General features: G+C 37.8%; 57 protein-coding genes and 1 pseudogene (1 of these 58 running past the window's edge). 27 read left to right on the forward strand and 31 right to left on the reverse strand.

Going from position 1 to position 57,671, the window contains the following annotated elements; all coding sequences use genetic code 11:
• From RFX69_RS02595 to ftsB, 3 genes are all read right to left on the reverse strand, one after another.
• The coding region (locus RFX69_RS02595; protein ID WP_309168611.1) for a 3-oxoacid CoA-transferase subunit A at positions 1-453 on the reverse strand (453 nt) is incomplete at its 3' end.
• A gap of 349 nt (positions 454-802) precedes the next feature.
• Positions 803-1,519, reverse strand: coding sequence for a 2-C-methyl-D-erythritol 4-phosphate cytidylyltransferase (gene ispD, locus RFX69_RS02600; protein ID WP_005128529.1), 717 nt, complete (start codon positions 1,517-1,519; stop codon positions 803-805).
• Complete coding sequence (gene ftsB, locus RFX69_RS02605) at positions 1,485-1,874, reverse strand: cell division protein FtsB (RefSeq protein WP_289332584.1); 390 nt, start codon at positions 1,872-1,874, stop codon at positions 1,485-1,487. Before ftsB ends, ispD begins: the two co-directional genes overlap by 35 nt.
• Positions 1,875-2,500: 626 nt before the next feature.
• Between ftsB and RFX69_RS02610 the strand changes: the two genes are divergently transcribed.
• The gene (locus tag RFX69_RS02610) at positions 2,501-3,178 is read left to right on the forward strand and encodes a DUF421 domain-containing protein (protein WP_000366082.1); all 678 of its coding nucleotides are present in this window, start codon (positions 2,501-2,503) and stop codon (positions 3,176-3,178) included.
• Between the two features lie 96 nt (positions 3,179-3,274).
• Here the strand turns inward: RFX69_RS02610 and eno are convergent, their stop codons facing one another.
• The 3 genes from eno to RFX69_RS02625 are packed head-to-tail and all read right to left on the reverse strand — an operon-like array spanning position 3,275 to position 7,136.
• On the reverse strand, positions 3,275-4,564 hold the full coding sequence (gene eno, locus RFX69_RS02615; RefSeq protein ID WP_000078452.1) for a phosphopyruvate hydratase: 1,290 nt from the start codon (positions 4,562-4,564) through the stop codon (positions 3,275-3,277).
• Between the two features lie 45 nt (positions 4,565-4,609).
• Positions 4,610-5,467: a 3-deoxy-8-phosphooctulonate synthase gene (gene kdsA, locus RFX69_RS02620; RefSeq protein WP_000080538.1), complete on the reverse strand. Its 858-nt coding sequence runs from the start codon at positions 5,465-5,467 to the stop codon at positions 4,610-4,612.
• A 31-nt stretch (positions 5,468-5,498) separates the two neighbouring features.
• The gene (locus tag RFX69_RS02625) at positions 5,499-7,136 is read right to left on the reverse strand and encodes a CTP synthase (RefSeq protein ID WP_272300736.1); all 1,638 of its coding nucleotides are present in this window, start codon (positions 7,134-7,136) and stop codon (positions 5,499-5,501) included.
• Between the two features lie 223 nt (positions 7,137-7,359).
• On the opposite strand from RFX69_RS02625, the gene RFX69_RS02630 reads away from it, so the two are divergent.
• Positions 7,360-7,848, forward strand: coding sequence for an internalin (locus RFX69_RS02630; protein WP_289332583.1), 489 nt, complete (start codon positions 7,360-7,362; stop codon positions 7,846-7,848).
• Between the two features lie 236 nt (positions 7,849-8,084).
• Positions 8,085-8,930, forward strand: coding sequence for a metal-dependent hydrolase (locus tag RFX69_RS02635; RefSeq protein WP_289332582.1), 846 nt, complete (start codon positions 8,085-8,087; stop codon positions 8,928-8,930).
• Positions 8,931-8,982: 52 nt separating this feature from the next.
• Here the strand turns inward: RFX69_RS02635 and RFX69_RS02640 are convergent, their stop codons facing one another.
• From RFX69_RS02640 to RFX69_RS02655, 4 genes are all read right to left on the reverse strand, one after another.
• Positions 8,983-10,077, reverse strand: a complete 1,095-nt coding sequence (locus RFX69_RS02640) for a YheT family hydrolase (protein ID WP_289332581.1) — start codon at positions 10,075-10,077, stop codon at positions 8,983-8,985.
• Between the two features lie 19 nt (positions 10,078-10,096).
• Positions 10,097-10,813 carry an SGNH/GDSL hydrolase family protein gene (locus RFX69_RS02645; RefSeq protein ID WP_289332580.1) on the reverse strand — a complete coding sequence of 239 codons (717 nt, stop codon included), beginning with the start codon at positions 10,811-10,813 and terminating at the stop codon, positions 10,097-10,099.
• A 42-nt stretch (positions 10,814-10,855) separates the two neighbouring features.
• On the reverse strand, positions 10,856-11,263 hold the full coding sequence (locus RFX69_RS02650; protein ID WP_000171434.1) for a nuclear transport factor 2 family protein: 408 nt from the start codon (positions 11,261-11,263) through the stop codon (positions 10,856-10,858).
• Between the two features lie 71 nt (positions 11,264-11,334).
• Positions 11,335-13,359 carry an NADPH-dependent 2,4-dienoyl-CoA reductase gene (locus RFX69_RS02655; RefSeq protein WP_000061168.1) on the reverse strand — a complete coding sequence of 675 codons (2,025 nt, stop codon included), beginning with the start codon at positions 13,357-13,359 and terminating at the stop codon, positions 11,335-11,337.
• A gap of 135 nt (positions 13,360-13,494) precedes the next feature.
• Here RFX69_RS02655 and RFX69_RS02660 point away from each other — a divergent pair, with 135 nt between their 5' ends.
• Complete coding sequence (locus RFX69_RS02660) at positions 13,495-14,055, forward strand: PadR family transcriptional regulator (protein WP_000056571.1); 561 nt, start codon at positions 13,495-13,497, stop codon at positions 14,053-14,055.
• Between the two features lie 2 nt (positions 14,056-14,057).
• On the forward strand, positions 14,058-14,975 hold the full coding sequence (locus tag RFX69_RS02665; RefSeq protein WP_001147222.1) for an alpha/beta fold hydrolase: 918 nt from the start codon (positions 14,058-14,060) through the stop codon (positions 14,973-14,975).
• 46 nt (positions 14,976-15,021) lie between these two features.
• Here RFX69_RS02665 and RFX69_RS02670 read toward each other — a convergent pair whose 3' ends face one another.
• From RFX69_RS02670 to argC, 6 genes are all read right to left on the reverse strand, one after another.
• On the reverse strand, positions 15,022-16,077 hold the full coding sequence (locus tag RFX69_RS02670) for a 3-deoxy-7-phosphoheptulonate synthase (RefSeq protein ID WP_024437554.1): 1,056 nt from the start codon (positions 16,075-16,077) through the stop codon (positions 15,022-15,024).
• Between the two features lie 427 nt (positions 16,078-16,504).
• Complete coding sequence (locus RFX69_RS02675) at positions 16,505-16,867, reverse strand: YnfA family protein (RefSeq protein ID WP_002040450.1); 363 nt, start codon at positions 16,865-16,867, stop codon at positions 16,505-16,507.
• 3 nt (positions 16,868-16,870) lie between these two features.
• On the reverse strand, positions 16,871-19,147 hold the full coding sequence (clpA, locus tag RFX69_RS02680; RefSeq protein ID WP_000952702.1) for an ATP-dependent Clp protease ATP-binding subunit ClpA: 2,277 nt from the start codon (positions 19,145-19,147) through the stop codon (positions 16,871-16,873).
• A 9-nt stretch (positions 19,148-19,156) separates the two neighbouring features.
• The gene (gene clpS, locus RFX69_RS02685) at positions 19,157-19,570 is read right to left on the reverse strand and encodes an ATP-dependent Clp protease adapter ClpS (RefSeq protein WP_001260033.1); all 414 of its coding nucleotides are present in this window, start codon (positions 19,568-19,570) and stop codon (positions 19,157-19,159) included.
• A gap of 9 nt (positions 19,571-19,579) precedes the next feature.
• On the reverse strand, positions 19,580-20,338 hold the full coding sequence (locus RFX69_RS02690; protein ID WP_086223979.1) for a DUF6776 family protein: 759 nt from the start codon (positions 20,336-20,338) through the stop codon (positions 19,580-19,582).
• A gap of 75 nt (positions 20,339-20,413) precedes the next feature.
• Positions 20,414-21,469: an N-acetyl-gamma-glutamyl-phosphate reductase gene (gene argC, locus RFX69_RS02695; protein ID WP_000558176.1), complete on the reverse strand. Its 1,056-nt coding sequence runs from the start codon at positions 21,467-21,469 to the stop codon at positions 20,414-20,416.
• A gap of 182 nt (positions 21,470-21,651) precedes the next feature.
• Between argC and RFX69_RS02700 the strand changes: the two genes are divergently transcribed.
• On the forward strand, positions 21,652-23,172 hold the full coding sequence (locus tag RFX69_RS02700; RefSeq protein WP_289332579.1) for a hypothetical protein: 1,521 nt from the start codon (positions 21,652-21,654) through the stop codon (positions 23,170-23,172).
• Here the strand turns inward: RFX69_RS02700 and RFX69_RS02705 are convergent.
• Positions 23,169-23,849, reverse strand: coding sequence for a SprT family zinc-dependent metalloprotease (locus RFX69_RS02705; RefSeq protein ID WP_000110121.1), 681 nt, complete (start codon positions 23,847-23,849; stop codon positions 23,169-23,171). The two genes, RFX69_RS02700 and RFX69_RS02705, sit on opposite strands and share 4 nt — an antisense overlap.
• The gene (gene rpiA, locus RFX69_RS02710) at positions 23,849-24,520 is read right to left on the reverse strand and encodes a ribose-5-phosphate isomerase RpiA (RefSeq protein WP_195707407.1); all 672 of its coding nucleotides are present in this window, start codon (positions 24,518-24,520) and stop codon (positions 23,849-23,851) included. The genes RFX69_RS02705 and rpiA overlap by 1 nt, the downstream gene beginning before the upstream one ends.
• Positions 24,521-24,621: 101 nt before the next feature.
• On the opposite strand from rpiA, the gene ilvA reads away from it, so the two are divergent.
• The 3 genes from ilvA (at position 24,622) to RFX69_RS02725 (ending at position 28,320) form a co-directional block, all read left to right on the forward strand.
• Positions 24,622-26,169 carry a threonine ammonia-lyase, biosynthetic gene (gene ilvA / locus RFX69_RS02715; protein WP_001983729.1) on the forward strand — a complete coding sequence of 516 codons (1,548 nt, stop codon included), beginning with the start codon at positions 24,622-24,624 and terminating at the stop codon, positions 26,167-26,169.
• A 144-nt stretch (positions 26,170-26,313) separates the two neighbouring features.
• Positions 26,314-26,964: a TrkA family potassium uptake protein gene (locus tag RFX69_RS02720; protein WP_289332578.1), complete on the forward strand. Its 651-nt coding sequence runs from the start codon at positions 26,314-26,316 to the stop codon at positions 26,962-26,964.
• An 18-nt stretch (positions 26,965-26,982) separates the two neighbouring features.
• A complete protein-coding gene (locus RFX69_RS02725) occupies positions 26,983-28,320 on the forward strand; it encodes a TrkH family potassium uptake protein (RefSeq protein ID WP_289332577.1) in 1,338 nt (445 codons plus the stop codon).
• 41 nt (positions 28,321-28,361) lie between these two features.
• On the opposite strand, the gene RFX69_RS02730 is transcribed toward RFX69_RS02725, so the two are convergent.
• The 3 genes and pseudogenes from RFX69_RS02730 to RFX69_RS02740 form a co-directional block, all read right to left on the reverse strand.
• On the reverse strand, positions 28,362-29,513 hold the full coding sequence (locus RFX69_RS02730; RefSeq protein ID WP_000885659.1) for a phospholipase A: 1,152 nt from the start codon (positions 29,511-29,513) through the stop codon (positions 28,362-28,364).
• 20 nt (positions 29,514-29,533) lie between these two features.
• Entirely contained in the window at positions 29,534-32,473 is a 2,940-nt protein-coding gene (locus RFX69_RS02735) for an insulinase family protein (protein WP_252434635.1), read from the reverse strand.
• Between the two features lie 251 nt (positions 32,474-32,724).
• Positions 32,725-34,819, reverse strand: a pseudogene (locus RFX69_RS02740) (TonB-dependent receptor).
• 237 nt (positions 34,820-35,056) lie between these two features.
• On the opposite strand from RFX69_RS02740, the gene RFX69_RS02745 reads away from it, so the two are divergent.
• From RFX69_RS02745 to RFX69_RS02780, 8 genes are all read left to right on the forward strand, one after another.
• A complete protein-coding gene (locus RFX69_RS02745) occupies positions 35,057-36,061 on the forward strand; it encodes an adenosine kinase (protein WP_000214227.1) in 1,005 nt (334 codons plus the stop codon).
• A gap of 16 nt (positions 36,062-36,077) precedes the next feature.
• Positions 36,078-36,386, forward strand: a complete 309-nt coding sequence (locus tag RFX69_RS02750; RefSeq protein WP_000134203.1) for a Rieske (2Fe-2S) protein — start codon at positions 36,078-36,080, stop codon at positions 36,384-36,386.
• A 25-nt stretch (positions 36,387-36,411) separates the two neighbouring features.
• A complete protein-coding gene (locus tag RFX69_RS02755; RefSeq protein ID WP_000753036.1) occupies positions 36,412-37,020 on the forward strand; it encodes an OB-fold-containig protein in 609 nt (202 codons plus the stop codon).
• A 384-nt stretch (positions 37,021-37,404) separates the two neighbouring features.
• Positions 37,405-37,599 (forward strand): cytochrome oxidase putative small subunit CydP, encoded by a 195-nt coding sequence (gene cydP / locus RFX69_RS02760; protein WP_000053889.1) that lies wholly within the window; start codon positions 37,405-37,407, stop codon positions 37,597-37,599.
• Complete coding sequence (locus tag RFX69_RS02765; RefSeq protein ID WP_000622647.1) at positions 37,599-39,185, forward strand: cytochrome ubiquinol oxidase subunit I; 1,587 nt, start codon at positions 37,599-37,601, stop codon at positions 39,183-39,185. Before cydP ends, RFX69_RS02765 begins: the two co-directional genes overlap by 1 nt.
• A complete protein-coding gene (gene cydB / locus RFX69_RS02770) occupies positions 39,182-40,327 on the forward strand; it encodes a cytochrome d ubiquinol oxidase subunit II (RefSeq protein ID WP_000575163.1) in 1,146 nt (381 codons plus the stop codon). Before RFX69_RS02765 ends, cydB begins: the two co-directional genes overlap by 4 nt.
• A 13-nt stretch (positions 40,328-40,340) precedes the next feature.
• Positions 40,341-40,442: a cytochrome bd-I oxidase subunit CydX gene (cydX, locus tag RFX69_RS02775; protein ID WP_000270276.1), complete on the forward strand. Its 102-nt coding sequence runs from the start codon at positions 40,341-40,343 to the stop codon at positions 40,440-40,442.
• The gene (locus RFX69_RS02780) at positions 40,443-40,742 is read left to right on the forward strand and encodes a cyd operon YbgE family protein (protein WP_085916945.1); all 300 of its coding nucleotides are present in this window, start codon (positions 40,443-40,445) and stop codon (positions 40,740-40,742) included.
• Between the two features lie 12 nt (positions 40,743-40,754).
• Here RFX69_RS02780 and RFX69_RS02785 read toward each other — a convergent pair whose 3' ends face one another.
• The 6 genes from RFX69_RS02785 to RFX69_RS02810 all read right to left on the reverse strand — a co-directional run bounded on the left by RFX69_RS02785 (position 40,755) and on the right by RFX69_RS02810 (position 45,035).
• The gene (locus RFX69_RS02785; RefSeq protein ID WP_000593802.1) at positions 40,755-41,279 is read right to left on the reverse strand and encodes a GNAT family N-acetyltransferase; all 525 of its coding nucleotides are present in this window, start codon (positions 41,277-41,279) and stop codon (positions 40,755-40,757) included.
• A 72-nt stretch (positions 41,280-41,351) separates the two neighbouring features.
• Entirely contained in the window at positions 41,352-42,023 is a 672-nt protein-coding gene (locus RFX69_RS02790; protein ID WP_272392790.1) for a DUF2057 domain-containing protein, read from the reverse strand.
• A 225-nt stretch (positions 42,024-42,248) separates the two neighbouring features.
• The gene (locus RFX69_RS02795; RefSeq protein ID WP_000102943.1) at positions 42,249-42,845 is read right to left on the reverse strand and encodes a nitroreductase family protein; all 597 of its coding nucleotides are present in this window, start codon (positions 42,843-42,845) and stop codon (positions 42,249-42,251) included.
• Between the two features lie 189 nt (positions 42,846-43,034).
• Positions 43,035-44,141, reverse strand: coding sequence for a signal recognition particle-docking protein FtsY (gene ftsY, locus RFX69_RS02800; RefSeq protein ID WP_001187342.1), 1,107 nt, complete (start codon positions 44,139-44,141; stop codon positions 43,035-43,037).
• A gap of 107 nt (positions 44,142-44,248) precedes the next feature.
• Positions 44,249-44,575 carry a hypothetical protein gene (locus RFX69_RS02805; protein WP_289332575.1) on the reverse strand — a complete coding sequence of 109 codons (327 nt, stop codon included), beginning with the start codon at positions 44,573-44,575 and terminating at the stop codon, positions 44,249-44,251.
• Positions 44,576-44,675: 100 nt separating this feature from the next.
• Positions 44,676-45,035: a hypothetical protein gene (locus tag RFX69_RS02810; protein ID WP_289332574.1), complete on the reverse strand. Its 360-nt coding sequence runs from the start codon at positions 45,033-45,035 to the stop codon at positions 44,676-44,678.
• A 215-nt stretch (positions 45,036-45,250) separates the two neighbouring features.
• Here RFX69_RS02810 and RFX69_RS02815 point away from each other — a divergent pair, with 215 nt between their 5' ends.
• From RFX69_RS02815 to RFX69_RS02825, 3 genes are all read left to right on the forward strand, one after another.
• Positions 45,251-45,484 (forward strand): hypothetical protein, encoded by a 234-nt coding sequence (locus RFX69_RS02815; RefSeq protein WP_000616034.1) that lies wholly within the window; start codon positions 45,251-45,253, stop codon positions 45,482-45,484.
• A gap of 434 nt (positions 45,485-45,918) precedes the next feature.
• Positions 45,919-46,293: a DUF2750 domain-containing protein gene (locus RFX69_RS02820; RefSeq protein WP_202962345.1), complete on the forward strand. Its 375-nt coding sequence runs from the start codon at positions 45,919-45,921 to the stop codon at positions 46,291-46,293.
• A 140-nt stretch (positions 46,294-46,433) separates the two neighbouring features.
• Complete coding sequence (locus RFX69_RS02825) at positions 46,434-46,865, forward strand: CBS domain-containing protein (protein ID WP_000156920.1); 432 nt, start codon at positions 46,434-46,436, stop codon at positions 46,863-46,865.
• A gap of 50 nt (positions 46,866-46,915) precedes the next feature.
• Here RFX69_RS02825 and RFX69_RS02830 read toward each other — a convergent pair whose 3' ends face one another.
• On the reverse strand, positions 46,916-48,124 hold the full coding sequence (locus RFX69_RS02830) for an aspartate aminotransferase family protein (RefSeq protein ID WP_000129947.1): 1,209 nt from the start codon (positions 48,122-48,124) through the stop codon (positions 46,916-46,918).
• A 227-nt stretch (positions 48,125-48,351) separates the two neighbouring features.
• Here RFX69_RS02830 and grxD point away from each other — a divergent pair, with 227 nt between their 5' ends.
• On the forward strand, positions 48,352-48,693 hold the full coding sequence (gene grxD, locus RFX69_RS02835) for a Grx4 family monothiol glutaredoxin (RefSeq protein ID WP_000138830.1): 342 nt from the start codon (positions 48,352-48,354) through the stop codon (positions 48,691-48,693).
• Between the two features lie 46 nt (positions 48,694-48,739).
• On the opposite strand, the gene RFX69_RS02840 is transcribed toward grxD, so the two are convergent.
• Positions 48,740-49,063 (reverse strand): hypothetical protein, encoded by a 324-nt coding sequence (locus tag RFX69_RS02840; protein WP_000121846.1) that lies wholly within the window; start codon positions 49,061-49,063, stop codon positions 48,740-48,742.
• 243 nt (positions 49,064-49,306) lie between these two features.
• On the opposite strand from RFX69_RS02840, the gene RFX69_RS02845 reads away from it, so the two are divergent.
• A complete protein-coding gene (locus RFX69_RS02845) occupies positions 49,307-50,209 on the forward strand; it encodes a LysR family transcriptional regulator (protein WP_000954523.1) in 903 nt (300 codons plus the stop codon).
• 50 nt (positions 50,210-50,259) lie between these two features.
• Here the strand turns inward: RFX69_RS02845 and map are convergent, their stop codons facing one another.
• Complete coding sequence (gene map, locus RFX69_RS02850; protein WP_289332573.1) at positions 50,260-51,054, reverse strand: type I methionyl aminopeptidase; 795 nt, start codon at positions 51,052-51,054, stop codon at positions 50,260-50,262.
• Between the two features lie 352 nt (positions 51,055-51,406).
• On the opposite strand from map, the gene brnQ reads away from it, so the two are divergent.
• The 3 genes from brnQ to RFX69_RS02865 all read left to right on the forward strand — a co-directional run bounded on the left by brnQ (position 51,407) and on the right by RFX69_RS02865 (position 53,824).
• The gene (gene brnQ / locus RFX69_RS02855; protein ID WP_001186685.1) at positions 51,407-52,708 is read left to right on the forward strand and encodes a branched-chain amino acid transport system II carrier protein; all 1,302 of its coding nucleotides are present in this window, start codon (positions 51,407-51,409) and stop codon (positions 52,706-52,708) included.
• Positions 52,709-52,899: 191 nt separating this feature from the next.
• On the forward strand, positions 52,900-53,319 hold the full coding sequence (locus RFX69_RS02860; RefSeq protein WP_000838063.1) for a heme-binding protein: 420 nt from the start codon (positions 52,900-52,902) through the stop codon (positions 53,317-53,319).
• A gap of 259 nt (positions 53,320-53,578) precedes the next feature.
• Positions 53,579-53,824 carry a hypothetical protein gene (locus RFX69_RS02865; protein ID WP_000949688.1) on the forward strand — a complete coding sequence of 82 codons (246 nt, stop codon included), beginning with the start codon at positions 53,579-53,581 and terminating at the stop codon, positions 53,822-53,824.
• Positions 53,825-53,857: 33 nt separating this feature from the next.
• Here RFX69_RS02865 and RFX69_RS02870 read toward each other — a convergent pair whose 3' ends face one another.
• Positions 53,858-54,313 (reverse strand): hypothetical protein, encoded by a 456-nt coding sequence (locus RFX69_RS02870; RefSeq protein ID WP_000365974.1) that lies wholly within the window; start codon positions 54,311-54,313, stop codon positions 53,858-53,860.
• A gap of 137 nt (positions 54,314-54,450) precedes the next feature.
• Here RFX69_RS02870 and RFX69_RS02875 point away from each other — a divergent pair, with 137 nt between their 5' ends.
• Complete coding sequence (locus RFX69_RS02875) at positions 54,451-55,311, forward strand: alpha/beta fold hydrolase (protein ID WP_289332572.1); 861 nt, start codon at positions 54,451-54,453, stop codon at positions 55,309-55,311.
• Between the two features lie 224 nt (positions 55,312-55,535).
• Positions 55,536-57,671, forward strand: partial view of a phosphoenolpyruvate--protein phosphotransferase gene (gene ptsP, locus RFX69_RS02880; RefSeq protein WP_289332571.1) — the 5' portion only. Its footprint extends 723 nt past the window's final position; the window shows 2,136 of its 2,859 coding nt (coding positions 1-2,136); the start codon lies at positions 55,536-55,538; its stop codon lies off the right edge, out of view.

Genomic DNA, 57,671 nt, shown 5'->3' on the forward strand with positions numbered 1-57,671 from the left:
CTTGATCGGATACTCAAGCACATAGTCTTTACCATTAATATGACGGGTTTCTTTGCCTTCAGCTAAAAGTGTTCCAAAGCCAGTTGGGGTAAACACCGCCCCAAGACCCATACCAGCTGCCTGAATACGGCACGCCAGATTGCCTTGCGGTACCAGTTCAAGTTCAACCTTTCCGGCACGGTACAGTTCATCAAACACATAAGAGTCAGACTGACGTGGGAAAGAGCAAATCACTTTTTTAATTGAACCGGCTTTGAGCAGCTTAGCGAGACCATAATCGCCATTACCGGCATTGTTGCTCACAATGGTCAGGTCCTTAACGCCAAGTTCAATCAGACCGTCAATGAGTTCAGCGGGTTGTCCTGCGGTACCAAAACCACCAATCAGAATGGTTGCACCATCTTTAATCTGCGATAAAACCTCGCTTAGTGAGGACTTACTTTTGTCAATCATTAGACAACTCCATTGTGCTCATTGAAGAAGAGAGAGGTAAGAGATTTAGGCACACTGAGGCGAGAAGAATAGATAAATATTTCACTCAATCCCGAGTGTTTCCCTTAGATTTCCCTTTTAAACATTTTTGATAATTTTCAGATTTTGATCTAGTCAGCTATATATAGTTTTGTTCGATTTAGGATTTTTTTGTTCGACTATCGAACATTATCTAAGTAAATTACTTATTTAATCTTAGAAATACAAGTTGTAAAAAAATACTAATTATTTTGAATAGATATGTAGAAATACCATATTCACTTAGGCTATTTTATAGGTAAAAATTACCACCTATCCTGTATATAAAATCTTAATTTTGTGATTGTAAAATCAAGCGAGCAAGTTCTAAATCATCAGGGTAAGTAATTTTTATATTATCAGAACGCCCCATGACCACCTGTACATTCTCTCCTATAGATTCAAGTGCACTCGCCTCATCAGTAATAGTCAAATTATTTTTTAGCGCTGTTTCTATCGCTTTTTTAAGAATTCCAATTTTAGCAATTTGAGGAGTTTGAGCTTGCCACAACAGCTCTCGACTCACAGTTTTATCAATTTGCTGTTCCTGATTCACTTGTTTTAGCGTATCGCGTACCGGAATTGCCAAAATAGCACTCTGATTAGTCTCAATTGCATTTTTAACAAGAGTATTCAAACATTCAAAAGTCACACAAGGCCTTGCTGCATCATGTACTAATACCCAATCATCCTCATCCGCAATCTGTGATAGATAATTCAGCGCATTTAATACCGAGTGCACACGTTCAACGCCACCATTACAAAAATGCGCTTTATGCTTATCTTGAAAAGATAAAGTTGAGGCAAAAGTATCTTGTTTTCCAATTGCCAAAACATAACCCGTCAGCGGAAGCTGACTTAAACGCTTAACCGTATGTTCTATAACAGTAGCATCTTGAATATATTGGTATTGCTTTAATTCAGTTTTGGAAAACCGACTTCCTGAACCAGCCGCAGGGATAACTGCCCATAATTTAGTCTGGGATGTCTGGTGATGGAGGTGTCTCATTAGTTTCCAAATCTACTTTAGCGTTCGGGTCAATATAAATAGGTTTGTAATGGGTACTAATTGTACTCATTTGAACAAATGTCTCATGTGGCTTAACCAAACCTAGATCTAGGCGAGCATGCTCTTCTATCGCCTCCGTACCATTCTTTAGGTCGAAAACTTCAGCTGCCAAAATACGGTTTCGCTCTTTAAGCTCGTCATTTACTTCGGCTTGTTGTTGAATCTGCTGCATAAGCGCTTGATGAGGAAAATAACCACCCTCACCAAACCAAAACTGATATTGCAATATAGCCACTAAAACAATAACCAGTAGCAATATAAGTTTGCTTGAAGTGGAACGAAATACTTCTAACATAGCATTAAGAGCTTTAATTAAAAACTTTGATTAAGTTTTTGTATTGTATGACAATTTACAAGCAGCATGCAAAATTCCTGCAAAGTTCCTGCAAAACGATGAATGGTCATATTACTTTAAATTGACCATTGTGACATGTTTCATTTTGTCAAAATTCAACTCAATTGGAAAGGAAAATAATGTTTATGAACACAACTGCTTATAAATCAATCTATGCATATAAAAATACTTCTAATTAACAAAAAAAGTGTCTCAATAAATATAAAAAAGCTCTCCTGAAAGATATAAAGAAATAGATTCTCTGAACATAAAGACTATCTTCTTACCACCAATGACCAAAGTTTAAATATTGTATTACTTACAATGCTTGATTCCGGCCGTAGTTTTATTCAAGATGATAAATTAATAAAACAGAATTTTTTAAAATTTAATAGCTGTATCATCATTTTTTTCAAGCTCGGCCCTTCTATTCTATACATGAGATTTATATCTTTTAATTTCATATAACAATACACATATATCAATTTCTTAACCAATAACCACTTAAAAAGTATATTTTTTTTAATTTTATTCTGATATGAATTTTAAATGTATTTTTTATACATATTTAAACAAGTGAGAAAAAGATGGATCTTTCTAATATTCTTATAGGTGACACAACGTGGTCCTTTGTTTTAGAAATTTTGGTCCGTTGTACCATCATGTTTATCATTATCATTAGTTTTCTAAGGCTATCTGGTAAACGTGGTATTCGGCAACTCTCCTTATTTGAACTTGCCATTATTTTATGTTTAGGTTCTGCTGCTGGCGATCCTATGTTTACTAAGGATTTACCGATTGCCCATGCATTGATAGCTTTTATCGCTATTCTTTCTCTATATCGTCTTGTCACTTGGGGCATGGTAAAACATAAAAAAATTGAAGACTTATTAGAAGGAAAAGCGCTCTGTGTCGTTAAAGAAGGCCTTTTAGTCTACAAAGATTTCCAAAAACAGACCTATTCTCATGATGAGTTTTTTTCGGAAATGCGCCAACAAAACGTTGAACATTTAGGCCAAGTCAGAACAGCCCTGCTTGAATCAGATGGTATTCTGAGCTTGCTTTATTATGAGGATGAAGATGTCAAATGGGGACTTCCCTTATTCCCTGATGCTTATCGTAAAGCAGAAGTTCTTAAAATTAATACTTTTTATTCCTGTATGAAATGTGGCGAAACTAAAATTTTAAATAAGCTAGATCAAGAATGCTCTCGTTGTCATCACCACAGTTGGGCTGAATCTTTAAAAACCCGGCGCTTAGGGTAAATAAAAAAGTGCTATTTCTAACACTTAGAAATAGCACTTATATTTAAATATTAATTTTTCATCAATATTTAAATAAATAAAACTTTATTCAAAAGATTAGTTTAAACCTTTGAATTCAGCTTTACCGCGGTAAACCGCTTTAGTTAACTCTTCAATACGAAGCAATTGGTTATATTTAGAAACACGGTCAGAACGGCAAAGTGAACCAGTCTTAATTTGACCTGCTGCTGTACCTACTGCTAAATCAGCAATAGTTGAATCTTCTGTTTCACCAGAACGGTGAGAAATAACAGTAGTGTAACCATTTGCTTTAGCAAGGTAGATTGCATCTAAAGTTTCAGTCAATGTACCAATCTGGTTATATTTGATCAAAATTGAGTTACCAACTTTTTCATCAATACCACGTTGTAAAATCTTAGGATTAGTTACGAATAAATCGTCACCAACCAATTGGATTTTATCACCAAGAATTGAAGTTAAGTAACTCCAACCTTCCCAATCAGACTCATCCAAACCATCTTCAATAGAGATAATTGGATACTGCTTAACAAGACCAGCTAAGTAATCAGCAAATTGATTGCTTGTAAAAGACTTGTTGCCTTCACCTTCAAGAATATATTGACCATTCTTGTAGAATTCTGAAGATGCACAGTCAAGTGCAAGCATAATATCTGAACCAGCTTTATAACCAGTTTGCTCAATTGCTTGAAGAATTACTGTAATCGCTTCTTCATTTGAACGAAGGTTAGGCGCAAAACCACCTTCATCACCTACAGCTGTGTTCAAACCTTGTTTCTTAAGAACTGATTTCAAAGAATGGAATACTTCTGCACCAGCACGTAATGCTTCAGCGAATGAAGTGAAACCAACTGGCTCAATCATGAATTCTTGAATATCAACAGTGTTATCTGCGTGAGCACCACCGTTCAAAATGTTCATCATTGGTACAGGCATAGTCAAAGTAGTTTGACCACGTAAGTTAGCAATGTATTGGAACAATGGAAGTTTTTGTTCAGCTGCTGCTGCGTGAGCTGCTGCTAAAGATACCGCCAAAGTTGCATTAGCACCTAATTTAGATTTGTTTTCAGTGCCATCAAAAGCAATCATTTTTTCATCAAGCGCTTTTTGTTCAAAAACACTTTGACCAACAAGCAATTCATGAATTGAGCTATTTACATTCTGAACAGCAGTACGAACGCCTTTACCTAAGTAACGAGATTTGTCGCCGTCACGAAGTTCTAAAGCTTCACGAGAACCAGTTGAAGCACCAGATGGTGCACATGCACGACCAACCACCCCAGATTCTAAGATGACGTCTGCTTCGATGGTTGGGTTACCACGAGAGTCCAAAATTTCACGTGCACGAATGTCAACGATTTGGCTCATGAACAATTCCTCAGTTGAATGAATAACGCGATGCAAATTCCTGCATCAATGAGTATCTAACTTTTTGAATCCTTTAACTAAAGTATCCAATTCTTTTAGTTGTGCCAAGAATGGCTCAAGCTGTGACAAGCGCAATGCAGATGGTCCATCACATTTCGCTTTGTCTGGATCTGGATGAGACTCTAGGAATAATCCCGCTAAACCTGTTGCCATACCAGCACGTGCCAATGTTGTAATTTGAGCACGGCGACCACCAGCTGAATCCGAACGACCACCTGGAGTTTGTAAAGCATGAGTCACGTCAAAGAATACAGGTACATTCATTTCTTTCATGATGTCAAAGCCAAGCATGTCTACAACTAAATTGTTATAGCCAAATGCTGAGCCACGCTCACAAAGAATAAGTTTGTCATTTCCCGCTTCTAAACATTTATGCAAAATATGGCGCATTTCATGAGGAGCCAAGAACTGTGCTTTTTTAATGTTGATAATAGCTTGGGTTTTCGCCATTGCTTCAACAAGATCAGTTTGACGGCTTAAGAAAGCAGGAAGCTGGATAATATCAGCGACTTCGGCAACTGGCGCTGCCTGATATGGTTCGTGAACGTCGGTAATAATTGGTACATTAAAATGTTTTTTAATGTCGCCTAACCATTCAATACCTTTTTCAAGTCCAGGACCACGGAATGAATGCAAACTAGAACGGTTTGCTTTATCAAAACTCGCCTTAAATACATAAGGAATATCTAGGCGTTTACAAATATCAATATAAGTTTCAGCAATTTCAAAAGCTAAATCTTTTGACTCGAGTACGTTCATTCCGCCAAATAATACAAATGGCAAATGATTTGCCATTTGTATATCGCCTAAACGTACAACTTCTTGTGGTTTTAATTGTGACATTTAAACTTTCCCAGTTTATTTTAAAATCGCATTACTTACTTTTTTGATGCTGTGTTTTTGCAGCGTTAATAAAACTAGCAAATAATGGATGCCCATCACGTGGTGAACTTGTAAATTCCGGGTGGAATTGTACAGCAATAAACCAAGGATGTTCAGGAATTTCTACAGTTTCAACTAAATGTTGCGCTGAAGAATAACCAGAAATCTTCATGCCCGCTTGTTCAATCGCTTCAATGAAACGATTATTCATTTCATAACGGTGACGATGACGTTCGGTAATCTCAGCTTTTCCGTAGACTTCACGAGTTTTTGTGCCTTCAACCAATTCTGATTTTTGTGCACCTAAACGCATTGTTCCGCCTAAGTCAGACTCAAGGCTACGCTGTTGTAATTCACCGCGCTCATCTAACCATTCGGTAATTAAACCAATCAATGGATATTTTGTAGAGCGGTTAAATTCTGTAGAAGAAGCTTCTGGCATACCTGCAACATGGCGAGCATATTCAATAACAGCCAACTGCATACCCAAACAGATTCCCAAGAAAGGAATACCATTTTCACGTGCGTATTGAATAGCTTTCATTTTGCCTTCAGTACCACGCTCACCAAAACCACCAGGAACTAAAATCGCATCAGCTGTTTTCAAAGTAGAAACATCTTGACTTTCAAGCTCTTCAGCATTGACATAATCAATTTGTACTTTTACGCGATTTTTAATACCAGCATGTAACAATGCTTCGTTTACAGATTTATAAGCATCCGGTAATTCAACATACTTACCGACCATTGCTACACGTACTGTGTATTCCGGGTTAAGTAATGCTTCTACAACATTATCCCAATCAGTTAAGTCAGCTTCCGGTAAATCAGTAAAACCAAAACGTTCACAAATCAGGTCATCTACATTTTGCTCATAGAAGCCACGTGGAATTTGATAGATCGTTTTCGCATCTTTACACACGACAACCGCACGAGCTTCTACGTTCGTGAATAACGCGATCTTACGTTTAGTGTCAGCATCAACATCATACTCAGTACGACAGATAAGAATATCTGGCTGAATACCGATTGAAAGTAACTCTTTTACAGAGTGCTGAGTTGGTTTTGTTTTTAACTCCGCTGCTGACTTAATATATGGCAACAAAGTTAAATGCATAAGCATGGTACGTTTATGGCCCAGCTCAACCATTAACTGACGAACCGACTCCATAAACGGTAAAGATTCGATATCACCTACAGTACCACCGATCTCTACGATAGCAACATCATAGCCTTCGCCCGCGCGGAGTACACGTTCTTTAATATTGTCGGTAATATGAGGAATAACCTGAACTGTACCACCTAAGTAATCACCACGACGCTCTTTATTTAAAACGTCTTGATATACACGACCACTAGTGAAGTTGTTTAGTTTGGTCATTTTCGCGCGACGTAAGAAACGTTCGTAATAACCCAGATCCAGATCTGTTTCTGCACCATCTTCGGTAACAAAAACTTCACCATGCTGGAATGGGCTCATTGTCCCTGGATCGACATTAATATAAGGATCCATTTTAACCATTGTGACTTTTAAGCCACGAGCTTCCAAAAGTGCAGCAACAGAAGCAGCAGAAATACCTTTACCTAGCGATGAAACCACACCACCAGTGACAAAAATAAAATGGGTCATTAAGTTTCTCGTACAATCAAGCCGAAATCGGCCTACAATGTTTGGCAATTTTACTGTACTCTGCCCCTATAAAGCAAAGTCAAACCGCATCAATTCAAAGAACAATAAACAACTGGTTATTCTATCAGCATTTTTAATAAAAAATTAGCTCAATCTGACATGATTTTTTCATCGCTATTTACTGTTATAATGCCAATTCCTCAATTAAATGTTGTTTAGGGCAATGGCAAATAAAAAACTTTTAATCTGTGCTGCAATTGCGGCTGGACTATTGTTAACCGCATGCGTTAAAAAAGAGACACCGAAAGAAGAAGAGCAAGACAAGGTTGAAACTGCTGTTTCAGAACCTCAACCACAGAAGCCTGCAAAATTTGAATCTTTAGAGAGTGTAGATACTCAAGAAGCTCAAGTTCAAGAGCAACCACAAGTTGAAGTTCATCGTGAAGAAACTGCTAACACGACAACTGAAATTCGCCGTGAAACTCGTCCTGCGCGTTCTGATGAATCTTCACAGACACAAGTTGCTGAACAACCTAAATCTGAGACACTAAAAGTAGAACCTAAACCAGAAAAAAAATCTGAGCCTAAAGCTGAACCTAAACCGGAAAAAGCTCAGTCAAAACCAGCTGCTAAGGCAACTGAGCCTGCGAACACAGAAGATGATGCCGTTGCTGCTGCTATTGCTGCTGCAACACCAGCACTTAAGAACTAAGCTTCTGTTCAAGAATGCCCAAATTATTTTTTTAATTTGGGCATTTATATAAATAGTCATAATATAAATAAATTTAATTTTTATTACTTTTTGTCTTTAAAGCTCTCCTGTCTATCATTTTAGGACAATCTATTTTCAATCATTCGAAATTTATTGACTCCAATCTAGTCTGCTTATAATTTTTATTAACAAGTTCCTTTTTGGAACTTAATCTAAAAGAAGATTGGAGCAAGAAAATGAAAACAGCTTTAAACCGTACACCAGCCTCTTTTCCTGTCCGCCGCATGGACTACAATTTTGAAGATACTCCGCGCTATTGGTGCAATCATGAGCCTTCTCTCACCCACTATTTCACGGGTCTTTCAACTTTATTTCCTGAAGGTGAATCATACTTTGTTAGATCTGTCCGTGCTTTACGAGCTAAAGCTAAAGAGAATGAAATTCTAGACAGAGAAATAGGTGCATTTATTGGTCAAGAAGCAATGCATTCTAAAGAACATCATACTTTCCATGTCAGTGCACAACAATATGGTTTAAATCCAGAATCACTAGAGAAAGCTACAGGTATTGTTCTTAAAGCTATTGAGAAAGTTTTTAGTAAAAAATGGAATTTATTGGTAACTGTTGGATTAGAACACTATACAGCTGTTCTGGTAGTCAGCATGATGCAATCCGTGAATGAGCTTATGACCGACAACACTATTCGCAACTTATGGTTATGGCACAGTGTTGAAGAAACCGAGCATAAAGCTGTTGCATTCGATTTATATCAACACCTATATGGCAACGGATTAGATGCATATATTCCACGTGTTGCAGTTTTTACATTCAGTTTAGTTCTGATTACAGCCTTTTCAACTATTTACCATATTGTTCTAATGAAACGAGATAAGCAACTGACCAATTTCAGAACTTGGCGCAACTTTTTTAACTTTGCGAGCAAACAATATAAAGTGTTGATTCCTAAATTTCTTGAATACTACCGTTTTGATTTTCACCCCAACCAGACAGATGAAAAAGCTTTAGTTGCCGCTACAAAAGTAAAACTTGGAATAAGTGATAGATCACCCCTCTTATCTTAGAGTATAAAAAATAAAGCCCGAGATCTGGGCTTTATTTATATGCAAAGACTATCTATTTATTATGTTCAATTAAAAAATAATCAGCCATGAGACGTGCTGCCCACGATGTACTGCGCCATCCTTCATAAAATGCACAATGACTTCCTTTTTTCGTTGTCACCACAGCAACATTGCTCATCTGCTGAATTGGCTCTTTATATGGCTCTAAATTTTTAATAGAACATACAGGGTCATCTTCAGCATTCAAAATCATTAAAGGAATTTTAATATTTTCGAATACATAAATCGGGTTAATAGATTTACAGTAAGTTTCATAATCTTCAAAACCCGCCATTTCGAAGTATTCTTTTTCAAATTCTTCCAAATTGGTTGCTGATAAAACCCTCTCTAAAGATGCAATCTGACTCCATGTATTTTGGTACGGATAAATAAAATACTTGAAGAGCTTTTTAGTCATCATTTTACTGTAAAAAGGATGGACATTTTTAAAACCAATTTCCGTGTTATAGCCCGGACACATCGCAAACGCAGCTTTAAAAGGTGTGTCTTCGCCTTGTTCACCCAGATAACGAACTAGTAACCCCGTACCCGCCGAAGAACCTACCGCATATAGATCCGATGCCGGAAATAAACTTTGAATATGGTTAAGTTGTTCTTTTAAATCACTCGTAGAACCAAATAGAGAAATTTGTGGCACAGGCATCGGCAAACCTGCGTGACCACGGCGCAGGCATAATGCAATTCGCCAGCCTGTGTATTGATTTAAATCACGTACCAATTCACGCATACTCTCAGGTGTACCTGTAATGGTATGCATAATTACAACTGTTGGTGTATCTGGCGGTAAGTTATAGCCATACCAAGCAATTGCGGTAATACCACCATCACTCATCGTGAGTTGATCAATTCGATCATATGCCAACTTTATGGTCTGTTTTCTAATAAGATCAAAATAAAGTAAGTGAACATGACTATTTGTGAGCCAAGGCGTAGGACGATATTTCTGTTTAAGTTGTGGCAACTTATCCAAAATATCTTTTATTTTTCCTTGAGGATGATAATAAACTTTTGGATGCTCAGCGCCCAACACTAAATCGAACAGCTCCGAACTGAAATCTTTAATTTTATTAAAAACAAATATGCCCATATCCAATAACTACCTATGACTATGAGTTAAATGATTGCCGCACTATGGCTGCAACCTGCCGTCCCCAAACTACGTAAACTTCTTTACTTGGATGAAAACCGTCACTTGCCATAGGCAAGTTCATGGCTTGAAAAGTTTCAATATCATATTCAAGAAACTTAAAATGGCTTTGTGGTGCTAACCATTGTTGTAATTTTTGATTCATTTGCTCTGCATATTGCCCAAACAACCAAGCTAGTGGATTCGGTAAAGCCGGGAAATGTTGCATTGGAGGCACACCGGAAACGATAATCAACTTTGGCTGAAAACGTTTCTGTATATGCTCAAATAATTGCTTCTGTTGTTTAATCCATGATTTAGCAGAGGTCAACTTTGTGACATCATTTACACCAATAGATGTCACAATCACATCATACTTCTGCTCTTCTAAATGCTGCAAAGCATTAAAAACTTGTCGAGTTGTATCACCAGTTTTAGCATGAAGTTTCCACTGTAGGGAAAATTCATTTTGCAGTTCTTGAATAATAGCACCAGACAAGGCATCTTTCTGATTTTCTACACCAACACCCGCTGCGGCAGAATCCCCCAAAATAAGCAGAGATAAAGATTTACCTTGACCAGCTCTACCTTCTCGCTCACCTTTGGCTTCTGCTAAACGTGGTGTGTTCTTTCGAACTTTATGACCTTGTATGAATAATACTGGTAATAAAAACAACGTTGAAAGTTTTAACCACATTTTTATATACCTCAATATTCTTTCTTAGGCTATTTAACAAAATTATTGAGGTTTAAATTGAGCTATTCGTATGCCCATTTGCTCAGCTAATGCAGCTAAACCGCTCATTGGACGAATCATTACTTCAAAATCAACAATTTTACCCTGCTCATTAAAACGAATCATATCAATACCTTTTAATGATTTATCTCCTACATCCGCACTAAACTCCAGCACAACATTTTCACCATCTTCCGTGTAAAATTCTCGATGATAGGTAAAATTCTGAAATACCTGAATTACATTGGTGAGAATAAAGAAAACAACTTGTCTTCCCTCATAAGGTTTATAAGCGACCGGTGAACGGAAAACGACTTCATCTGCCAGCAAATCATTTAAGTTCGATAAGTCATTTGACTGAATCATGTAATGCCATTTTTCTAATGACTGTTTAGTTATTTCGAGTGTCATTTTTTATTTTTCCTTCAAATAGGTTTTAGTAATGAGCATTCTCTTACCCAAGACAATGCTCATTTAAGTCATTAAAGTACCGCTGCTAGTTCAGCACCTTGACGAATAGCACGTTTAGCATCCAACTCACCTGCTTCTTTAGCACCACCAATCAAATGAACATTCTTACCATCTGCTTTTAATTGGTCATACATCGCAGTAAATGATTCTTGGCCCGCGCAAATCACAACATTATCAACCTCAAGCACTGTTGGTTTGCCATCAACAGTAATATGAAGCCCTTGATCATCTACTTTGTCGTATTGCACACCTGCTAACATTTTCACGTTTCTGTTCTTAAGCCCGGTACGGTGAATCCAACCAGTCGTTTTACCCAGCCCCGCGCCTACTGAGGAAGCTTTACGCTGCAACAAATAGATTTCTCGTTCAGAAGCTTCAACTTTTGGCTGCTTTAAACCTCCGACATGTTCATAGTGAGTATCAATACCCCACTCTTCATAAAATTTTTCTGGATTTAAACTGCCACTTTCACCTTCATGGGTTAGGTACTCAGCCGTATCAAAACCAATACCACCCGCACCAATAATGGCAACACGCTGACCTACTGGTACACGCTCTTTAAGCACCTGTAAGTAGCTCAACACTTTTGGATGATCAATACCTTCAAATTGTAATTGACGAGGTGTTACACCAGTTGCTACTACGATTTCATCAAAGTCTGATTGACTTAACTCTTCATAAGTGGCTGGATGGTTTAATACAAGTTCAATGTTTGGGCGTAATTCAATTTGACGATTGAAATAACGTAATGTTTCGTAGAACTCTTCTTTACCTGGCACAGTTTTAGCGATATTAAACTGACCACCAATTTGATGACTTGCTTCAAAGATTTTAACTTGGTGTCCACGATCTGCCGCATATACAGCAAAACTTAAACCTGCTGGCCCGGCCCCAATGACAGCAATATTTTTCTGATTTTGTGCTTCTTTAAAGATTAGTTCTGTTTCATAACATGCTCGAGGATTAACCAAACATGTTGCAATTTTCATAGAGAAAATGTGGTCGAGACAAGCTTGGTTACAGCCAATACACGTATTAATTTCATCGCTACGGCCTTCACTTGCTTTTAAAACAAACTCAGGATCTGCAAGCATTGGACGTGCCATTGAAACCATATCCGCATGACCCGACGCTAATACATGTTCAGCCATTTCTGGTGTATTAATACGGTTCGATGTAATTAATGGGACTGAAACTTCACCTTTTAATTTTTCAGTGACCCAAGTAAATGCAGCTCTTGGAACTTTGGTGGCAATTGTTGGAATACGAGCTTCATGCCAGCCAATACCCGTATTAATGATCGTAGCCCCAGCTTTTTCAATCGCTTTAGCAAGTTGAATCACTTCTTCTAAAGTAGAACCGCCTTCAACTAAATCAAGCATTGATAAACGGTAAATAATAATAAAGTTTTCACCCACTATTTCACGTGTACGTTTTACAATCTCAACAGGAAAACGAATACGGTTTTCATAGCTACCCCCCCATTCATCATCACGATGGTTTGTTCTGGCTGCAATAAACTCATTAATTAAATAACCTTCTGAACCCATAATCTCAACGCCGTCATATCCAGCGTATTGAGCAAGCTTCGCACAGTTTGCAAAATCATCAATCGTTTGTTGAACCTCAGCAGAAGTCATTGCTTTAGGCTTAATGGGATTAATAGGTGCCTGAATTGCCGAAGGCGCAACAATCTCTGGCTGATAAGAATATCGGCCCGTATGTAATATTTGTAATGCAATCTTCCCGCCAGCAGCATGTACAGCTTCGGTAATGACTTTATGTTTTTCGGCTTCTTCTGTGCTATCTAACTTAGAAGCATGAGCAAAGGTTAAACCTGCCTGATTGGGTGCAATACCGCCAGTAACAATGAGTCCAACATCACCTTTAGCACGTTCTGCATAAAAAGCTGCCATACGCTCATAACCACCAGGCGCTTCTTCTAGACCAACATGCATAGACCCCATCAATACGCGATTTTTTAATGTCGTAAAACCTAGATCTAATGGTTTTAATAAATGTGGATATAACGACATAACAACTCCTTGGCTTGCTAATCTGCTTGCTTAATGCAACTTGTTGCACAAATTTATAATCAAATTTTGACTTTTATGCAACATGTTGCATAATCTAATGAGTCACACTTTACTTTTGCTTACAAACGGATTGCCATGTCACTTCCTCATGTTTTATTGACCAGTTTACTAGAACGGCCAAGCACGGGCTTTGAACTCGCCCGCCGTTTTGACCGATCTATGGGCTTTTTCTGGAATGCCACACATCAGCAAATTTATCGTGAACTCAATAACATGCTTAAAAAAGGCTGGGTTTCCACTTTAGAAAATGAGATGGATAGTGGCCGAAAAAAAACTTATCAGGTCGAACAACTTGGCCGTATTGAACTCGCTTCATGGATGACACAGCAAAGCGAACCGGCACAGCTTAGAGATGACTTAATGGTAAGATTGCGCGCTGAGGCGCAATTGGGCAATAATCAAATATTACCCGAACTGTTACGACATCTTGGTCTACATCAAGAAAAGCTTAAGCTTTACCAAACTATTTATGATAAAGATTTTAAAGATAGCGATGATTTGAATAATCGAGTGTTATATATTCATAAAATGATCTTAGAACTCGGCATTACTATGGAAACTGAGTGGATCAAATGGTTAGAACAAGTCATCCCGCAATTAAAACTCTTTGCTCAAGATAATGTATCTGGAGAATAATCATGCCTTATTACACCATGCCCGATCAGGAAAGTTTATTTGTACGCCGTGTTGGTCGTGGTGAACCGGTTTTAGTTTTATCTGGCTTAGGTATGCAAAGTTGGCAATGGCTACCTTTTATCTATGCAAATCGTAAAGAATACGAGTTTATTATTCCCGACTGGCGGGGCTTTGGCGGTTCAAAAAATTGTGCAATTCCCGAGCAAGATGCCATATCAAGCCACTGGCAAGATGTTGCTCACTTAATTGAGCAATTAAAATTAGATAAATTTATTTTAATGGGCTACTCAATGGGAGCCACCACTGCAATGCATGGCATGAAACATGCTCATCTAGCTCAGCAGTTAAAGGCCTATTTACATATCGATCAAACGCCTAAAATTTCAGTAGATGCTACATGGCAATATGGGTTATTTGGGCCATTACATGCCCAATTTAAACAATTACTCAATGATATTTATCAGTTATTATCAATCCATAAAAATGCTAAATATCTTTATGAATTATCACTTCCGGACCGTCAAAAGTTGGTGCGTTTGTGGGTAGATTTTATTGAATTGCAAAGTAGCAATCCGTTTAGTCCTTTTGTTTTTAAAACTGCATTAAAACAACCATTTTTACAAAAATATCTTCTTCCGATTCAGCGTTTAGACTACTTATTTTGGTATGTCGAAAATTATCTTTTCCACAACGAAGATTATCGTGAAGCACTTCAGCAATTACAGTGCCCAACAACTTTCTTTATTGGACGCAATTCGACACTCTATCCAGAAACGGGCCAAACCCTGATTGCACATAGTGTCGAACATGCAAAAACAATTTATTTTGAACGTTCAGGCCACACACCATTATTAACCGAGCCAAAAAAATTCGGGCATGAAATCACTACTTTTTTATCCGAACTTAAACATGCTTCTTAAAAAAAAGGATCTGCTAAAACAGATCCCTTTTTAAATGTTTACATCATTAAGCCGAATGAGCTAATTCACTTGCTTTTAATTGTTTAGCAACATTTAACAAAAGCTGTTCAGTTTTATCCCACCCTAAACAACCATCCGTTACCGACTGACCATAAGTCATTTCACATGAAATCTTCTGGTTACCATCAACTAAATGGCTTTCAATCATGACACCCTTTACCTGAGTTTTTAGACGTTCAGCAACTATTTGCCGCAAAACTTCTGGCTGACGTAAAGGATCTTTACCACTGTTGCCATGACTACAGTCAATAACTAAGGCAGGTAGATTTTGTTTGTGCTTTTCTCTAATTGCCTGAATTGAAGCGAAATCATAATTAGGGCCATGATTGGCTCCACGTAAAATCAAGTGTGGCAATGGATTTCCAGCACTCTGAATCACTGAAGGCAAACCTTGCTGATTCATACCTAAAAATTGATGCTCATTTTGTGCAGACTGAATAGCATCTAAAGCAATTTGAATTGAGCCATCCGTACCATTCTTGAAGCCAATACTGTATGGCATATGACTTGAGATTTCACGGTGAATCTGGGACTCACTAGTACGAGCTCCAATTGCACCCCAAGCCAATAAATCATCAAAATAGCCTGTTGCCATTGGGCTTAAAATTTCGCTCGCAATCGGCAAGCCTTTTTCAATAATTTGTAAATATAGCTCACGCGATTTTTCTAAACCTAATTGTAGATTAGATGAACCATCAAGGTTTGGGTCATACATAAACCCTTTCCAACCTACTGTTGTACGTGGCTTTTCAATATAAGCACGCATCACAATGAAGATTTGATCTTTTACTTTTTCTTGTAATTTTTGCAATCTATCTGCGTATTCAAGTACAGCAACTGGGTCATGAATTGAACATGGTCCTGTAATAACCATTAAGCGCTGATCTTTGCCAGCAAGAATATTTTGAATAATTTGACGATGTTCTGCAATTTGTCGTGCGAAGGTCTGCACAAGCGGGTATTTAGCTTTTAACTGAACAGGTAAACTAACTGGTGTTTCTTTTGTATTGCTTTGAGTTAGTAAAGTATTTAAGGCATTCATTGGTCTTTTCCTTTGGACTGAAACCTAATCAGTCCGATCATTTATTTGAGCGTTTTGGATCTATTCGTTGGCAAAGGTAGACAAAAGTAAAACCAATAAAAGTTGCTAAAGTATGAATAAGTCATGTTGTTCATTTTGAAGTCCTCGATTTGAAAAAGATAAAGCATAAAAAAACCTGATCGGGGTTGCCGATCAGGTATTAACTGTGATGGGCAACTCTCGTGCCCGAATACGCTCAGGCAACTATCTAAATTGCCAGAAATAAAAGTAAGCGTTAGAATTCACAGATTGATTTAACATCTTTATCTCAAATATTAAAAAATGTTCCTTAAATCTAAAATACGCATTGTTGATGACTTTGACAAGTATTTTTTGCGAAAAAATTGCTTATTTTTTTCACTTAAAATTTAATTGAACACTTTCAGAATTAACGGATTAATCCTTGGGGCTGTAAAATAATTAAACCTGCTCCGCAAAGCACGATTAAACCACCTAAGATATCCCATCTGGTTAAAACGACTTGATCTACAAAACGAAGCCACATAAGCGCAGTAAAAATATAAATACCGCCATAGGCTGCATAAATCCGTCCAGAAGCTGCCGGATGTAATGTCAGCAACCAGACAAACACGGCCAAACTCAGTGCTGTAGGTAACCATAGCCACGCAGACTTCCCTTCTTTTAAAATAAGATAAGGAAAATAACAACCCAAAATCTCAGCGATTGCAGTAATAATAAATAACCCGAACACACTAAATATTCGGGTTATAGAAAGACTATCAATTAACATAAATTAAGCTGGTTCTGCCGTATGGTGATCTTCAAACACTTCAAGTTTTAGACCCACTGCTTTACCATCTTCTTTCTTCACTGATACCGCAACATTACCGCCATGATCTGCAAGTTCACCAAACAGAATCATTTCAGCTAATGGTTTCTTCAAGTGTTCTTGAATGAGACGTTGCATTGGGCGAGCACCCATTAAGCGATCATAACCATTTGTCGCCAACCAGTCGCGTGCACTTTGATCGACATCTAAAACTACGCGTTTTTCATCTAGCTGCGCTTGCAATTCTGTCAAGAACTTATCAACTACAGATTCAATCACTGTGGTTGGTAAAGCTTTGAATTGAATAACACCATCTAGACGGTTACGGAATTCAGGTGAGAATGCACGTTTCATGGCTTCTTGGTTGTCCGAACTATGGTCTTGCTCTGTAAATCCAATGCTTGCACGAGAAATACTTTCTGCACCAATGTTCGTCGTCAACACAATAATGACATTTCTAAAGTCTGACTTACGACCATTATTGTCTGTTAATGCACCATGATCCATGATTTGTAATAACAGGTTAAACACATCAGGATGTGCTTTCTCAATTTCATCCAGTAACAATACACAGTGTGGATTTTTATGAATCGCATCTGTGAGTAAGCCACCTTGGTCATAACCTACATAGCCTGGAGGAGCACCAATTAAACGAGAAACAGCATGACGTTCCATATACTCAGACATATCGAAACGAACAAGCTCTACACCTAAAAGTTTTGCTAATTGCTTCGTAACCTCAGTTTTACCTACACCCGTTGGACCAGCAAACACAAAGCTACCAACAGGTTTATCCGGTGATTTCAAACCAGCACGTGACAACTTGATTGCAGAAGCTAGTGCAGTAATTGCCTCATCTTGACCAAATACAACACGTTTTAGGTCACGCTCAAGATTTTCAAGTACAGATTTATCATCTTTAGATACAGTTTTAGGCGGAATACGCGCAATCTTAGAAACGATATCTTCGATGTTTTCTACAGTAATTAAGCTGTCTTCACTTTCTGCTTTTAGACGGCGCTGTGCACCTGCTTCATCAATGACATCAATCGCTTTATCTGGCAAGAAACGATCATTAATAAATTTCGCAGAAAGCTCAACCGCAGAAACCAAAGCTTTGTCGTCATACTGTACATGGTGGAAATCTTCAAACTTCGTTTTCAAGCCACGTAAAATATCAATAGTTTCAGAAATGCTCGGTTCATTTACGTCAATTTTTTGGAAACGACGAGATAACGCATGATCCTTTTCAAATACCTGACGATATTCTTGGAACGTTGTTGATCCAATGCAGCGTAAAGTACCATTTGCTAAAGCTGGTTTGATGAGATTCGAAGCATCCATCGTACTGCCCATACTTGAGCCTGCACCAATGATCATATGAATTTCATCAATGAATAAAATCGCATTCGGATTTTTCTTCAAAGCGTTTAACAATTGTTTTAAACGTTTTTCAAAGTCACCACGATATTTTGTACCCGCAACCAATGCACCAATATCAAGACTGTAAATTTCTGCATGGCTTAGCGGTTTTGGTGCTTTACCATTTACAATGAGCCAAGCAAGGCCTTCTGCAATTGAAGTTTTACCTACACCTGGGTCGCCTACTAACAATGGATTGTTTTTACGACGACGGCAAAGAATTTGTGCTGTACGCTCAATTTCTTTCTCACGACCAATGAGTGGATCAGTTTTACCTTTTTGCGCTTCAACATTTAAATTGAGCGTATAAAGTTCTAATGGTCCGGCATTGCCTGAATTGCTTTCACCTTCAATGTCTTCAACTTCTTCTTCAACCTGAACTTCGTCTTTACGTGTCCCATGAGACAAGTATTGAGTTAAAGTCAATCGATTAATTTGATGACGTTTAAGCAGATAAACAGCAAAAGAATCACGCTCTGAATACATTGCGACCAAAACATCCGCACCTTCAACAGTACGGTCACCACCACTCGATTGAACGTGGAAAATTGCACGTTGCAAAATGCGGTCGAAACTTTCTGTTGGATGTGGAGCTTGCTCGCTATTTTCGCCAAGCTTAGGAGTATGTTGTTCTACATATTCTTCTAATTCTTTACGTAAAGAAACAATATCAGCTCCGCATGCTTTTAATGCATTCACAGCCGAATCGTTATCGAGTAAGGCTAATAGTAAATGTTCAACTGTAAGAAACTCATGTCTCTTTTGACGAGCCATGCTAACAGCCAAACGTAATGATACTTCTAATTGACGACTGAGCATGTGACCCCCTTATGCTTTAGGCTCAATCTGGCAAAGTAATGGATGACCTTGCGATCGAGCGTAATTATTAACAAGGTTTGCCTTGGTTTCCGCGATGTCTCTTGGATATACCCCGGCAGTACCTTTACCTTCATAGTGTACTGTTAGCATTACTTGAGTTGCTTGGTCAAGATTCATTGCAAAGTATTGTTGTAAAATTTCAATTACAAAGTCCATTGGCGTGTAATCGTCATTCAATAATACCACTGCATACAAGGGAGGACGCTTGAGTTCGGGAGGTGCTGTTTGCACAACAACCTCTCCGTCATGATCTTCGTTTTGCGAATCACTTAAGCGTGGATTGAAGTGCCAATCGACATAGCCAGACTGCTGAAAAGAAGCCTTAATATCTTTTAAATTTGTTTGACGCTTATTTGTTCGCATATGATGTTACTATTGTGAATTTGCTTCAGCTTGAGGAATTTCTGCAACAAAAGCAGAAGGTGTTTCGACAGGTTTACCACGCTGCCAACTAAAACGCTTAATAACCGGTGTATCAGAACCGCCTGTTAGACGCACTTCAATAAATTGAGGTGTGAACCCCTTAGGCATCGTCCAACGGCCAGTCAAACGCTCAAAATCAGTGAAGTTAAAGTTCTTATCTTCAAGTGGTACCACTAAAACTTCTGTATCTTTAATCAGTCTTATTTCAACTGAACCTGAAGCACGGCGTTTACTCGGGCTAACTTGTACCAGATCAAGCTGATATTCATAAGCATTTTCCGGTAACGGTTTAATCGCTAAATTCTGAATTGTTAAGCTTAAACCACCACGTTGTCTTAAAATTTCACGGTAGATGTTACTCATACCTTCTTGCTGCGTTTTATCAGCATTGGCTTGATTAAGTGCTTCAAACAAATCATTGGCATTTGTAACAGCAACATCACGCTCTTGTACAGCCGCATTCAAACTTTTGTTAACTGCATCTAATGCTGTTTTTTGTTTTTGCACTACCTCAACCAATTGCTCTGCATCTGCATCGTAACCAACAACAGTTAAACCTTGACGGTGCCCAATTGTATAGCCGAGCGCAAAACAACCACTCATTAAAATAGCGGCACCAATAAATAATGGTTTATTGGTGTTTAAAAATTTTTTCTTTTGCAACGAACTTTCTACAGAAGTCGTCTGTTCCGAGTTTTGCATCGTCATCTCAGTGTTTAAGATCAGAGTCAAGACACACATTTAAATCGAAATTTAAATGTGTGTGAAGCAAAAAAGAGTTTTTTATGGTAATAAACCAATCCCTTGTAAGCCTTCATCTTCATTAAAGCCAAACATAAGGTTCATATTTTGTACAGCTTGGCCAGATGCACCTTTTACAAGGTTATCTTGAGCCGCCAAAATAATGAGTTTATTTGGTTGTGGTTTATACAAAGCAATACGTAATTCATTTGCTCCGCGCACGCTGCGAGTTTCAGGTGAACTATTTGCAGGCATGACATCTACAAATTTTTCATTTGCATAGAAGTTTTCATACAAAGCTTGTAAGTCTGTTTGTTTACCCGCTTCTGTCAAGTCTACATAAATTGTACTTAACATACCGCGAATCATCGGTACTAGGTGCGGAACAAATAAAAGACCTTCAAAAACATCTTTCTTACCTGCAATATTTTCCAAAGCCTCTACAATCTCTGGATGGTGGCGATGGCCTGCAACACCATAAGCTTTAAAGTTATCCGCATTTTCACTGTAAATCATGCCCAAACTTGCTTTACGACCAGCACCAGAAACACCGGATTTTGCATCAATAATAATATTCTTTGTTTCAATCAATGCTTGTGCCGATTTTAAAAGAGGAGCCAAGCCCAGTTGAACAGTCGTTGGGTAACAACCCGGATTACCAATGACTTGAGCTTGCTTAATTTTTTCACGATTTAACTCAGTTAAACCATAAACAGAATCTTTTAGTACATCTGGGCAAGCATGCTCCATACCATACCACTTTTCAAATTGCTCAAGATTCTGTAAACGAAAGTCAGCAGCTAAATCAATAACTTTGGTGCCTGCTGCAATCAAATCTTTCGCATGTTGCATCGCAACACCATGAGGAGTTGCAAAAAATACAACATCACACTCTTTTAATGCATCAATGTTTAAATCTGAAAATTGAAGATCTGTATGCCCACGTAAGTTTGGGAACATATCAGCAACTGGTTTGCCCGCTTCTGTACGTGAAGTCAGAACTCGAACCTGCGCTTTTGGATGCCGTAATAAAATACGTAATAGTTCAACGCCTGTATAACCAGTTCCACCAACAATTCCGACAGAAATCACGTGCATTACCTCAAATTTTGAATCTATACTTGCGGTAGTATGACAGGATGTCTAGGCTTACAAAACCATTTCATGCTTGGTAATTTTAATTTTTTTATTTTAAACGATAATTACATAGCACTTGCCGGCCTGTCAGTACCAAACAAATATCAGTAAATAAATACCAAATTTATTTTTGGAGAGCTAGGATGCTTGATCAATCAAAAGAAATAAAAGTGTGCACTTATCTCGGCCTCACGACTTTAATTTTAAGTGTAGCCCTTGTCGGGTGTGGTGGTGGTAGCAGTAGCGGAGGTTCATCTAACACGCCTAAACCGTCTGAACCCACTCCTGAAGTCATGACAGATATTACGCTTAAAACCCCTGTCGAAATGCGCAATGTTCAACTCAAGTTATATGATAATACCGACAATAGTATTTTGATTGATACCCAAGTTGCCAGTTTAACGAGTTACGACATTAAACTTCCAAGCACAAAACTAAATCGTCTTTATCGTGTTGAAGTCACGACCCAAGGCTCATCTCAAGTATTTGATCCAACCAAATCTGAATATCAAAATATTTTTGGTGTTTATCACGCTTTTATTACCCCAAGCTCGATAAGCAATAAAACACAATTGATCAGCCCAACTTCAGAAGCAATTTATCAACGCGCTGTGATTCTTTCAGGTCAGTTGCCTAATGAGACAATTATCCCAACCCGTATTGAACAATTACATGTTGACTTAGCCTCTCAAGATGTCTACAGATCTCTTCTTAATGCGTTTAAAGATACCAATATTCCAAGTTTAAGTCCGGCAAGTACGCTTACAATTTTAAATTTATTGAAATACTCAACCACAAAGCCAAGTACTTATGTGGATAGTTATCTAAGCTTTGGTTATCTTCAATATTGGTCAAGCATCCATAATACGAATTCACCTTATCAAGATCTTACCCAAAGTCTCGCTACAGATTTAAAAGATGGATATTTAGACGGCAAAAAACTTATTGGGGACAAAACATCTTTTACCCCTATCTTCACCTCAGCCCCTGATAATATTGATCCAGCAAAAAATACACTTTTAGATATCGCAGCTAATCAAAAGGTAATACGTGATTATTTTGCCACTAATCTAAGAGCAGCCACCTTTAAACTAGCAGATTTGCAAGATCAATCCCATTTAGACCCAATAGGTTATGATCTACTGGACAAGAAACAATATTCGGGGATTATACCTTCTGGTAATACGTCTGAATTTTTCCGTATAGATGGTGCGGGAGATTACCGACGTGCTGTTGGCTTTAGTGGCATTACAGCGACCTGCAATGGATCAGCTTACCCGTGTAAACAAGGTTTAACTAGTATCAATATTTCTGACCCAAAACTACCAGCTACAGACTATTTAGTTGGTCACTATGAAGACAGTACAACAGGCTGCCAACTTAACTTCCGTGCTAATGGTCAAATTGAATTAATTAAAGGCTCTCAAAGCTATCGCTCTGCCTTAAGCGCAGATAGTACAGATAACTTACTGCAAACCGACGCTGCAAGTTATAGTTATTTACTTAACTCAAGTTCATCCGAACCTAACAATTCAACACAGCAATATAATTTTATACAGCTACATATTAAAGCGAACAAGATTGTTAGTGCTCAAGCAGGCCTTGATAGCCGCAAAGCACCAGATGTCTTACAAACAACACAATTAGAGTGTAGCTTTAGCTAAGTTGTAACATACCACCATGCAGGCAATGGATTACCTTTTAATTGTCTGCGATGCTGCATATAGTTAGGGTCGAACTTTGCAACTTCGGCCCAAAATGCAGGACTATGGTCGAAGTGTTTGGTGTGTGCTAGTTCATGAATGCAAACATAACGGGTAATTTGAGCAGGCATAAGAACCAGACCTGCATGCAGCATAATATTATGTTGACTACTGCAACTTCCCCAACGAGTTTTAGGACGCCGAATTGTACACTCTGCATAACTCAGTCGAGTTTTTTGGCTAAGTTCTGACAAAAGTGCTGGCAACTCTTGTTTTGCATAAGCAATAACAGCGTTTTGTAAAGCTTGATAGGGTTGTTGATCTTTAATAAATAAATAACTATCTTCCCAATCAAATTGAAAAATGCGATGTTGCTTCTGCACAACAATTTGAAAAGGCTGTTCTCTATTAAAAAAAGAAATTTCTGAAGGAATTTCAAATGAGGTAGATTGAACGTGGTGCTGTTTATTCCACGTCTCGATTAACCATTGTTCAGACTGAGCTAAAAACTGCTGAATTTGTTTCTTACTACAAAATAACGGCACAGTAAGTCGTATAGACGCAGGCTCAACACGTAAGCGCAATTTTCTTGCCCTTACGTGACGAACAATTTTAATTTCTGGCATTTCCACAGACATTACTGTGCAGTACGCTCTTCAATACCATCATTTGTTGCAACAATTGCAATCGTTGCTGGATTTAACGCAAAAATACCGTTAGTCACAACACCCGGAATGTTGTTAATTGTCTTTTCCAAATCAATTGCATTTAAGATGTTCAAATTAAATACATCTAAAATAACGTTTCCGTTATCTGTTACCACACCTTCACGATAAACCGGATCACCACCTAAGCTTACCAATTTACGAGCTACAGCCGAACGCGCCATTGGAATAACTTCTATTGGTAATGGGAAATCACGACCAAGTTGATCAACCCATTTCGAATCATCAACGATACATACAAACTTTTTAGCAATTGAGGCTACAATTTTTTCACGAGTTAATGCTGCGCCGCCGCCTTTAATCATATGCATATGACGATCAATCTCATCTGCACCATCAACATAAGCATCAAGGCTACCCACATGGTTCATATCAACCACTTCTATGCCTAATTTTTTAAGACGGTCTGCTGTTGCTTGAGAACTTGCCACTGCTGCTTCTAATTGTAGTTCAGGCAATAAATCAATCAGGAAGTTTACAGTACTTCCAGTTCCTACCCCCAAAATGCCACCTTTGGGTAAGTGTTTTAAAGCAGCTTTCGCAGCAGCTTGTTTCTTTTCATCTTGGGTTGCATATAGGCTCATTACATCACTCAACTATTTTTTGACATTTATGCGCCAATAAACGGCGCAAATGCACAAGGGTTTGCTACAATAATTTCCTATTTTAAACTGTTATAGGGAAGATGAACATGCTGTCTCGTGTGGTACGACAAATTTTACAAGCAACGGTTTATGATGTTGCAATTGAAACACCTCTCGAAGCAGCTCCACGAATTAGTCAAAAATTAAACAACACAATTCGTTTTAAGCGTGAAGATTTACAACCAGTTTTTTCTTTTAAATTACGCGGTGCCTATAACCGTATTAGCCAATTACCGAAAGAACAACTTGAACGTGGCGTGATTTGCGCATCTGCTGGCAACCATGCGCAAGGTGTAGCGTTGTCTGGTCAACGTTTAGGTATTCCTGCAATTATTGTTATGCCAAGTACTACCCCTGACATTAAAGTTCAGGCAGTGAAGCGTTTGGGTGGCCAAGTTGTATTGCATGGCGATAGTTTTGATATTGCAAACAAATACGCTCAGCAACGTGCCGAAGCTGAAGGATTAGTTTTTATTCCACCTTATGACGACGAGTTGGTTATTGCGGGCCAAGGTACAATTGCGAATGAAATTTTACGTCAATGGCGTGATGTAGAATATGTTTTCGTTGCTGTTGGTGGTGGTGGCTTAATTGCTGGTGTAGCAGCTTACTTAGGTGATGTTGCACCGCATGTCAAAGTCATCGGTGTTGAATATGAAGAGTCAGCTTGTTTAAAAGCAGCGCTAGAAGCAAATGAACGTGTAGTCCTACCCCACGTAGGCTTATTTGCTGATGGTACAGCAGTTGCTCAAATTGGTGCTTTACCTTTTGATATCGTTCGTCTACGCAAATCAGATAACTCTGGACCAATTGTTGAACCAGATATTGTTACTGTAAATACAGATGAGATCTGCGCTGCAATTAAAGATACTTTTGATGAAAACCGCAGCATTGTTGAACCGTCTGGTGCAATGGCCCTAGCTGGTATCAAAAAATATGTTGCCGAGCATAAAATTAGCGGCAAAAACATGGTCTCGATTGTTTGCGGCGCCAACATGAACTTTGACCGCTTACGTTACATTGCAGAGCGCACCGAATTGGGTGAACAACGTGAAGCAATTTATGCAGTTACTCTTTCTGAAGAAAAAGGCGCATTCTTAGGCTTCTGCCGTGCTCTACAGGGCCGTAACATTACCGAGTTTAACTACCGTGCAAATAACACAGAAGAAGCACAAGTTTTTGTGGGTATTAGCTTAAAAGGTGGTGACACTGAACGTCATGAAATTTTAGAACAACTTAAACAGCAAAATTATGTTGTAGATGATTTATCTGATGATGAAGTTGCCAAATTGCATATTCGTTACTTGATTGGTGGTCATGCCAATCTGGATGACGAAAGATTGTTCCGTGTTGAGTTTCCGGAACGTCCGGGTGCTTTACTCACCTTCTTAACTCGTTTAGGTCCAACCCACAATATTACGCTATTCCATTATCGTAACCACGGCGCTGCCGAAGGTCGTGTACTAGTTGGCTTACAAGCAACAGATGCTAAACAAAACCCAGATGGTTTAATTGAAACTCTGGAGCAAATTAGCTATCCATATGCAGAAATTACAGACAATGTGGGCTATAAACGTTTCTTGAAGTAACCTTTCATTTTGGTAAAAAAGCCGGCAAATATGTCGGCTTTTTTATCATTTAAGCTTATTATTTTTTATATTTACATTGCTTCTCTTTATCTCAAAGAAAATATCATTAAAAATAAAGCCCTAACTAAGTATAAAAGGACAACTATGGCACAGTTCGCGGTCATCGGCTTGGGAAGTTTTGGGGCAACTGTTGCTCAGGAACTTACGAGATTAAACCATGATGTTATTGGTATTGATACAGTCAAAAAGAATGTTGAGAATCTTGCCGATGTTTTAACTCATGCTGTCATTGCTGATGCTACAGATGAACATGTATTGGATGAATTAAACATTCAAAATTGTGATGCAGTAGTTGTAGCAATTGGTGAAGATATTGAAGCCAGTATTTTATGTGTGCTGAATTTAAAAAATCTGGGCATTGATAAAATTTGGGTAAAAGCAAAAACCAAAGCACATCATACGATCTTATCTCATCTAAATATCAATAAAATCATTCATCCTGAAGAAGACATGGGGGTACGTGTTGCTCAAGCACTAAACTACCCAATGGTGAGCCGTTACATGTCTTTAGATGATGAGCACTATATTGTAAAAATTGATATTCCAGAGAAGTTAAACGGCATTAATTTGTACGGAATTATGCAGCAAGCCCCTCAAGTAAAAACGCTTCTTGTAAAAAGACAACAGCAGATTTTATTTGAAACCGAAGAGGCTTTTACTTTACAAACGCATGATATTCTTATTTTAGAAGGTCATTTACAGCAGCTAAAAAAACTCTCAAATTGTTTCATATAAGAAAACGAACCAGAAAATATGTCTCTTAAGCCTAAACCGCATAAAACACTAAATTTAAGCCCACCTTCTCTGTTAGCACTGGGCTTTCTGGGCTTTATTGTCTTTGGCACATTATTGCTTAAACTTCCCATTGCCAATAACGGACATGTTAGTTGGATGGATGCTCTATTTACGGCGACCTCGGCAGTCACTATTACAGGTCTATCCGTTTTAAATATTCATGAATCTTTTACACTTTTCGGACAGGTCATTATTTTATTATTGATTCAGTCAGGTGGTTTGGGCTTTATGACTTTTGCTATTTTGGCAGCATTAAGTTTATCTCCTAAAGTTGGCCTTAAACAGCAAATGATGGCTCAAGATAGCCTTGGGCAGACTAGTCTTTCAAAGGTTACTTTTGTGGCAAAAGGTGTTGTTACTTACACACTTCTTTTTGAACTGATTGGAACAGTGATCTTAACTACCGCATTTACACCGATTTATGGCTTTGCTCGAGGACTGTATTATGCAGTTTTCTATAGTATCTCATCATTTAACAATGCGGGCTTTTCTCTATTTAGCAACAGTTTAGTTAACTTCCAAAGCAACTACCTTATATGTATTACGATTAGTTTGCTCTATACATTAGGTGGACTGGGATTTTTAGTCCTCATGGATATCAAACAAAATAAAAAATGGAAAAAACTTAGCCCAAATAGCAAACTCATCCTAACAACTATTGCGATTATTAATTTGGTTGCCTTTGTATTAATTTGGGTTTTGGAAGCACAAAATCCTCATACCTTAGGTCTGCTCAATGTAGGTGATCAAGCTTTAAATGCATGGTTTCAAGCGACTGTTCCACGTTCTTCAGGGTTCAATACTATTGATACTGGAGCAATGTCCAACAGTAGTTCTTTACTTATGATGCTACTCATGTTCATCGGTGGAGGTTCACTCAGTACTGCTGGAGGTATAAAAGTCGGCACCTTTATCATATTAGTTTTAAGTGTACTTTCCTTTTTAAGACGTACCGATGAAATCAGGGTTTTCAATCACTCCGTTTCTCACGAAACTACTTATAAAGCCTTAGCTGTCACCGCAATTACCAGTATTCTCATATTTATCGGGTTCTTTATTCTTTTACTTTTAGAACCTAAAGCAGACTTTATGAACTTATTATTTGAAGCCGTTTCAGCAGCCTGTACGGTAGGCCTTTCTCGCGGCATCACGCCAGATTTACACAATGGTAGTTTATTTATTTTAAGCCTACTTATGTTTGCAGGCCGTTTAGGCCCCTTAACACTCGCCTATTTAATTGCTACTCCTAAAAAAAGCCGTCTCAAACATCCTCAAGCCAACATTCAAATTGGTTAATAAAAAAGCCGCTGTAAAAGCGGCATTTTTATAGGTCAAACTTAGTACCAGTTCATGAGTGAAACACCCAAGCCGGCATAAGTTGCACGATGGTTATAGTCAATTAAGCTTTCACCATAACCATTAAATAATTGGAAGTGTCCGCGCAGCTTGCCACTAATCGGGAAAGCCCAGTCAAACTGAACAGCACCATGAGAATCATCACCACCTTTTAAAGAGTGACGTAGCATTAATGAGAAGTCATTTTGCTTCCACTTATAAAAAGCAGTTAAATCACCACGACCGATGTAATCTTCCATATCTGGATTGTTATCATCTTTGCTGTCTTCTTCAAGGCGTATCCATGGACGAAGCATTAAAGCAAAGTTACCGCGCTCTAAACCCACATTAAAGATGACACGGTTCCAACTACGAGATAAAGGATCTGAACGCCCATTTGACTGGTGATTTAAAGTTACCCCAAGCAAACGACCATCTAAGCCAAGCAACTCATAGTTTGTTCTAAACATTAAACTTGCTTCTGGCTCATAGTTCGTTTCACGGAATGGACGAGACTCTTCAGCATTAAAGGTCTGCCAACGTGAAGATTGGGTATAACCTACCCACAAGTCACCATTGTTACCAAAAATATTTTCCCAAGCTTTCGTTTTCAAAGAAATCTGAAATTTACTTTCAGTTGATTTAAGGTTTTGGGCCTCTGTCACCGTATTATTTGGGTTTGGACTGCTTGGAAACTCATTTTTATCGCTCGTCCAGAAAACTGGTAGCAAGTAAACAGGTTGATAAGCACGAATATTCCAAACACCCAGTTTACTTTTTTCAGACAACTCCCAACGTTGATCTAGTAAAGACGTAGTAGGTTCAAGTGTAGGTGCCTTACCAATTACTTTGATATTACTTACCTTATCTACAACCTTTTCTTTAAATGTTTCAGGTTGAACATCAGGTTTATCAATTTTTTTAACAGGCTCTGGTACTGCTGCGGCTTGAACAACCGGTAAAGCCGATGGTTTAAACACAGAGTCGTAACAAGCTAGGCGATCAGCATTCGAAGCAAGGGCAACACATGCATCTACACTCGCAGGTTTTACAGGGGCTAAGGTGTCGGCATATGCCACCGACGCACATAAACAGCTAAGCAGGGTTCCCATACTTAGCTGTAAAGATGTGCGTTCAAATTGTCTGAACGCCATGTTCATCTCCAATTTTTATTTTAATTAACTTGTTTGATCATAAAGCCCAGTTGTTGCAATTCATCACGTTTTGCAAAAGGTGCAACGACAGCTTTTACAGGTGTTTGTTCAATTAAATATTGACGCGCAACACGTTGTAAATCTTCTAAAGTTACATGCAATAATCTTTCACGTAATGTGCGACGGAAAGTCGGAGTTCTTGCATGCAACAATGCATAACACGCTGTTATTGCTTCACCTGCTGGTGAACCAGGTTTGTCCATACTTGCCACCAGACCAAGAATTGCTTCTTCAAGCTGATGAGGTTGCTGCTCTGTATTTAACAACCATTGCACACTCGCTTCAAAATCTTTAAAAGTCTCTGCTAAGCGTGGGTCACGGTAACTAAAGAAACGGAATGAACATGCATTTCCATCATAACTAGCACCACCACCATAAGCACCCCCTTTTTCACGGATAGCACTGTGCAAGAAACCATTACGCAAGTAAGCTGCCAATACCATTAGAGGTGCCGCATCTGGATGAGATACTTCCACAGCTTGATATGCAGAGGCACAGAACTGAACATTGGTTTGAATTAACCAAGCTTCATGTTCATTATCATTTTCTTGCTCAACTTGGGTTAACTCAGCCGCTGCTGTATCAACGTTTAATTTATCCCAAACATTTTGTATTTCTTCAACTAAACGTTCTGACTGATGCTCTTCACATACGAGCAGGAACTGTTTAGGTGCTTGCAATAATTTTGTATGAATATGCTTCAATTCAGCAATAAGCGCATCATAAGCAGCATCATCTTGGGTAATTTTAGTAACAAGCTCGCCTAACCAGTTCAACGCACCTAAGCCAGTGTTTTGATAGTCGCGTTGAGCTAATGCACTCATATTACGAGAAGCAATCTGCATTGCATAACTATGACCAGCACCAGATAAACGAGACTGCCAGCGGGTCTTACGTTGCTGCAATAACTCAATGATTCGCTCTTTTTCATCAAAACGAAGTTGTTCAAATGCTAATTTTAATAAATGAATCGCATCGAACTTCTGAGTTAAAGATTTAGTTGTTAAAGTTAACCAAGCACTAATTTTGTCTTTATCATCAACCTTACTGCGTAAAGAAGCGCCCATTCCTAAACCACCACTTACAGCTGTTTGTAAGTTCTGGAGTTCAAGGTAGTCATACTCACCTGCACCAACTTCACCCATTAAAATAGAGAGCAAATTGAAGTATGGTGATTTAACCACATCATCAGGAATCTGAATGAGGACTTGTTGATAGTAAATACCATTCGTTCCGGCATGATACAAATTCAACGGCGTATCCATTCGATTACAGATAATTTCACGCAATTGACCTTGTACAATATGCAAGTCAGCTGGCACGTCTTCTAGACCTACTTTTGGCAACAGTTCAAGATTATCTGGTGTATCTTGACGCTCTTGCAATGCCTTGGTTTTAGCGATGATCTCTGCTTTATCTTCTTCAGTTAGCTTTTCACCAATCGCAGCTAAACGTGCTTTTTCAGCTTCTTGCTCTTTCGCCGACTTGGTTGCATCCGGTACTAAAGTCATTTGCACGCGGTGCGGATTATCTAATAAATGGGTTTGAATCAGGTTAGATAACCACATTGGGTCTTGAAGTTCTTCTTTGACCTGAGCAATGGCACTATCAACATCCCAAATTTGAATCGGATCGTTATGGTGAATCGCACCACTTAAACCATTTAAAATTAGGCTTAAGCCATATGGTGTACCATCACCATTAATTTCACGTTGGTGTAACTCGATTTGATGCAAAATTGCATCAACTAACGATGAGTCAATTGGTTTTGCAGCTACTTCACGTAAAACGTTTAAAACACCATCTCTAAAGCTCTGTGCATGCTCTGGATTTGAACCTTGAACACCACAGTAGAACGTCATTTCAAAGTTACTATCGTCTACACCCATTAAAGGACCAGTCGACTGAGCATAGCCACAAGTTTCTAAATAATGACGAAGTGGTGAAGCTGAGTTTTCGAGTAAAACGCCTTCTACTAATCGCATACCCAGACGAAGTTTAATGTCACTTGCCTGAGGTAATAACCACGACAATACATGGTAAGTTTTGTCTTTTAACTCATCGCCATCAACAGCATAAGTTTCCGTAACTTCAACAGGTGCTGTTAAGCGTTTTTCTGGTTTCGAATATAAAGTTGTACCAGCAGTGAACTTATGTAGAGCCAATTTTTCAAATTGCTCTTGTAATTCATAGGCGGTTTGGTTACCAAAAGTCATAAATACCGCATTACTCGGATGATAATGGGTTTTATAAAATTCAACCAATTGTTCATACGTTAAGTCAGGAATATCTTTTGGATCACCGCCTGAGTTGTAGTGATAAGTGGTTTCAGGGAATAGATGATGAGCCAACTGGTGATAAAGCTGATCAGAAGGCGCACTCATTGCACCTTTCATTTCATTGAAGACTACGCCTTTATATACAGGCTGACCATTTTCAAGTTCAATACGGATACCTTCCTGAGCAAAATCCAGAGGATTCAAATTTGCCGAGAAAGCAGCATCAAGATAAACAGATAATAAGTTTTGGAAATCTTTCTTATTTTGAGTTGCAAATGGATATGCAGTCCAATCTGCTGCTGTAAACGCGTTCATAAAAGTATTTAATGAACGGCGAATCATTAAGAAGAATGGATCACGAACAGGAAACTTTTCAGAGCCACATAAAGCAGTATGCTCTAAAATATGTGCAGTTCCTTTAGAGTCCATAGGTTGTGTTCTGAACGCAACAAGAAATACATTTTCATCATAATCAGTTGCCAAGTGATAATGCACCGCACCTGTGACTTTATGCTTATATTCAGACACTAAAATATCTAATGCTTCAACATGGTGCTGACGTAGCAACTGAAACGCAGGGTGAACAGTTTGAGAAATGGTTTCAGTGACATCTACAGTCATGTGATCTCCTAACATATCGGATAAGTGAATAAGTCTCATTATAGCCTGAGTCGGCTTGAGAATGGCGAATAAAAGCCAAGCAAAACACTATGTTTTTGTTAAGTATTAGTTTTCATAGCCATAGCTTTAATATCAAGCACATAGCCCGCGTCGTTGTATCCTATCAGAACAAAACCTTTTAATACCATCTATATCCTACACGACAAATAAAAAAGCTCATCGAAATGATGAGCTTTTTAGAGTTTTTTTAATTAAAAACGATAGCGAAGTGCAACTTGAGCATTTAAAGGATCGCCCATCATGTTCGAATCATTTGCTCCACTATGACCTGACACAAAATAATCGCGATCAAACAAGTTATTTAGGTTTAAATTCACATCATAACGTTCACTTTGATAACCTAACGCCGCATTTACAACTGCATATCCCGGTAAAACGTTTTTTGTCTGGCGCACTAAAACGTGATGATTCACCACGACCACCCACAGCTGCATACCAATGATCATTAATTTGATATTTTAACCATAAGTTAGCAGTATTGTTTGGCGTGAGCGCAGAATGATTGCCTGTAAAACCAATAGTCGATTTTTCAATCTTACCATCCATATACGAATAACCAGCCAATACTGACAATTGATCGGTCAACTGACCTGTTAATGAAAGTTCAACACCTTTGGTTTTTTGCTCACCTGCCAACAATGCTTGATTTGGGTTTGCTGGATCTTGGTTTTGAATATTAGTTTGGCTCATCTCAAACAAAGCCAAGGTTACATTCAACTGATCATTTACATCCCACTTTGCACCAATTTCATAGTTTTCAGTTTTTGTGGGCCTTAAGTCATCACTATTTTTATAAAAAACAAATGAATCAGCCAAAGGTTGGAAAGAGCGGTTATAAGAAGTGTAAAGTGAGATATTATTTACTGGCTGGTAGACCACTCCAATTCGTGGAGAATAAGTATTGTCAGTACGGTTTAAATCTAAATTCGTACTCGTTTTATCATCACGATCTTGCGATAGATTGTCATAACGTAAACCCACTAAAACTTTAAGCTGATCTGTCACTGTCATTAGATCTTGCAGATACACGCCGTAGTTTTCAAAAGTATTGCTATTGTTATTACGTGCAGTTGTAGTTCCTGTATTAATAGGCGCCCAATACTCTAATTTAGGATTATATAAATCAGTGGTTGTTTTAGCACCTTGCCAAAGTATCTCATCTTTATGCTGCTTGCTATATTCAGCACCAATTAAGGTATTGTGCTTTAAAAAACCTGTATTAAATAAAGCGCTCAACTCTTGTTGAACATACACACCATCTTCATTACGTAAGCGTTTATTCTGGGTTAAAGTAATTTTTGACTTATCAGCAGCTGGATGTGAATCTACACTATATTGACGATCAAGTGAGTAGTTATAGTGGCGAACTGCACCATGATACTTAAAATTATCATTAAACTCATGGTCTAAGCTGATAGTTTGGCTTGAGATTTCAGTGTCAACATCCCCAACCTCTTTACCATTTAAAGCACCATAAAAAATTTTAGGATTTGTTTTAACAGGTTTACCTGTAATCGGGTCTGTTGGGAAACCTTGATCTGCCAAACGGTTATCATGCAAATAGTCAGCCTGAAGTAAAAGTTTTGTCTTATCAGTAATATCCCACTGTACAGATGGAGCAACCGCTTGACGTTTTAAAAAAGCCTGATCACGGTAACCATCTGAATCTTCAACTGCACCAGTTAGACGAACCTTAACATTCTCTGCGACTTTTTCATTTACATCGACTTCTGCGCGGCGTTGCCCTGTTGTACTACCAATCAAGCTCACTTCACGCAAAGATTGATCCATTGGTTTTTTATTAATCTTGTTAACTAAACCACCTGCTGAACCACGTCCATATAATACCGAAGCAGGCCCTTTTAAAACTTCGATCCGCTCTACATTTGACATATCGCGAAAATACAATGCGTCATCGCGAATACCATCTACATAGTTATCGGTGATTGCAGAGAAACCACGAATCATGACCTGATCACGTTGTCCATCTCCTACACTAAAGCTTAGACCTGCAACGTTTTGCAAGGCACCTTGCATAGAGGTAACTGACTGTTCTCTTAAAACTTGTTTGGGTACAACGTTTACAATTTGAGGGACATCTTTTAATTGCATAAGTCCTTTAGTTGCACTTGATGCTTGCCCCACTTCTTGTTTTAAACTGATTTCCTTATCAGCTTTAACTGAAATTGTTGGAAGGTTGGTTACTGCCTGTTGATCTGCTTCCAGAGCATATACATGGCTTGTCATAACCCCAACTGATGAAATAAATAAAACTGAACGCTTCATATAAGTTCGCTACGAAAAATTTCAGGCGAAGTTTCAATGAAACAGTATAGATTTGTAAATATTAGCAAGAATCATTATTAATTGATAATATTTATTAAAAAGATTATTTCAATTGCTTAGGCAAAAAATAAAACTCTGCTAGCCACTGAATAACCTGAATTTTATTCAACAAACTACAGCAAATGTGAGCAATGGTGTAAACTTATCGATCTGATTTTTTATTCTGTGACAACACATATGACAACTGTAGATCTTTTTGCAATTGGTAATGCATTAATCGACCAAGAATTTAAAGTGTCTGATGATTTTCTTAGTCAACAAGGCTTACAAAAAGGCACCATGCAGTTGTCTGACGGTGAAACACAATCTGCCCTTTATGAAAAATTAAAACAAACTCAAGATTACAAAGGTCAAGCAAGTGGCGGTTCTGCTGCAAATACAACTGTGGCATTTAGTGCATTAGGTGGTAGCGCATTTTATGGTTGCCGCGTTGGTCATGATGAATTAGGTGGAATTTACCTGCAAGGGTTAAATGATGCAGGCATCCAGACTACACCAAAGTCCATCAGTGAAGGTGTGACCGGTACTTGTATGGTTCTCATTAGTCCAGATTCTGAGCGTACTATGCATACCTATTTAGGTATTACCGCTGAGCTCTCTCAAGACCAAATCGATTTTGAACCATTAAAAACAGCAAAGTGGCTTTATATTGAAGGCTATCTTTCTACAAGTGAAACAGCACGTAAAGCGGTAAAACAAGCTAGAGAAATTGCAAAAGCTCACGGCGTTAAAATTGCCCTATCTTTATCAGATCCTGCAATGGTTCAATACGCTCGTGAAGGCCTAGAAGAGCTTATGGATGATGGTGTGGATTTATTGTTCTGTAATGAACAAGAAGCTTTAATGTATACCAATACCACTACTGTTGAAGATGCACTTACTCAATTACGTTTTAAAAACCATACTGTTGTGATTACACAAAGTGCAAAAGGTGCTCTAGTTGCAAATCCAACTCACCATTTTCACGTTGCAGGCCGTCATGTTGAAGCTGTAGATACAAATGGTGCGGGTGATGCTTTTGCAGGTGCCTTCCTCTACGCATTAAACCATCATGAAGATTTAACTGCTGCTGCACAGTTAGCCATCTTAATTTCAAGTGAAGTCGTGTCTCAATTTGGTCCTCGTTTAGCCATTAATGACTATGCTAAACTTCTCGAAAATTTTCAGAAGGAATGTGCTTGAAATGGAAAGGATCTGTATGACGGAAGAAGTTCCTGAGCGTGAAGCTAGAGCTTTTGACACTTTACAAGGAACTACTATTTTCATTACACAGCGTGATGGCTCTTTCTACGCCTATCAGAATTTATGCCCACATTTGCAAACAGAACTTGAATATCTAGAAAACCAATTTCTAGATCAAGACCAAGAATATATCCAATGCTCAACCCACGGTGCTTTATTTAACGTGGAGACTGGTGAATGTATTTCAGGTCCTTGTTTAGGTGAGTTTCTAAATAAAGTTGAGATTAAGGTGCATTCAGATGGCGGTATTTATATCGTAGACTGAGATCATCAACATTAGAGTTTCTACCATGGCTGATTTCTTTTTTAATTATTATCTTATGCCATTTCATTTAAGTGTTGTGGCTTTGATATTGCTCAGCGTGGTAGAAACTATTGGTATGTATGTTGGTTTACGACCAAGCCAGCTATTAAAAAAAATTGCGCCAGTTTGGCTTACTAATTCCCCTTTGCTCAATGTTAAATTTTCTAAAGCTCTAATTTTTGTTTTTTTACTCATCAATTTCAGTTTTGCCGGTTATTTTTTACAGCTTTCTTTCTTTGCTATACAGCATTACTTTATCACGCCGTTTTACTTAATCATCCCTGCACTGGTCATCGCGATTTTCTTTACCGTGTTTATGATTCACTGCCTTGATCAAGTCATTAAGCCCAAGCTTACACATACCAACTATAACCTTTTGGGGCGTCTAGCAACTATTTCCAGTGGTAGTGCAAGACCTGGTTTTTCAGCACAAGCTCGTGTACGTGATGAGTTTGGACAACTGCACTATGTCCAGGTTGAACCTGAGTATGGTGAGTTAGAACTATATTCACAAGTCATCCTTATCAAAGTGCATAAAAGCCATTATGTTGCCAAGAAAATTTCTGTTTCGAATGACCTTTTCGCGCCTGATTAATTATTAATAATTCTTCTCGTCTTTAATTGCTTTTTAAAAGGTTTAATTATTGCCTTTATTTTACTGTTATTTTAATTGAATATTAAACCAACCATTTTAGTTAGAAATAAAAAAATCCTTTATTATACCCAACCTTTTTAATCAGAATTAAATATAAATCAAACTATTTTAATAAACTTAATATTTTTATTTACAAGTGTTTTAGTTGGATTTAATAACTAATTCAAACTATTTTAGTCAGATATTTTATCAATAATTATTTAAATTATTAACCATATGATTTTTATTAAAAAAATAATTAAGTTTTTATTTAAAATATATTTATTGTTTATTTTTAATATATTTTGATTAATAATGAAATTAATATGTATCGAGGTTTATTTTATGAGCCTTAAAAATCTAGATATTAACTCCCGATTAATTAGAGAAATCGCAATTATTCTAATAATTAAAGTCGCGCTTCTCTTAACAATCAAACATATTTGGTTTGACGCTCCCACTATCCCCAAAAATTTTGACAATCAGGTCGCCGAGCATATTGCAGGCGATAACTCTTCCCACATTAAGGAGACACGTTGATGATTTCTGAAAGCGTGGTTGATCTTTCGCGGTTCCAATTTGCCATGACCGCAATGTATCACTTTCTTTTCGTACCTTTGACCCTAGGCCTTGCATTTATTCTGGCTATTATGGAAACCACTTACGTTATATCTGGTAAAGAGATTTACAAGGATATGACTAAGTTTTGGGGAAAACTATTTGGTATTAACTTTGCCTTAGGCGTAACTACAGGCTTAACCATGGAGTTCCAGTTCGGAACAAACTGGGCATATTACTCTCATTATGTAGGTGATATATTCGGTGCGCCATTAGCAATTGAAGGCTTAATGGCATTCTTCCTTGAGTCTACATTTATCGGTCTATTCTTTTTTGGATGGGACCGCTTAAGTAAAGTTCAACATCTAGGAGTAACTTGGTTAGTTGCCTTAGGTTCTAACATGTCAGCGCTCTGGATTTTAGTTGCGAATGGCTGGATGCAAAACCCTGTAGGTGCAGCATTTAACTTCGAAACTATGCGTATGGAGCTTGTTGATTTCGGCGCACTTATTTTCAACCCGGTTGCACAGGTTAAATTTGTACACACTGTTTCTGCCGGATATGTAACAGGTGCGATTTTCGTACTCGCCATTTCAAGCTACTATCTACTCAAAAAACGTGACCTTCCTTTCGCACGTCGTTCATTTGCAATTGCTGCCATTTTTGGCCTTGCCTCTACACTTTCAGTAATTTTACTCGGTGACGAGTCGGGTTATGAGCTAGGTGATGTTCAAAAAACTAAACTCGCTGCAATTGAAGCCGAATGGGATACTCATCCTGCTCCTGCTCCGTTTACTTTGTTTGGTGTACCAAACCATGAAGAAATGCGAACAGATTATGCAGTTAAAATTCCATACGCATTAGGTCTCATCGCCACTCGTTCAACTACCAAAGAAGTCACTGGTTTGAAAGACTTAATGCAACAGCACGAAGTTCGTATTCGTAACGGTATGCTCGCTTATGCTGAACTTGAAAAATTACGTGCTGGTGATCGCTCACCAGAGTTATTAGCTTCATTTGAGAAAAATCAAAAAGACTTAGGCTATGGTCTACTTCTTAAGAAATATGCTCCGAATGTAGTCGATGCAAGCGAGCAGCACATTCAAGCAGCGGTAAAAGATACTATTCCGAATGTTACAGCTCTGTTTTTCTCTTTCCGTGCAATGGTTGCTTCTGGCTTCCTAATGCTGCTTCTTTTCATTTTAGCAACTTGGGCGGTAGCGAAAAGAAATGCTGAGAATAAACCTTGGCTACTTAAATATGCATTATTTGCCCTACCACTTCCGTGGATTGCTGCACAAACTGGTTGGTATGTAGCAGAGGGCGGCCGTCAGCCGTGGTCTATTGGTGAAATTTTACCTACACACTTATCAGCTTCAAGTTTAAGTACGGGCGATGTGTGGGGCTCAATTCTCGCGCTAGCAGCGTTCTATACCGTACTTTTGATTATTGAAATGTACTTAATGATTAAGTTTGCTCGCTTAGGTCCAAGCTCACTTCACACTGGTAAATACCATTTTGAAAAACAAGAGCCAAAAGCAGCTGTTAATGGGGAGGCTTTATCATGATTGAATATGAACTCCTAAAAATCATATGGTGGGTGTTAGTTGGAGTCCTACTCATTGGATTTGCCCTAACCGATGGTTTCGATATGGGCTCAATGGCACTCATGCCTTTTGTTGGTAAAACTGATAACGAACGCCGTGCTGCTATTAATACAATCGCACCCCACTGGGATGGTAATCAGGTCTGGTTTATCACTGCTGGTGGTGCACTATTTGCAGCTTGGCCAATGGTATACTCGGTCGCATTTTCCGGAATGTATTGGGCCTTATTACTTGTGCTATTTGCCCTGTTCTTACGTCCTGTAGGTTTTGACTATCGTTCTAAACTTGAAAATACTCAATGGCGCAACTCTTGGGACTGGGGACTTTGTATTGGTGGTGCCGTACCAGCGCTTGTTTTTGGTGTTGCCTTTGGTAATTTATTCTTAGGTATTCCTTTTAGTTTAGACAGTACATTACGCTCGGAATATTCAGGTAGCTTCTTTGCTCTTCTTAACCCATTTGCTTTAGTTTGCGGTATTGTCAGCCTTTCTATGTTGTGTGCTCATGGCGGCGCTTGGCTTATGCTACGCACAGACGGTGCCTTGAAACAACGCTCTGCTAAAGCAACTCAAATTATGGCAGCCATATTTTTAGTTTGTTTCCTTGTAATTGGGGCATGGTTGTACTTCGGTCAAGTCCCAGGTTATAGCTATGCTGCTGCAGTTGATCCAAACGCAGCACTTAACCCTTTAGCCAAAGAAGTAGTCACAAACAACAACCCAGGCTGGATGAATAACTACAGCAGCTATCCGATTACAAAAGTAGCTCCTGTACTGGCAATTTTAGGGGCAATTATTGCCTTCTTTACAGCATCAAAAGCCAAAGCGGGTTTAAGTTTTGCTGGCACAAGCTTAATGATTGTAGGTGCGATTTTAACTGCCGGTTTTGCACTCTTCCCATTTTTATTGCCATCGAGTGTTAATCCAAACTCTAGCTTAACAATGTGGGATGCTGTATCAAGTCATCGTACTTTAGGGGTTATGACTGTTGCTGCATGCATATTCGTTCCGATCATTTTGATCTACACCAGTTGGTCGTATTACAAAATGTGGGGCGTTATTACTAATAAACATATCGAGTCAAACTCGCATAGCCTGTACTAATAAGGAGAAGCAAATGTGGTATTTCGCATGGATTCTTGGAATTTTGATGGCATGTTTCGCGGGTGTATTGAGCGCTCTTTATATCGAACATCATCAAAATTTAGATGAGGAATAAATCATGGCAACCGCAATGACAGCATCAAATCAACGAAAAGCTCAAGCATTCGCAATGGCCATTTCATTTCTGTTGGCATTGCCGCTTGCTGTAATTTTACTGGTGCATCCTTCCCTCATGTTAGATGCAAACGGACACTACAATCATAGCCAGCTTATGCTGGTGATGGTGGGTATTTCCGGAGGCTTCATTTATGGGGTGGGTTTTGTGCCGCACTTCTGGTTATGGAAATGGTTGTTTAGTCCATGGATAGCTTGGCCTCTCATGCTTTTAGGCTATTACATCTGGTTTCTAACCTAAACAAAAAGGACCTCATTTGAGGTCCTTTTTCATTTCGATTAGTTTAATTGGTATAAGTGGTAATCCAACATTTGCGTCAAGCGGATATGGTTCATGGTAACCTGTTTTTATATATCCGCGTCTTTCATAATAAGCAATTAACTCTGAACGCACATTTAAAACATACATGATTGCACTGTCCAATTCAGGTACTTTGTGTAAAGCAAATTGTTCAGCATACTCCAAAACAGAACGCCCTATTTTCATATTCTGAACATGTGGATCTGTACAAAATGTTCCTATCTCAACTGTATTACTTTGAAATGTAAGACCAATACATGTAACAACTTTTGAAGAATCTATTTCTCCAATTAATAATACTGAATTAGGTAATTCTAATTGATGTTTCAATTGCTCTTTATTAATACGTTGCCCTTTTACATATTCAACTTCAGTAGTCCAGCTTCTACCTTGTTGTTCTCTATATGACTGATTAATCAACTCTACTAGTGTTGGGATGTCACTAAATTGTGCTAAACGGAAATTTAATTTGATCATAAATATACTTAGGCTATTTAAAATATTCTAAAAATAAAGCCGATATTAAATCGGCTTTATTTTGAATAGCAATTAATTCGACTGCTCAGCTAACCAAGCCATAAACTTTTGACGCTCTGCTTTAGAAGATTTTTTCCAAATTTCTGCCAAACGCTGATCATTAGTTTGTGCTACACCAGTAGCAGGCATAGTTGTTGCAACAGGCGCATTAGCTTGAGTCGTGGTAGGTTTTACAGCAGCATACACAGCGTCAGGTTGTTGTTTAGATGATTTAGTCGTGAAATCAGTAACCTTACCTAGCAATCCCGATGCAAACCACGGTCTTGCCTCATTATTGGCACCAGTTTGTTGAACAATTAACTCATTATTTGAATTATATAAAGCCACTGTAGGTTGCTCAGCATATTTTTTGGCTTGTTCAAATTGTTTTGGAGCATCTACCATTGCAAGCTTATAAGTTTGACCATCTTTGAGCGCTGGAGTTTGAATGGTAACCACTCCTGACTTAACAATATCGTGTTCGCCACTTAAATGCTCAAAATATTCTTGATAACGTACACTTAGGCTTGTCTCACCAGCATCGACTTTATAATTATTTTTAGAAGAACGGAATAATCCAGAGTTGACTTCCTGACCATTCACCGCAAGGATTACGATTTCCTCTGGCGCTGTAATTGTAACTGCTGAAAATACTGAACCGCTGAGTAATAAACCCATCGCAGCGACACTTAATCTTAAAGTCATCTGTTCACGTCTCTGTAATATTTAATAGTTTGTAAAAACATGAGCAATATGCAATATGATTATGACGATTTTATGACAACCTCCTGTTTACAAAGCTGCCTCTCAAGCTTTTAAAATATTTTTTTGAATTCTAATAAACATCTACTTTATTGATCATTAATTTCTAACTAACTTTAAAAGCATAAAAAAAGAGTACCCTCTAGGTACTCTTTTCATCCACTCAATTTAGTTGAATGTTTTAAAACGATCTTCATCGCTAATAAATGCTTTTTCACCAGCTGGTGCTTCAACAGAACCAAATACAAGTTGAGCACGTAATTTCCAAGTTGCTGGAACATCAAATGCTTCAGCAGCATCAGCATCAACAATCGGGTTATAATGCTGTAACGATGCACCTAAACCAAGTTCTGAAAGCGCAGTCCAAGTCGCAAACTGAGCAATTGCACTTGAATGTTCAGACCAAACTGGGAAGTTGTCTGCATATAATTCAAATTGCTCTTGCAAGCTTTTAACAACAGCTTGATCTTCATAAAATAGTACTGTACCAACACCAGCAACGAAGCTATCAATCTTTGCATTTGTACCGGCAAAGGCATCTGCAGGAACAATTTTACGTAATGCTTCACGAACTAAATTCCAAAATTTAGCATGTGATTCACCATAAAGAGTAACAACACGTGAAGATTGAGAGTTGAACGCTGATGGGCTATGTTTAACCGCTTCACGAATAGTTTCTTCAATTTTTGTGCGATCTAATGCAACATTTTTACCAATTGCATAAATAGTACGACGGTTTTTAATTTTATCTAAGAAAGTAGACATTTTTTATTTCCTACCTATTTAATTGACCAGGGGCCGTTGTTTGGGAATGAATATAGTCTATGGAACTCATTTCTTATAATCAGCATTAAAAATATGACAGTTCGTTTTATTTTCGCAACAATAAAAAAAGATATGGATATAAAAAAACCTCACTATTTTGTGAGGTTTTTCTTAAGTCTTGGCTAAGAATTATTTTTCAGTTTCAAATAGTGCTGCAACAAACGATTTCGCCGAGAATGGTCTTAAATCATCAATTTTTTCACCCACACCAATGAAACGAATTGGCACATGAGTACGACTAGCAATATTAAATAATACTCCACCTTTTGCTGTACCATCCAACTTAGTAATGGTAATACCTGTTAAACCGACAGCCTGGTCAAATTCTTGTACTTGGTTGATTGCATTTTGCCCAGTACCCGCATCTACAACCAACATAATTTCATGAGGCGCTGTTGCATCAATTTTTTGCATAACACGCTTAACTTTCTTAAGCTCTTCCATCAAATTACTTTTGTTATGCAAACGGCCCGCAGTATCTGCAATCAGTACATCAATACCTTTAGCTCGCGCACTTTCAAAAGCATCAAAAATAACTGATGCACTATCGGCACCATGACCTTGAGCAACTACAGCAATATCGTTACGCTCACCCCAGATTTGCAATTGTTCAGTAGCAGCAGCACGGAATGTATCACCTGCCGCCAACATCACTTTTTTACCTTCACCTTGTAAACGCTTCGCTAATTTACCAATTGTTGTTGTTTTTCCAACACCATTTACCCCAACCATTAAAATCACATAAGGTGATTTATTAGGGTCAATATGCAAAGGCTTCACACGTGGAGCAAGCAAAGCAACTAACTCTTCTTGCAAGGCTTTATAAAGTGAATGTGAATAGATCAAATCACCACGAGCAGTACGTTCAGTTAAGTTGGTAATAATCGTTTTTGTTGCATCAACACCAATATCTGCAACTAATAATTGCTCTTCGACTTCTTCAAGCAACTCATCATCAATTTCTTTCCCACCAATTAAGATATTAACCATCCCATCGGTGAAATTACGACGAGTTTTGCTCAAGCCTTCTTTCATTCGCCCAAAGAAACCAGATTTTGGTTGCTCAGGTTCTGTAGACGGTGCAGCCTCGACAACTTCTTCAGCTTTTACTTCTTGCTTAACAGGTGACTCAACGATAGGAACATCGATAGCAGGTAAATTAGGCAATGTGACATCGTCATCCCCGATCTCAGCATCTATCAAGAATTTATTTTGCATATTCGATTGTTGTTGCATGCCGATTCCTTGAAAAGCAGCGTGTTAAAAAACAGAAAGTTTAGCATAAATTCAAATTTTTGCCTGCTTCAATAGCGTGCAAAACCTTTTTGAAATAAAGACAATACTTATTGAGTATCTTCTTTCGCTAATGCAGGATATTGCTTGATATGATTATGTTCAAACTGATAAGCATGCATTAACTTTAAATACTCTGCTCTATGAATTTCTGATTGAGCCATAATCAACTCGGCCATATCTTGAGTTCTTGGATAAGTAGCCTGTCGAGAAAGTTGCACAATTCGTTGATACTGTTCTGAATTCACAGGACGTAGTAATGCCAAATAAGACAGCATAAAAATACAGCCAATGATAATAATCACAACCAGATTAAAACATTGATCTGCCTTTAACTCAGACTTTAATTTAAGAAAATTTTCTTTGAATGTGAGCATGACCTACCTCTAATGAATGTAGTGTAGGGTTCAATGCACTTCAGCACAAGGTCAAAATCCAGTAAGGCTATTATTCTTTAACCTTACTGGATGACAATTGCTAGCCCATTAAGGAACGAATTACAGAGAAGTATAAAATTGCAGCAATAATAACTAATACTAATAGCATAGCAAAAATACTTAAACCTTCTTCTGCATCTGCTGGGTGCAATTCATCTTCATCTGCAATTTTTCTAAGTTCACCATCATAAACTTGATAGAACCAAGCTTTCTGATTAGGGTCTAATTGACGAGCATAGTCGAAAACCCGTTTCCTTTGTGCTAAACAATAATCCCCTAAATGTATTTCTTGATGGAAAATTGCTTCGTCTAATAATTTACGATGGTAATGGGCAAGTGCTATGATTTGCTCCTCTTTAGGAGGATTATCAAAAACAAAGCCATCAATAGTATTTGTCATAGTTATTCTCCTTGTCTTTTATTCTCATATTGATTTTACTCAAAATTATTTGTGAATAATGTTTAATCATGTATCCTAATAGTGAACTAATTGATGCTTCTCAATAGTTGACAAATCCATTAATTTGTAATATTAGTTTAACAATTCTAAGTTAAATTAGTTCAAAGGCAGTGGCCTTTAGAAAAAGTAATCATAATTACAATAAGGAGTTTTATATGATTCAACGTATCTCTCATCATGATTTAGAACATGTATACGCAACTGCGGTTAACACAATTCAGTCTCAAATGAATTTCCAAGATGCAGTTGCACAGTTAGAAGAAGTTGCTCGTGCTGGTCACGGTAAAGCTGCTTTGTTCTTAGCAGAACTATACTACCAAGGTTTCCGTGTTGAACGTGATTCCATGAAAGCACAATACTGGCAAAAACTAGCCACGATGCAAGCATAAAGAAACGTCACTTAGGTGGCGTTTTTTTATACCTGTAAAAAGTTCAATACAAATTAACCATAACTATATTCATCTTGCGCTTCGCCAAAGCTTTAGCCGCTTTGTCTTGCTCAGGTGGCGTTTTTTTATACCTGTAAAAAGTTCAATATAAATTAACCATAACTATGTTCATCTTGCGCTTCGCCAAACCTTTAGTCCCTTTGTCTTGCTCAGGTGGCGTTTTTTATACCTATACAAAACCCAAATTACCTATTTGCCTCAAGCCTTACTTCGCCACTACAGTCGTGACTTAGAAATTACCCCTTATCCAGCATTTATTTGTATAGATATTTCTACTCATCAATATTTGTTTACGATTTGACACCTGTTTAAACTGAAATGTCATGTGGTTCTCTTATAATAAGCAGGACAAGTTGAAAACCTTTAAATTTAAAATGAACAGATTAAGTAATCTACAACCGGTTTCTAAAGACTTGATGATCAAGATTTATATTTTAAGAACCATGATGTACTGCGGGGTTCTGTGGGGACTATTTGATGAAGGCTGGGCCATTAAATCAGATCAGGAAGATTTTATTTTTCCGTTCTGGCTAAATGGAGTACAAGCACATCGATACGCCAAAACTCACTGGCCCAATTACAAGCCAAGAAAAATTACCCCAAAAGACTTCCATGAATCTTTATTACCTACTTTAACACGGTTAAAAGTCACTCCTGCTTTATTTAACTCATCTCATCGCAAGTTGAAGTTATCTACACAGCAAATGCATCATTTCTTTTTTAATCATCCGAAATGGCAGGTAGCTTAAAGTTTCTTTGAGCTACCCAAGATAGCGTGCTTTTTGAACGCTTAAGCATAAAACTTATATTTGAATGACTAGCAAGTCTTTGCATTTTTCAAAAATCGAGCTAATTTAAATCAAAATGATAAAACAACAGGACAGAAGAAATGACTATCGTTGCACAAGTAATTAAGAACAAATCTGAACAAGCCATTTTTACAATTTCACCCGAAGCAACTGTCCTCGAAGCAATTACGATTATGGCTGAAAAAGGTATTGGTGCTTTAGTCGTAGCAGAAGGTGAACAGGTTGTCGGTATCCTATCTGAACGTGATTACACACGAAAAGTAACGCTTATGGAGCGTTCGTCTTATAGCACTACAGTTGCTGAAATTATGACAGCAAAAGTGATTACGGTAGGTTTAAATAATACGGTTGAAGAATGTTTACAGCTTATGACCGATCGTCATTTACGCCACTTACCTGTATTAGATAATGGAAAATTGGTTGGTTTCATTTCAATTGGTGATTTGGTTAAAGCCGCTATGGAAGATCAGAAAGTTTTGATTGAACAATTAAAGCAATATATTTCAGGCTAAATACAAAAATAAAAATGGGCGATTAACGCCCATTTTTATTGTCCTTAAACTTAAAGATAATTCGTAATTAATGCGACTAAACGCTCTAGCAAAATATCAGCTTGAGCTTGTGTCATGTTAATTGGCGGTAATAAACGCACCACCGAACCTGCCGTAACGTTAATAATAAGTTTGTATTCATCACGAGCAATCGCAACGAGCTCAGCACAATCTTTAGGTAATTGGATACCAATCATCATACCGAAACCACGTACTTGCACATTCTTATCCGACAATTGAGCACGTAATTGGTCAACAATATAATTACCCACTACTGCTGCATTCTCTACTGCATTCTCCTTCTGGATCGTATCAATTACCGTGTAAACCACACGAGAACCCAGTACTGTACCACCATAAGTAGAACCATGACTGCCAGGCCCTAACAACCCTACCGCTTTACCTTGAGTCATTACAGCACCCACTGGAAAACCGTTACCCAAACCTTTTGCAGTAGTCAAAACATCCGGAATAATATTTGTATGTTGATACGCAAAGTATTTACCAGTACGGCCATTACCAGTTTGGATTTCATCTAGCATCATTAACCAGTTGTGCTGGTTACAAATTTGGCGAACTTCTTCTAAATAGCTAAATCCTTGTGGTGCAGTATTAATACCACCTTCACCTTGAATTGGTTCAATTAAAATAGCAACGATATCTGGATGCTGTAAGGCAGCCTCTTGGATGGCTTCAATATCACCAAATGGCACTCGAACAAAGCCTTCCACTAAAGGTGCAAAACCGTCTTGTACTTTCTTGTTACCAGTTGCTGAAAGTGTCGCTAAAGTACGTCCATGAAATGACTGCTCAGCAACAATAATCTTTGGCAAGCTTATACCTTGTTGAGTACCAAATTTACGAGCAATTTTAATTGCCCCTTCATTTGACTCGGCGCCGCTGTTTGAAAAGAAAATTTCTTCCATACCTGAAACTTCAGCAAGCTTTTGAGCAGCCGCAGTTTGCCAAGGAATTTCAAACAAATTACTCGTATGCACTAGTGTAGCTGCTTGCTCTGCAATGGCTTCTGCAATAGCAGGATGAGCGTGCCCTAAACCACATACAGCAATACCAGTGAGTGCATCTAAATATTCTGTACCATCTTGTGTATAAAGATACGCCCCTCGGCCTCGAACAAAACTGATCGCTTGGCGACCATAAGTAGCCATTAAATGTGTTGGTTGATCAGGTTGTACTGGAGCTAGGGTAATATCAGTCATCACGAACTCTGTCTGTATGAGGTTTTAAGAAGGGTTTATATAAACAAAAACTTGCACTGATGAAAAGTCTCATCATTCATTTATCTAAAATTTCGTCTGCTTTTTGCTATCGCTTCGGTTTATACAATAAAATATTGAATATTCTGTGCAACTTTAAGCAACAAGGCGGTTTGCAAAGCGATGTGAACACCCCCTATAATGCTGCAAGATTAGTTGAGGATCTATTTATGACTGAACAAGCACGTGATACTGAAGCGTTAATTCGCGATCAAATTGCGAAGCATCCCGTTTTACTTTACATGAAAGGCACTCCACAGTTTCCACAATGTGGTTTCTCTGCACGTGCAGTAGAGGCGCTCAGTCAAATTGGTCGTCCATTTGCATATGTGAACATCTTAGAAAACCCTGATATTCGTGCAACTTTACCAAAAATTGCAAACTGGCCTACTTTCCCACAATTATGGGTAAATGGCGAGCTTATTGGTGGTAGCGATATCATGCTTGAAATGTTCCAAAATGGCGAATTAAAACCATTAATCGAACAATACAGCGCAGCTCCAGAAGCTTAATAATAAAAAAGCCAATCAAAAGATTGGCTTTTTTATACTTATAAATTTAACAATCACTTATACCGACATAACGAAATAGTCCATCTACACCAAGATCTGCTTTTAAAATAGTTAAATTTTTATATGGTGTAGTCGTTATCGCATCAAAAATATTCATGTTCGGATCTTCATGTAACTCATCTACGTTTTGATTCATAACTTCTTCAAAACGGTCAGCAACAAATTCAAATCCTAAGTCCATTGCAATAAATACTGTATGTTCACAAGGTTGAACATATTGCTCTTGTGTCCAATCAATAACAGCAAGCTTACAAATCGGGCAAATAATATTAGCGGTTGCGTTCTCTAATTCAACTAACTGGTAAGACATATTATTTAAAAAATCGAGAAAAATATATTGTAGGAGAATTAGCCTATAAGCGCCATATTTGCTTATTAATTTAAGAAAATAAATTACAAAATAATTTCAATGTAATTACAATGAAATTTCAAATTATTTAATACTCTCTTTTAAGGTTTATTTATAAGCTTTTTACAAAAAATTAAAATCAAACTTTATCGTTGCAAAAGTAATAATGTAAAATCTTTAGTGTTGCATAAATAGGATATTTTAATGCTCACAGATCTTGATGATTTTTATTGTTTTGCCCTTGTTGTTGAGCATGGTGGATTTAGTGCCGCCGAACGTGTTACGGATATTCCAAAATCAAAATTAAGTCGTCGTGTTTATAACTTAGAGGAAAATTTAGGGGTTCGCTTAATTCAGCGCAGTTCTCGTCATTTTGCAGTTACCGATATTGGTATGGATATTTATAGACACGCCCAAGTCATGATGAATGCCGCACAAGCAGCTCATGATTTGGTTGATCACTTAAGTATTCAACCTAGGGGGGTAGTCAAAGTAAGCGTTCCTGTAGACATAGCACAAAATCAGCTACCCAAAATTTTACCGGCATTTTTAAAAAAATATCCTGAAATTCGTTTACAACTTATTGTAAGTAATCGACGCGTTGATGTAATTAATGAAGGGATTGATATTGCTCTACGGGTCAGATCTAAACTAGATGATGACCCTAGTCTGGTACTAAGACAGTTTGCGCTAATAGAACAAAGTCTCTTTGCAAGCCAAGCTTATTTAAATGAGTTTGGTAATATTAAGTCACCTGATGAGTTAAGTGATCATCGTATTTTAAGCTTGTCTGAAGAGCATTTAGATCAACAATTTATATTGCATGGCCCAGACAACCAACTGAAGAAAGTGAAAGTTAGCCCAACCATCATGGGAACAAATATTTATATGCTTGCCCAACTTGCAAGTCAAAATTGTGGTATTGCCTTGTTACCTGACACAGCAGCTGAGGATTTTGTAAAATCAGGTCAACTTGTACAAATCTTGCCAGACTGGAAAGCAGCCCACGGTATATTCCATGCTGTTTATCCGTCACGAAGAGGTTTACTGCCTGCTGTACGTGTATTTATTGATTATTTGGTAGAACATCTTTCAGAACATCCATAAATCAAAGCGGCATAAAAAAGTTCGATAGATTATCGAACTTTTTATGCATATTAAATTTCTGGATAATTTCCCACACCTTCGGGCCACGGCGTTAATAATTCAAACCCTGTATCTGTAACAGCAACCATATGTTCCCATTGAGCAGATAACGAATGATCTTGGGTAATTACGGTCCAGCCGTCACTTAATTCTTTTACCTGAGGTTTGCCTGCATTAACCATAGGTTCAATTGTAAAGACCATCCCTTTTTTCAAAACAAGACCTTGGCCGCGTTGTCCATAATGCAGAATATTAGGTTGTTCATGATAAACTTTACCAATGCCATGCCCGCAATATTCACGAACAATGCTATATCCTTCGCGATGAGCGACCGATTGAATAGCGTAACCAATATCCCCTAAAGTCGCCCCTGGTTTAACTGCATGTATACCAGCGACCATTGCGTCATAAGTAGTTTCAACTAATTTTTTAGCATGTGGATTTACGTTACCGACATAGTACATACGGCTCGTATCACCAAAATAGCCATCTTTAATAATTGCTACATCAATATTAATAATATCTCCATCTTTTAAAATTTTATTTTGAGAAGGGATACCGTGACATACCACTTCATTGACTGAAGTACATATTGTTTTTGTGAATCCATGATAACCCACATTAGCAGGTATAACTTTTAAAGTATTTACGATGTAATCATTACAAATATTGTCTAAATATTCAGTTGTTACACCTGGCTTAACATACTCCCCTATCATTTCTAAAACTTGTGCAGCCAAACGCCCAGAAACTCTTAATTTTTCTAGATCTTGTTCAGTTTTAATTGTAACAGTAGAAGCTCTCATTCAATTTTATCCTCGTAGGCACTGCTTTTACCACGCCCACAAAAATGTTAGTTAATTTAGAATATTTTAGAATGGATATAGGATAGGCGGAAAGCTTTAAATGTCCAAATATTCAACATTCATAATAGAAATTTATATTTTCATTTTTACACAATTTCTTTAAAAAGTCAGACCTAAAAAATGTTTTCTTTATTTCTTTCAATGAGTTTTCAAGTAGATAACTTAACCAGTTGATATTTTTAATATCTCTGGATGATTGATACGGCCTAAAAAAAAGCTTTTTCACATAAAATAGCGCTTGATCATGATCTCTTTTGCTCTAAAATTCTTTCTTTTTTGTTAAATTTAATTTATGCAACAGCTTCGTACCGGAGATATTATTGCCTTAGGTTTTATGACCTTTGCCCTCTTTATTGGGGCTGGTAATATTATCTTTCCTCCCATTGTCGCTCAACAAGCTGGTGATCATGTATGGCTAGCTGCCATAGGTTTTTTGATTACTGCCGTTGGTTTACCTGTAATTACCATTATGGCCCTCTCTCGTATGCAGGGTTCCATTGAAATTATTAGTTCACCGCTAGGTCGTATCGCAAGTCTGATCTTAACTGTAGTTTGTTATCTATCAGTTGGCCCTTTATTTGCTACACCACGCACCGCAACTGTTTCTTATGAAATTGGTTTCTCATCTTATTTTGGAACGTCTAGCAGTAGCCTTTTAATTTACAGTGCAATTTACTTCGCATTTGTAACTGTCGTTTCTTTATATCCGAACAAGCTTTTAGACACAGTTGGACATGTTCTAGCTCCTCTGAAAATTATCGCTTTAGCAATTTTAGGTATTGCAGCGGTTATGATTCCTGCGGGTTATGTTCCTGCTCCAATTAATCATTACGTTAACTCTCCTGTTTCAGAAGGTTTCGTAAATGGTTATCTCACCATGGATACTTTAGGTGCCTTAGTATTTGGTATCGTCATTATTCAAGCGATCTATTCGCGTGGTGTTACTGATAACAAGCTAGTAACCAAGTATGCAATTATTGCCAGCCTTATTTCTGGTGTAGGACTTACTTTAGTTTACTTAAGCTTATTTAAATTAGGTTTGGGTAGTCATGAAGTCGCTCCTAATGCAGCAAATGGTGCTGTAATCCTACATGCATATGTTCAACATGCTTTTGGGAATATGGGTTCACTCTTCTTAACAGGCCTCATTTTCTTAGCATGTATGGTTACTGCAATTGGCTTAACTTGTGCATGTGCTGAATATTTCGCTCAACTTACTAAGTTGCCATATAAGCTTTTAGTTTTCATCTTAGTTGGTTTCTCTTTCATTATTTCCAACCTTGGATTGACTAAGCTAATTGCCGTATCAGTACCTGTCTTGAGTGCAATTTATCCGCCTGCAATTGTAGTTATTATGCTCAGTTTCTTCTGGAAATTTTGGCATAAACCATCTTTTATTGTCGGTTCAGTAACAAGCATTGCTTTAATTTTCGGAATTATTGACGGGCTTAAGGTTGCAGGCTTTGGTGATTACCTCCCTAATTTCCTTCAACACTTACCGTTAAATGAACAAAACTTGGCATGGTTGATCCCATCTTTAGTTGTTCTTGTAGTGACTACTCTTATCGACAAAGTTAAACATAAAAGCATTTAATCTGATGTTTTTTTGAAATCGAGTTTTACCCAAACATGATTTTATATATTGAATAAAATGCTGCGTTTACCCAACCAGCATTTTATTTCTAACATCAGCATTTAGTGACAATTCAACTATAGATATAATTAATTTTTACTGTAATATTACACTAAAATAATTTTTAGCTTACTCAGGAAAGAAGAGCATAAATGAAAAGTAAATATTATTTAACATTAGCAGATGCTGAGTTTTTAATGGAAGAAGCTCAGAAATATGCAATTGAACACAACTTTAAAGTCAGTATAGCCATTGTTGATGAAACAAGCTCTTTATTACTTATGAAACGTCTAGATGGCGCTTCTCCTCTCACCACGCATCTTTGCTTAGAAAAAGCTAAATGCTCATCAATGAGCGGTCGTCCTTCAAAATTTTACGAAGAGCTTCTTCAAAATGGTCGTCTTGGTTTCTTGAGTATGCCAAGTGCTAAAGGTATGCTAGAAGGCGGAAAAGCGATTATTTATGAAGGCCAGATTTTAGGCGCGATTGGTGTTTCAGGTGTTCAATCTTTTGAAGATGCTGAAATTGCTCAACACGCTATTGATGTTTTTTTAAAAAAACAAAGTAGCTAAAGCAAATTTAAAGAACAGAGAAATTATTACACTTTTCATTTAAATAATTTCTCTTTTCTAAAAAAGTAATTATTTTATACAAAAATGTTTAATATTTACTTTTTTAATACCTTAACCATTTATAAACATAGAAGTTTTTATAAAACTGTTCAAAAAATTTTCTATTGACTATTGAATTAAGCTAAAAATACAAGTACAACATTAAACTTATTCTTGACTAAAACATTCGGTTTTAGCGCAACCACAAGGAGGGATGGAGATGTTATCATTACATTTCAACAAACAAGTCTTCATTAACACTCTGAACAGCAAAGATTCAGTTGTTTATGGAGTAACGACGCTTGCTCTTATGCTGACTTTACTGTTTCAAGGTATGATTAAAGGGAATCTGAAACCCGAATACTTTATGTATGCCATGGTTGTTTCTTTTGTATTTTGTGTATGGGCCTTTGTCGACCACAAAATGCGAAAATTAGCTAAAAGACGACTTAGTCAACAGAAATAAGAATTCTAAAAATGGATGAGCGATCATCCATTTTTATTTGCTTAAAAACAATAAAATTGTCCCCATCACTAAAATAGCAGTTGCTAATAGCTCAGTAATAATTAAAGCGAACATCATAAACGTCATCAACCATGTAGGTAAACTGAAATGCCCTAACCTATGAGGTTGTTTAAACTGATTGGTCGTATCCTGCAAAAATCCGTGGATGATATAAACTAAAATTGAGAAACTAAAAAACAGTATATTTGCCAATACACACCATAAAGCAATATCTTCATTTAAAATCGTGAAATAGCTCAATACAGCCAGAATAAGTGTGGCTGCTGCATAAAGCAAACTGCTTCTATGTGCAATATCTACATAATAATGTGCGCGGCTTAATTCGGAACGGCGTATTTGCCAATATTTCCATACCCCAGTTAACATTCCTATCCATAAAAAGACACCACTAAAGACAATAGCCAGCTGTACAGCTTTTGATAAATCCATAATTTCCATTATTCGTTTTATTAAGATTTGATGAGCTATATAACATAAATCTTGACTTTATAGTCACATATTAATCAAGTGCCTTTTCAGAACTCATGTACATTAAGGTAAATGATTAGCCAATTAACTTTAAATCTATGGATAAGACTTTTGAATCTTTTTGGATTACCTGTAAAGATGGTTATCAGCTTGCAGCTCAATTTTATCCTGCTCAAGAAAAGAAAGCTGGATACCCTATCTTGATTTGTCCAGCAACAGGTATAACTAAAAACTTTTATCACTCTTTCGCAACGTGGTTAAGCCAACAAGGCTATGATGTATTGAGTTTTGACTTCCGTGGTATTGGCGAGTCCCTACATGGAGCTTTAAAACAAAGTACCGCAAGTATTACCGACTGGGGAACACTTGATATTCCTGCTGCAATTGATGCCTTATTAATAAAAACGAAAGCAAATCAAGTTATTCTTATTGGGCATAGTGCTGGCGGACAACTACTAGGAGTCGTACCTAACTATAATAAAGTAACAAAAGTGATAACGGTTGCAGGCTCAACAGGACATATTAAAGGCCTTAAAGGAAAAACCAAGGTTTTAGCGCCAGTTATGTTTAATCTTATCTTCCCTATTTCTAGTCTTTTTAAAGGTTATGGAGCAACTCAATTCATTGGTATGGGAGAAAACCTACCTAAAAAAGTTGCTCAACAATGGCGAGAGTTTTGTAGCCGTCCCGGATATGTAAAAAACGCCATAGGCAAGACAATTTTTCATGATTTTCATTCAGATATTCAATGTCCAATTACTGCTATTTGGGCTGATGATGATGAGATTGCAACCAAACGTAACGTACAAGAATTATTAAGTTTATATCCAAATGCAAATAAAAAAATGATTGAGCTTAGCCCAAAAGATTTAGGCTATAAATCAATTGGTCATATGCTGTTATTTAAAAAATCACATCAAAAACTCTGGTCTATTTTAGAACAAGAAATTAAACATTAATCACTGCTTTTATTTTCGCCTCTAAGTCAGTAATCCGGCTTAGAGGTTTTTTTGTATTAAAAACGAGCAGCTTTTTACTTAAATGCGTCGATATACCGTTAAAGTTCTGCTAAGGTAATTCATCTGAAGCTGTTGTCAAAAAACAGGTATATTTACTTGTTTAATGCAAACAGCTTCTTTTTTTCTGTTTTAGCTAAAGCCAAAGAAATTGTTCAAGGATAATTATGCTAGCACTAGAGCCTCAACATATTCATATGAATCAACATGCTGTTGATAAAACACATGCATTAAAGTGTCTAGTAGATATATTAGAAAAAGATGGGTTAGTTACGCCTGAATATATAACGGGACTCATCAATCGTGAACAACAAAGCGCGACTTATTTAGGCCAAGGCATTGCCATTCCTCACGGTACTCCTCAATCACGTGAGTATATTTTAAAAACAGGGATTCGCTTAGCCCATTTCCCCGAAGGTGTGATCTGGGATGGAGAAAATAAAATTTATTTAGCTGTAGTGATTGCAGCAAAATCTGATGAACATTTGCAAGTTTTGCAAATTCTTACTCGTGCATTAATGCATGACGTCAGTGAACAAGTAAAGAATGCTTCTAAACCTGAGCAGATTATCGAATTACTACAAGCTCAGCCATTATCTTTAGCGCTTCATGAAAATCTTATTCAAACCGAAATCGACGCACAAGATATCGAAGATTTATTTTGGGCAGCTTCTCAAACACTCAAAAAACATAATTTTGTAAAATGTGGTTTTCTAAGTTCACTTGATCCAGAACAAGCCATTCAACTGCAAGATCAAATCTGGTCCATTTCTAGCAATCACTTTGTTCAGCAACCAGCTATTAGCATTACTAAACCATCACAGGCTTTAGAGCTAAATGGTAAAAAGCTGAACACCCTCGTTTGTATAGCAGCCAATGACCAACTCGATAATGAAAGATTTAATCGTTTAATTGATATTTTATTTAACCCTGAGCAAGTTGCCGAGCTAGATAAAACTCAAACTCCAAATGAAATTGCAAAAATTATTGGAGCTGACGTTGTTCCTGACTGGCCTCAACGTTCAGTAGTACTGGCAAATGCACACGGTTTACATGCCCGACCAGCTACACACCTTGTCAATCTTACAAAAACCTTTCAAGGCGATATCCAAGTTGCAGTAGACGATGGTAGCTTTGTTTCTGCCAAAAGTTTAACTCGTCTTTTAGCATTAGGTTGTAAGCGTGGCCAAACTCTACGTTTTATCGCTGAGCCAGAAACCGATGCCATAGAGGCTTTAGATCAAGTTATTTTGGCAGTGCAGCAAGGCCTAGGTGAAGAAGTTGAAGCGCTACCTGTAACCAGTGAAACACCTGACCAGCTCCCTGCTCAAACGGTAATATCAAATGCTACGACATTGGGTAACAATACGGGCATTGCAGCATCAAGTGGCTTAGCTTTTGGACCTGTCCATGTGATTAAACCAAAGGTTTATCAATATGAACGTATGGGTTCAGGCGTAAAAGTCGAGAAAGAAAATTTAGATATTGCCCTACATGCAGTAAAAAACAATATTCACCAAGTCATAGCCAAAGCTGATGCCTCTGAAATTAAACAAATCTTTCGAGCTCACCTAGAAATGCTTGATGATCCTGATTTAATTAATGGTGTATATCAAAAAATTTATCAAAATTTATCAGCGCCAGCTGCGTGGCATGAACATATTGAAGCTGCAGCTAAAGCACAGGAAGCACTACCAGATCGTTTACTCGCTGAACGCGCAACAGATCTACGTGACATTGGTGACAGAGTTTTAACCCAATTATGTGGTGAAGTGGTTATTGAAGAGCCTAAAGAGCCTTATATTCTAATCATGCATGACGTTGGGCCAAGTGATGTCGCTCGTCTAAACAAAGACCGTGTCGCAGGTATTCTAACTGCTATAGGTGGTGCAAGTGCGCATAGTGCAATTGTCGCACGTGCTTTAGGCATTCCAGCTATTGTTGGTGCTGGTGAACAAGTCCTAGAAATTGATCCGAAAAGCACTTTACTTATTAATGGTGATACGGGAACTTTTGTTTTAGATCCAGATGCTGCACAAATCGAACAAGCCAAGCAAGAGCGTGAGCAACAGCGTCAAATTCGTGAAGAAGCTGAACGTCATAGCCACGAGCCAGCAATTACCTTAGATCAACATCAAATCGAAATTGCAGCCAATTTGGGTAAAGTTCAAGCGACAGCACAAGCAGTAGAATGTGGTGCTGAAGCAATTGGCCTACTTAGAACCGAACTTGTTTTTATGTCTCATAGCAGTGCACCTAACGAGGCTGTTCAAGAAGCTGATTACCGAGTTGTATTAGATGCA

This window comes from Acinetobacter sp. 148 (genome assembly GCF_031196675.1).
Taxonomy (GTDB): Bacteria; Pseudomonadota; Gammaproteobacteria; order Pseudomonadales; family Moraxellaceae; genus Acinetobacter; species Acinetobacter baumannii.

What these genes read in the sequence shown, in the direction of transcription:
- grxD (WP_000138830.1), top strand. Translation starts at nt 48,352, where the DNA reads ATGACTGAACAAGCACGTGATACTGAAGCGTTAATTCGCGATCAAATT.
- RFX69_RS02730 (WP_000885659.1), bottom strand. Translation starts at nt 29,513, where the DNA reads ATGGCGTTCAGACAATTTGAACGCACATCTTTACAGCTAAGTATGGGA.
- RFX69_RS02830 (WP_000129947.1), bottom strand. Translation starts at nt 48,124, where the DNA reads ATGACTGATATTACCCTAGCTCCAGTACAACCTGATCAACCAACACAT.
- RFX69_RS02875 (WP_289332572.1), top strand. Translation starts at nt 54,451, where the DNA reads ATGGATAAGACTTTTGAATCTTTTTGGATTACCTGTAAAGATGGTTAT.
- RFX69_RS02665 (WP_001147222.1), top strand. Translation starts at nt 14,058, where the DNA reads ATGCCTTATTACACCATGCCCGATCAGGAAAGTTTATTTGTACGCCGT.
- RFX69_RS02675 (WP_002040450.1), bottom strand. Translation starts at nt 16,867, where the DNA reads ATGTTAATTGATAGTCTTTCTATAACCCGAATATTTAGTGTGTTCGGG.
- RFX69_RS02825 (WP_000156920.1), top strand. Translation starts at nt 46,434, where the DNA reads ATGACTATCGTTGCACAAGTAATTAAGAACAAATCTGAACAAGCCATT.
- cydP (WP_000053889.1), top strand. Translation starts at nt 37,405, where the DNA reads ATGAGCCTTAAAAATCTAGATATTAACTCCCGATTAATTAGAGAAATC.
- RFX69_RS02785 (WP_000593802.1), bottom strand. Translation starts at nt 41,279, where the DNA reads ATGATCAAATTAAATTTCCGTTTAGCACAATTTAGTGACATCCCAACA.
- ftsY (WP_001187342.1), bottom strand. Translation starts at nt 44,141, where the DNA reads ATGCAACAACAATCGAATATGCAAAATAAATTCTTGATAGATGCTGAG.
- RFX69_RS02805 (WP_289332575.1), bottom strand. Translation starts at nt 44,575, where the DNA reads ATGCTCACATTCAAAGAAAATTTTCTTAAATTAAAGTCTGAGTTAAAG.
- RFX69_RS02690 (WP_086223979.1), bottom strand. Translation starts at nt 20,338, where the DNA reads ATGACGATGCAAAACTCGGAACAGACGACTTCTGTAGAAAGTTCGTTG.
- RFX69_RS02705 (WP_000110121.1), bottom strand. Translation starts at nt 23,849, where the DNA reads ATGTCTGTGGAAATGCCAGAAATTAAAATTGTTCGTCACGTAAGGGCA.
- RFX69_RS02660 (WP_000056571.1), top strand. Translation starts at nt 13,495, where the DNA reads ATGTCACTTCCTCATGTTTTATTGACCAGTTTACTAGAACGGCCAAGC.
- RFX69_RS02610 (WP_000366082.1), top strand. Translation starts at nt 2,501, where the DNA reads ATGGATCTTTCTAATATTCTTATAGGTGACACAACGTGGTCCTTTGTT.
- RFX69_RS02670 (WP_024437554.1), bottom strand. Translation starts at nt 16,077, where the DNA reads ATGAATGCCTTAAATACTTTACTAACTCAAAGCAATACAAAAGAAACA.
- RFX69_RS02650 (WP_000171434.1), bottom strand. Translation starts at nt 11,263, where the DNA reads ATGACACTCGAAATAACTAAACAGTCATTAGAAAAATGGCATTACATG.
- RFX69_RS02870 (WP_000365974.1), bottom strand. Translation starts at nt 54,313, where the DNA reads ATGGATTTATCAAAAGCTGTACAGCTGGCTATTGTCTTTAGTGGTGTC.
- RFX69_RS02645 (WP_289332580.1), bottom strand. Translation starts at nt 10,813, where the DNA reads ATGTGGTTAAAACTTTCAACGTTGTTTTTATTACCAGTATTATTCATA.
- RFX69_RS02820 (WP_202962345.1), top strand. Translation starts at nt 45,919, where the DNA reads ATGAACAGATTAAGTAATCTACAACCGGTTTCTAAAGACTTGATGATC.
- ftsB (WP_289332584.1), bottom strand. Translation starts at nt 1,874, where the DNA reads ATGTTAGAAGTATTTCGTTCCACTTCAAGCAAACTTATATTGCTACTG.
- RFX69_RS02755 (WP_000753036.1), top strand. Translation starts at nt 36,412, where the DNA reads ATGGCTGATTTCTTTTTTAATTATTATCTTATGCCATTTCATTTAAGT.
- eno (WP_000078452.1), bottom strand. Translation starts at nt 4,564, where the DNA reads ATGAGCCAAATCGTTGACATTCGTGCACGTGAAATTTTGGACTCTCGT.
- kdsA (WP_000080538.1), bottom strand. Translation starts at nt 5,467, where the DNA reads ATGTCACAATTAAAACCACAAGAAGTTGTACGTTTAGGCGATATACAA.
- RFX69_RS02735 (WP_252434635.1), bottom strand. Translation starts at nt 32,473, where the DNA reads ATGACTGTAGATGTCACTGAAACCATTTCTCAAACTGTTCACCCTGCG.
- RFX69_RS02860 (WP_000838063.1), top strand. Translation starts at nt 52,900, where the DNA reads ATGAAAAGTAAATATTATTTAACATTAGCAGATGCTGAGTTTTTAATG.
- RFX69_RS02750 (WP_000134203.1), top strand. Translation starts at nt 36,078, where the DNA reads ATGACGGAAGAAGTTCCTGAGCGTGAAGCTAGAGCTTTTGACACTTTA.
- RFX69_RS02640 (WP_289332581.1), bottom strand. Translation starts at nt 10,077, where the DNA reads ATGGGCATATTTGTTTTTAATAAAATTAAAGATTTCAGTTCGGAGCTG.
- RFX69_RS02765 (WP_000622647.1), top strand. Translation starts at nt 37,599, where the DNA reads ATGATTTCTGAAAGCGTGGTTGATCTTTCGCGGTTCCAATTTGCCATG.
- RFX69_RS02810 (WP_289332574.1), bottom strand. Translation starts at nt 45,035, where the DNA reads ATGACAAATACTATTGATGGCTTTGTTTTTGATAATCCTCCTAAAGAG.
- RFX69_RS02625 (WP_272300736.1), bottom strand. Translation starts at nt 7,136, where the DNA reads ATGACCCATTTTATTTTTGTCACTGGTGGTGTGGTTTCATCGCTAGGT.
- cydX (WP_000270276.1), top strand. Translation starts at nt 40,341, where the DNA reads ATGTGGTATTTCGCATGGATTCTTGGAATTTTGATGGCATGTTTCGCG.
- RFX69_RS02655 (WP_000061168.1), bottom strand. Translation starts at nt 13,359, where the DNA reads ATGTCGTTATATCCACATTTATTAAAACCATTAGATCTAGGTTTTACG.
- RFX69_RS02635 (WP_289332582.1), top strand. Translation starts at nt 8,085, where the DNA reads ATGAAAACAGCTTTAAACCGTACACCAGCCTCTTTTCCTGTCCGCCGC.
- RFX69_RS02845 (WP_000954523.1), top strand. Translation starts at nt 49,307, where the DNA reads ATGCTCACAGATCTTGATGATTTTTATTGTTTTGCCCTTGTTGTTGAG.
- RFX69_RS02865 (WP_000949688.1), top strand. Translation starts at nt 53,579, where the DNA reads ATGTTATCATTACATTTCAACAAACAAGTCTTCATTAACACTCTGAAC.
- brnQ (WP_001186685.1), top strand. Translation starts at nt 51,407, where the DNA reads ATGCAACAGCTTCGTACCGGAGATATTATTGCCTTAGGTTTTATGACC.
- clpS (WP_001260033.1), bottom strand. Translation starts at nt 19,570, where the DNA reads ATGCGAACAAATAAGCGTCAAACAAATTTAAAAGATATTAAGGCTTCT.
- RFX69_RS02630 (WP_289332583.1), top strand. Translation starts at nt 7,360, where the DNA reads ATGGCAAATAAAAAACTTTTAATCTGTGCTGCAATTGCGGCTGGACTA.
- RFX69_RS02815 (WP_000616034.1), top strand. Translation starts at nt 45,251, where the DNA reads ATGATTCAACGTATCTCTCATCATGATTTAGAACATGTATACGCAACT.
- cydB (WP_000575163.1), top strand. Translation starts at nt 39,182, where the DNA reads ATGATTGAATATGAACTCCTAAAAATCATATGGTGGGTGTTAGTTGGA.
- RFX69_RS02725 (WP_289332577.1), top strand. Translation starts at nt 26,983, where the DNA reads ATGTCTCTTAAGCCTAAACCGCATAAAACACTAAATTTAAGCCCACCT.
- RFX69_RS02840 (WP_000121846.1), bottom strand. Translation starts at nt 49,063, where the DNA reads ATGTCTTACCAGTTAGTTGAATTAGAGAACGCAACCGCTAATATTATT.
- rpiA (WP_195707407.1), bottom strand. Translation starts at nt 24,520, where the DNA reads ATGAGCCTATATGCAACCCAAGATGAAAAGAAACAAGCTGCTGCGAAA.
- RFX69_RS02700 (WP_289332579.1), top strand. Translation starts at nt 21,652, where the DNA reads ATGCTTGATCAATCAAAAGAAATAAAAGTGTGCACTTATCTCGGCCTC.
- argC (WP_000558176.1), bottom strand. Translation starts at nt 21,469, where the DNA reads ATGCACGTGATTTCTGTCGGAATTGTTGGTGGAACTGGTTATACAGGC.
- RFX69_RS02795 (WP_000102943.1), bottom strand. Translation starts at nt 42,845, where the DNA reads ATGTCTACTTTCTTAGATAAAATTAAAAACCGTCGTACTATTTATGCA.
- RFX69_RS02790 (WP_272392790.1), bottom strand. Translation starts at nt 42,023, where the DNA reads ATGACTTTAAGATTAAGTGTCGCTGCGATGGGTTTATTACTCAGCGGT.
- map (WP_289332573.1), bottom strand. Translation starts at nt 51,054, where the DNA reads ATGAGAGCTTCTACTGTTACAATTAAAACTGAACAAGATCTAGAAAAA.
- ispD (WP_005128529.1), bottom strand. Translation starts at nt 1,519, where the DNA reads ATGAGACACCTCCATCACCAGACATCCCAGACTAAATTATGGGCAGTT.
- RFX69_RS02720 (WP_289332578.1), top strand. Translation starts at nt 26,314, where the DNA reads ATGGCACAGTTCGCGGTCATCGGCTTGGGAAGTTTTGGGGCAACTGTT.
- ilvA (WP_001983729.1), top strand. Translation starts at nt 24,622, where the DNA reads ATGAACATGCTGTCTCGTGTGGTACGACAAATTTTACAAGCAACGGTT.
- RFX69_RS02745 (WP_000214227.1), top strand. Translation starts at nt 35,057, where the DNA reads ATGACAACTGTAGATCTTTTTGCAATTGGTAATGCATTAATCGACCAA.
- clpA (WP_000952702.1), bottom strand. Translation starts at nt 19,147, where the DNA reads ATGCTCAGTCGTCAATTAGAAGTATCATTACGTTTGGCTGTTAGCATG.